A 56922-nucleotide genomic window follows, 5' to 3' on the forward strand; every position below is an offset into this window, starting at 1 on the left:
GAGGTTGCACAGCACTACGAAGTTCGAGAGCACCAGCACGCGGTAGATCAGCGGCTGGTCGAACAGCACCGCCAGCAGGATGATGCCCAGTACACCGGCACCCGCGGTGACCAGCAACAATATGCCCAACAGGTTGGGCAGGATGTGCTCGTAGTTGCGCTGGAACAGTTGGTCGGACACAAACCGGGTAAAGAACAGTTGCAGGCCGCCCGTCAGGATCAACGAGCTGGCCATCAGGTACGTGACCGTCACCAGAAACTGCCCGACCAGCGAGTTGGGCAACATTAAGCCCAGGCTGATGATGCCCACCAGCATGACGCTGATGATCGACAGCACCCACGGCCCGGAGCTGATCAACCCGGCATAGACGTAGGCATGCAGGGTGGCGGTGTAAGAGTCGCGCGAGAGGATCTTGCGCAGTTCAAAGCCAATACCGGCCATTAGCTGTTCTCCATGGCTGCCTGGTACAGGTCGCGGTAGCGCTGCAGCATCAGGGCTTCGGTGTAATAACGGTTGACCCGCGCCAGGCCGCTGGCCTGCGCGGCTTGCCAGCGTTCGGGGCTGCGCAGCAGTTCCAGGATGGCGGCGGAGGTGGCCTGTGGGTCGGCGATCGCGACAACCTTGCCCGCCATGCCGAGGTCTCGGTCTTCGGCGCTGCCGCCTTCGATCAGTTCGCGGCACGAACCCACGTCGCTGCTGACCACCGGCGTGCCGGCGGCCCAGGCTTCAAGGATGACCAAGGGTTGCGCCTCACTGATTGAGGTCAACACCATCAGGCCAAGCTGGGGCAGGATATCCTGGATGCGCTGGAAGCCGAGGAAGTGCACTTTGCCTTCCAGGCCCAGGCTGGCCATGAGGCTGCGGCATTCGCTGACGTACTCCGGGTCTTCTTCTTCAGGCCCGACGATCCAGCCTTCGACCTCAGGCATGGCGCTGATCACACCGCGCATGGCCCGAAGGAAGGTTTTCACGTCCTTGATCGGCACCACACGCCCGATCAGGCCCACCCGCGGAGCAATGCCTGGCGCGCGTGTTTCAAGCACGCGGTTCCACTGCGACAGGTCGATGCCGTTGGCAATCAGTTGCGTGCGCGCAGATTCGGCGCCGTCCTTGATCTGGCGCTGACGGTTGCCGTCATACAGGGCAATGATGTTGTCGGCGCTGTTGTAGGCCAGTTGGCCAATTCGCTCGAAGTAGCGCACCCACAGCGTACGGATGTAACCCGAGCCGCCGTCGAGGCTGCGGTTCAGCGCCTGGCCGGAGGCCTCGGCGATCCACGAGGCCTGGGCCAGGTCGATCTTGCGTTCTTTGGTATAGATGCCGTGCTCGCTGAGCACATAGGCGCAGTTCCAGCGTTGCTTGAGAATGCAGCCCAACAGCCCGGCGTAACCGGTGGAAATCGAATGCAGCACTCGTGCCTGCGGCATCTTGCGCGAGGCCTCGGCCAGCATCAGCAAAGGCGACTGCAGTGAGCGCAAGGTCCAGAAATAATTGACGAAGGACGGGTCGGCGCAATGCTGGCGATAACCTTCGCTGAGCGTCTCCCAACTGGCGCGACTGCGCACGACGTCGTCGAGGGTCATGTCGCCGCTGGCGATGTAATCGAGCAGCTTCTCACCCAACTCACGCTCAGGCGGGTCCGGGTGATGTAAGAAGCGATACAAGTCGGCCAACTGCTGTGGGTTAGCTTCTCGCGGCGCGCCACGCAGGTGGGTGGGATGAGTCGCGTCCTCCAGGAACACTTCTTCGATGTGCAGCACGTTGACCGGCACTTCGTAACGGCGTTTCTCATACGCCGAGCGCTGGCCGCCAATGAACATCACCGAAAAGGTCAGCTCCGGCAGGCCGAGGATCATTTGGTGAATCCAGCTCGAAACGCCGCCGCGCACGTAAGGCCAGGTGCCTTCGAGCAGCAGGCAGATATCTGCAACCGGTGCTTCTTGCTTGTTACTCATTCCAGCTCCTCACCAACTCAGCGAACGGTGGCCGCTGGCGGGTTTCCTCGGGAAGGCTGGCGAGCAACCCGGGGATTTCGTGATAACGACCGGCCTCGAACGCCAGCTCTGCGCGAAATGGCAAGACCTGGGCCGAGCCCATGCCGTTTTCTTCCGCCAGGCGCAGAAGTGATTCGGCGCGCTCGTTCTCGCCGCGCTCCAGTGCAATACGGCCAGCCAGTAGAAACAACTCGCCGCCCTCGCCCGCCGCCAGGCCCTGCTCGGCATGCTCGCTGGCCTGGTTGAGGACGTGCTCCAGCACGCTGCCTTGCGCTAGACCGAGGTAGGCCAGTTCCCAATACCAGCGCGCCAACATACTGTGGACCGGACCTGCAGTGCGCGAACTGACATCCACCAGTTGCTCAAGGGCCATCTGGATGTGCAGGTTGATGTCGCTTTCCTGCTTGTCGAGCATCGAGTAAGCGAGCAGGCGTACGTCATCGCTGGGGTCGCCAAGCGCCAACTTGAGAATGGGCACCGCGTCCTTGCCGGGCATCCGTCGCGTGGCCAACAAGGCCGACAAACGCTGGTCCGGATCGGGCGCGTGGCGCAACACATCCTGTAAGCCGCCATCCGCGAAAACCGGCTTGTGCAACTGCGTCTGCGCGCGGTACGGCAAGCTTGGAATGCCAACGGCCTGCCAGGCTTGTCTGTCGCGTTTGCGCGGCAAGTACAGAGCCGGGAAGATCGCGGCCATCACACCCAGGGTGCCGATGAGCGGAACAAAGAACGCCAGGCTGAAGATGAACAGCGGGCTCCAGGGCAAGGGCTTGCGGTAGCGGGCTGGCAGCAACAGCCACACGGCCGCGCACAGCATCAGGCAGGCGAAGCCATGGCTGAAGGTGAAGACCAGCAATTGGTCGATTTGAGGCGCGTCGAGCCACAAGCTCGCCAAGCTGCCCGACTCTAACACCAAGGCTCCGCTAAACAGCCACTTGCTGATCATTCAGGCCACACTCGTTGTAAAGGAAATTACGCAGCCCGTTTCGGTCACAGCCAGGCTCCAGATTGAAAGGCATAATCCGGACGCCCAGGCTCTGGAAGTCGCTGTCGATACCAAAATGCTCGTGCAGCAACAGGCTGATACGGGCCAGGTAGCCCTCTGTGCCTTGCGGACTGGTCAACGGCAACAGCACCAGCAGCAGCGCGTGATCGCGGTTGTTGCGCACCGGCAAGTGCAGGTCCAGGCCGCGCTGGCTGCGTTCCATCAGGCGCGTCAGCTCGTCATTGGGGCGCGTCATCTCAAACGCGAACAACCCGGCCGGCAATGTGTGCTGCTCGATGTCCACCAGCGAGCGCTTGAGTTGCAGTGTGAACTGCTGGGCGTCGGCGTTCGGCAGTTGCAGCACTTGCGGGTCGCGGCGCAGCAGGTCGGCGATGTGGCCGGCCAGCAGCGACAACAGGCTCAGGGTGCGGTCCTGGAACGCAAAGAACGGCATTTGCCGAACCGCCAGGATGGCCAACAGGCGCCCTTCGGCGTCGATCAACGGGATGCACGCTTGCAGCGAAGAAAACTGCGACGAGTTGCCGGAATCAATCAACTCCTGGCGCACGCTGACCAGCTCACCGCGCTCAAGGCACAGCTTGATCAGCTCATCTGAAGCGTCCAACGGCCCCATCACACCGATCATCGCCAGGGCTTGAGGCAGTATGTTTTTTTCACTGTCGTCGACGCGGTACAAACCGGCCACGCGCAAGGCGCCGTACTGACCGAGCATCGCCACGATGGGCTCGGCCAACTCGCCCAGTGCATCGCCTTCGACCGGCATGCCGCGCAGTTTGTCCCGCAGGCCCAGCAAGGAGCTGCGCAGGCTCTGGTCGCTGCCCGCCATACGCTGTTCGAGCAGGTCATGGGAGACCCGCAGAATCTGGTGCGCGCGGGTGAACTCGTCGAGACGGTACTGACGGTATTCATTGGCCATTTGCAGACGTTCCAGACGGCGCGTCCACAGGTCACGCACTTCACCGACCAGCATCCCGCACACCAGCACGCCGACGATAAACGACGGATCAATCTGCGTATAACCTTCGTGTCCGCTGCTGCGCAGCGCAAACAGCACCGCCACCACCAGTACCGCGCTGAACAACCCGCGCACAAAACCGTAACGTACCCCTGACAGCAGCGGCGCCAGGATCGGCCAAGGGAAACCGGCATGCATCTGCAACGGGTCTTCAGGCGTCAGCCAGAAGCCGAGACCGATCGCCAGACCGGTCACCAGTATCGTTTCCAGCCAAGACACCGGCCCGCTGGCTCGCGGTGCCAGGCTGTAATCCATGTGTGGAGAATTCATTGCGTTCACTCGAACCGAAGGGCGCCAACAAGTTTGTCGATGACTGTTTGAGCATTGCCCGCCAGGCTTTCACGGGACCAGCCGGCGCGGGCGCCACTTTTGCTCCACAGCACACGGCCGCTGCTGGCTTCCAGCACGCGCAGGCTGATGCCCACCGCCGGCTCGCCGTCCAGGCCGTTCTTGTACTGCCACTCTTCAACGCTGCCCGCGACCACGTAATCGAGTTTCTGCTCACGGGCCCAATCGAGGGCACCGGCCAGACGCTCATTGTCGTCCATCAAGGCTTGTTCGCCCTGGGTGGTGACAGGGTAAACCCGTGGTTGCAGACCATGGCTGCTGAGCACACTGAGCAGGATCTGCTCGCTGCGCTCACCGGCTTGCGGGGTCTGCGAATAGTTGACCATCGGCATGATGCCCCACTGCGCATTGCGCGGCAGGTTCGGGCTGGTCTCACTGGTGAAGCTTGAGCAGCCGGCAACGAACAGGACTGTCAGAGCCAGGCTCAGGTTACGAATTACTTGCATAGGTTTTCTCCCGTAGAGATTCTGTAATCAGCGCCCGAAACGCACGCCGTAGCTCATGCCCAGTGTTCCGCCGGATTTGCCATCCCCGCCTTGTGGCGCAGATTGGTACCCGACGGTCAGGGCCAGTTCGTCGTCACCCAGCACTTCAAAGCCGATGCCGGTGTTCATGCCGTAGTTAAAGGTTTGGTCTGTCCACTGCCAGCCTGCCGTCACGTCCACCAGCCAGGTGTATTGCGGCTTGGTGCGCACCAGCGCGCCAGGGATGCCGCGACGCCAGGTGGTACCGACGTAGAGTTGGCCGTAGCGGCTTTGCAGCAGGTTGTCGGCGGTGACCGGGTCTACATCAAGAGGATCTGGCAGCCCCGTATCGACCTCTATGGACTGAGGCGTGACCCTGACGGCACCGCCGTTGCGGCTGGACAGGTACTCCAGCTCCCGATCCTTCACGTTGTTTTTCTGATAATCCGCACCGCCGCGCACCGTCCAGTTAGGCCCGGCGAATTCCAGCGTGTGGTTAAGCTCCACCTTCAGCGCATGCCCGGTACCCAGCGAGTCGCCGGCACGGGTAGAGAACGAGCGCTGCGCCACTTCCCAGCTCAACTGGTCCCGCGCGGTCAGGCCATGACGCCCGCCGACCCAGGCACGGTCCTGCTGGCCGAAGGCGCGCATCAAGCCGCTGTCGTCACTCTTGCGATGCCAGTCCAGGCCGGTCTCGAGTTGATGGCGGGTACCCAGTTGCCACATGCGCGACAGCCCCAGGCCGTTGCGATCGTCGTCCTTACGCTGGCTGGTGTCGGCGAACACCTTCCAGCTGCCGTTTTCCACCGAACGAATCAAGGTCAGGGCTGCGTTGCTCTCGTCACCGATCCTCGATGAAATAATGTCGTCGCCCTTATAGTTGCCGTGCTCCATTTCGAGATCGGCGTACCAGTTGTCACCCAGGTTGTGCGCGATTTCCAAACGCGGCGCATCAAACGAGAGACCACCGAAGTCCTGCTTCTGGTAGGACAGCAGCGCGCCTTGCGGGGTGCTTTCGTGGATCTCCACGGCTTGACGGCGCAGTTGCTCGCGCACCGACTCCGGTTGCTCGTCACCCAGTGCGGTCAGGCTGGTATCCAGCGCTTCGTTGTCGCGACCCAACCGGCTGAGTGCCTGCGCACGTTGCGCAGGGTTCAAGTCGCTGCTGGCCAACAGGGTTTCAACCTGAGCCTTGTTGCGGCTGCGCAGGGCTTCCTGAATCTGCTCGTAACGGTCGACCTTGAGGCCTTGGCCACGCGCCCATTCCAGCCATTGGTCTTTCTGCGACTCCTGATTGGTCGCATCCAGCCGTGCCAGCAGGCGCTCGAACCACATCTGCTTCATCGACGGCGAACCGTCTTTCCACTTCAATAGTTCCTGCTGCGCCTTGCGTGGCGAGTAGCTGCTGGACATCAATCGCAACCAGATTGCGTAGCGCGGGGACGAAGGTTGCAGCCCTTCAGCCTCGGGATGGCGCAGCAGTTTCAAGCGCAGCCGTTGCGCTGCGTCCTGGTAGCCGGCGGTGTCCAGTGCATCGGCGTAGGCCGCCTGCACCAGCCAGTCGTTCGGGGTTAGCTTGAGGTACATGCGGTACCACGCCAACGCCTCGGTATCGCGACTCAGCAATTGACTGGCGCTGGCAAACGGCAGCCAGAGCAGGCGGTCTTCACGCGCATAGGCGCGCCATTTGGACAGCAGTGGCTTGAGTTTCTCGGTGTTGCCCTGGTCGACATACAGCCAGATCATGCGCTCGCGGAACAGGTTGTCATTGGGGTAGCGCGACAGGCCCAGCAGGTACAAACGCTCGGCTTCGGCGGTGTCGCCCTGCTCAATCGCCAATGCACCCCGCACGGCCAGGACCTGCGCTTGCTCGTAGGCCTCCGGGTACTGTTTAGCGTCTTCGAGCAATGCGACCACTTGGTCCCACTCCTGCAATTCCTGGGCGAGCTGCAAGGCCTCGACCAAGCGTTGCGGGTCTTGGGCGCGTTTCCAACTGGCGACCATCAGGGCCAGGGCGCGCTGTGGGTCACGGGTGCGGTAAAGGGTGATCAGCTGACTTTCGTCACCACTGACCAGCTTGCCGTTGATGGCGAGCAGGCGCTCCAGCGAAACGCGCAAGTCGTCATCACGCTCCAAATCCCAGGCCAAGCTGGCGCGTGCGTGCCAGTACTCCGGGTCCTTGATCGACGGATCGTCCAACTTCACGACGTCCCATGCAGCCTGCTCGTCGAACAGCTTCATCTCGGTGCCGACCCAGTCCACCCGCTCGGCCGAGGTCAGGGTGAAGCGTTGGGCGTAGTCGTTGTAAACCTTGCTTCTTGCGGCGAACTGCCCGGTGTTGTCCACATTTTGCAGCAAGCGCGTCCACGCCAGGCGGTGCCCTGGGTATTTGCGCAGGTAGGTGCGCAACCAGGCCTCGGCCTCGGCAGGCGTGCCGCGCGATTCGTGGCCGTAGATCAATGCGTCCAGCTCGATATCAGTGAGCGCGCGCTGTTGCATGATCTCGGCAAGCAGCGGGATTGAACGGTCGAAATCGAACTGCTGGCTGGCCAGGCGCCAGGCGTGCTCGCGGGTTTTCGGGTCTTCCTTCAGCTTGAGCACGCGAATCCAATAACCCAAGGCTGCTGCGTTATCGCCGCGCCACTCACCGAGCAGCGCCATTTGCTCGAGCAGTTCAATGTCGTCCGGATAATCGACCGTCAATTGCTGACCGGTTTCCCAGGCGCCTGCCAGGTCGTTGATGGCCAGGCGCACGTGGAATTCTTTCAGCGCAATTTTCGGGTTGTCCGGCTGCACCTCGCGCCACTGCTTGAGTACGCGTTGCGCCAAGTCAAAGTGTTTGGTTGCCACCGCCACGTCGACGCCCTGCTCCAGCCAGGCCACATCGGTCTGGGGGTTCGTCAGTTGGGGCAATTCGTCGGACAGCACCTGCGCGGCCTGTTCATCGCGACCCGCCGACAGCAGGCTGTCGAACGCCAATTGCGCATAGTCACGGCGCTCTGCCGGCTGCTGGGTGTCGCGCCTGAGTTGCAGGTAAATATCTGCAGCAAGCTCCGGTTTGCCACTGGCCATGTACCACTGCGCGGCCGATTTGAGTGCCTCGGCACGCTGTGCCGGATCGCGCGCGGCGATTTCTTCGTACACCCCGGCGGCGAACTCGGGCGCCTGTAAAGCCAGCGCCCGCGCCGCCAGGTTTTGCAACTGAGGCATGGGCAGCTTGTGATAATCGAAGCTCCCCAGACGCTCGACCAGCGCCTGCTGCGCAATCAGGTCGTCGCTGCTGGTGGCAACCAGCGCGTCCAGTTCAAGGCGATAGTAAGCCTGGGTTTCAGGCTGCGGCTTGGGCCACGCATCCAGGTGCTGGCGCGCTTTGGTGTAGTCACCGAGGCGGATCAACAGATCGACCAGTTGCAGGCGCAAGTGATCGTCGTCCGGGTGCGCCGTGAGCAGCAGCTCGGCATAGTTGGCCGATACTGCATCAGGCTGGCGACCGTCGGGTTGGAACACTTCTTCGCGCTGGAAGGTCGCCCACAACAGGCCACCCACTGCGACTGTCACTACCGCCAATGCCCAAGGATTGAGCAGGCGGCTGCTTTTAGTTGCAGAGGAGCTGACCATTACTCACCTGCTTCATAGGTAATTGAAACGTCCAAAGGCCGGCCGAAGCCTTGCCCGCAAATTGTTGCCCATCCACTTCAACGCGGCAGGCCGTGGCCGAGCGTACGGAGAAGGTCAGGTCGAACTGGCCGGCGAACGCAAAGCTCACGCGGCGCTCATCCAGGTAACGCCAGTCCAGCAAGGGCAAATTGGCTTCTTCCAACGCCGGTCTTGGGTCTCGATCCGGGCGCAGCACCAGCAAGGCCTTGTCACTGCTCAGGGCCACGTAGCGCCCTTGCGGTAAATCGCGCACACCAGCGATGCCCTGCGATTGCAACAGATCCGGCCAGCCCATTTGGGCGTCCAGGCGCACGGTGCGCAGTGCATCCATCCCGCGAATCTGCCAGGCGCCATCGGCCGTGCGCGCCAGGCTTGCTTGATACAGGCCGTGCAGGCGGTCGAGGTAGTCGCTCATCCACAACGACATTGGCTGCTGCTCGCGCATGTAGCCGTAGATCTCGTGCATGGCCTTGATCGAAGCCTGCTTGGTGCTGGAGTAGAAGTGGTAATACAGGTGCAGACCCCGCAGACGGCGCGGGCTGTCGGTGAGCTGGAACGTCTCGATCAACTCGCGGAATCCGTAATACGGCCCCTTCCACAAGTTGGTGTACAGGTTCTCGTTGATGATCGGTGCGTAGTACTGCAAGCCGCCCGCGGTCGGGCGCAGCAACGGGTTAAGTCCGGTCAGCGACGGATTGGCCTTGGTCATGATGGTTTCGGCACCGTTGACATTCTTCAGGCCCGCGTCATACGCCAATTTGATAGTGCTTGCCGATGGCAGCGCGTCACCTGGCCAGAACACCAATTTCACTGGCTTCTGCGGGGTGGTCAGGTTCTGGTTGATATAGTCGCGCGAGCCGAATATTTCGCGACGAAAATCAATTTTGTCGTAGCCGAGCACCTTCATGTTCATGCCGTATTCCGGGTTGAAGTTCTCGCGCTTCTTGGCTTTATCCGGCTGCATGAAAAATGGGTGGCTGTAGGTATGCGTAGCAACTTCGACTTTAGGGTTGGCAAAGATCTCGCGCGCAATCGGCTCCAGTTCCCGGGCCAGGAAGGGGAACGAGCCGCGCGGTGAAATCTCGGCTTCGATGATCGACACCGACGTCAGGAACGGGTTGGGCTTGATGTAGTCGTCCAGCGTGTGGCGCCCAGCATAGGGCGTACCACGCACTTCGGCCCGGGAAGGAAAGCCATCACCATCAATGTGCACGGTCGCAATGCGACGGCCATTTTCGGTGGTGCTGTCCGGCCGCGGCTGGCTTGGCAGGTGCAGGCTGGCCTGGAGAAACGCAAAGGGATCGAGGATCCAGCGGCTGCGCTCGTTGTTGGTTTCAAGCAGATAGGGAGCAAGTGCCAAGCCACCCCATTTGCCGACCACCACCGGCGTGAACACTTCACCGCCAGCCCCCTTCAACGACAGTGCGGCTGTTGGGCCATTGGGCATGACTGAAACGGCGGTGAGGTCGCGCGAGCGTGGCACCACCGGCGCTTCAAATGCCCCTACCAGGGTTTTGTCCTGGTGAGTAACCGTCACCACCTGCGTGGCGGGCGGCGCATCACGCTTGAGGCCAAGGCGCTTGAGCAGCAGCTTGTCTTCAACCGGCAACCCACTGAAAAACGCCACAGGCACCTGTTCGTTCAGGCGCGCATTGATGAAGCGATTATACGCAGCCGGGTCCTGCGGCGGACCGCTGGTCATCCAATTGACGACGCCGGCATACAAGCCACTAAAGCTGTACAGCGGAAGATTGCTGTCGGCTGGAAAATAATCGACGCGATAGCCCAGATATTCCAGCAAGCCGCCAAGATCGCTATGACCGGCAGCATCTTCCAGCGCGCCTTCGCGCGGGTCGAAGATCAGCGCGATACGGCGTGGCTGAACCTCGATGCTGCTGATGCCCAGGCTATTGAGGTCAGGCGTGCTGATATACGGAATGTAGCCTTCTTCGCGCAGACGCTTTGCCAGCTTGCGCGCTTCTTCACGGCGCTCCGGCGGCAAATAGTCGATCGCCACCAGCGGGATGCCTTTGGCGCGCAACGGTTTCAAATGCGTTTCAAGCCATTCTCGGTCGGACTCCGACACCGGACGATAACGTTTGGCGGAGGCATCCCAGCCCGCGTGGATCGACTCGACTGCCACAGCGACGGCAACTCCATCCAGCTCGGGCAATACCTCGAAACCGCGATTGAAGAACAACTTCAAAGTTGGCTGACGCTTGTGCAATTCACGCAGCAGGTTGACCAGGCCCACGTGCTGAGCTTCACGCTGGGCTGGGGGCAAGAGTTGGAAACTGTCGAGGGTATCGAGAAACACACCGCCATAACCTTGCGCTTGCAGGGCTTTGGCGCGAGCAAACAAATGCTCACGCCAAGCTGGCGAAGTGAGGTCCATGACCTGGCTGTCCCAGGCATCGTTACGCACTGGGGAACCCGCGTTGCTCAAGCCGGCTTTTTCGAGCTCCGCCTTATTGCCGTCGAATTCGCCCACGGACAAATAAGCAAAGGGTTCGCTGCCCAGCGTGCGCAGAGTTTTGACATCGGCGGGCGTCATGTGGCCGGGCTCGACCACCGCCCAATCGAACTGCGCCAGCTCCGCAAGGGGCGGCTGCTCGGCATACCAGAAAGCCACGCTGGCCGGCTGTGGCGACGTCGCGGCCTGCGCAGTCGACCCGCCAACGAACAACGCAAAAGCGGCCAGCAGCCGCTCGGCTATTGCGCGGACGCGCGTCCGGCGAAAAACGATTTCCATAATGCACTCTTGAAATGACTGAGACTGGGAGGGCGTTGAGGTCGAACAGGTGATACCGGCGCGTTACAAACTGCGAAGTAGCTGTGCCAACCCCTGGCCCACGGACGTCGGTTCCGAGAGCACATAGCGTTGCAGCAAGCGCGTGTTATTCGCACGGGAATGACGAATATCGCCCTGGCGCTGCGCCTGGTGCGTCACGGTCAGAGCAGTACCGGTCGCGCCGCCCAGTTCGGTGATCAGGTCGTTCAAACTCGTCGCGCGGCTGAACCCGACATTGACAGCGCCAGGCGCCGCTTCGCTGGTCTCTACGGCCTGCACGAGAATGTTCACCAGATCTTTCACGTAGACGAAATCGCGCGTCTGCCCACCGTCACCGAATACGGTAATCGGCTGCTTGGCGATTGCCCGCTGGCTGAAGATACTGATCACACCCGAGTACGGGGAGGACGGGTCCTGGCGTGGGCCAAAGATATTGAAGAAGCGAAAGATCACGGGCTCCAGGCCATGTTCGCGACGATAGAAGTCCAGGTAATACTCACTGGCCAGTTTGTCGCACGCGTAAGGCGTCAGGGGAGACTTGGCGATGTCTTCTTCAATGGCCGTGCCTTCGCCGTTATTGCCATAGACTGCGGCACTGGAAGCGAATACCACGCGCCTCACACCGGCCTTCAGCATCGCCTGGCAAACATTGAGCGTGCCGACAAAATTGCTTTGGTGAGTAGCGACAGGATCGTCTACCGACGCCTGCACGGAGGCCACTGCAGCCAAGTGAACCACAGCGTGGCAATCAAGCATGGCGTGCTCAACCACGGCGGTGTCTGCAACATCCCCCACAACGAGATCCAGAAGCGGATTCCCGATCGGCAAATTGCTCGTCTTGCCAGTCGACAGGTTATCCAGCACACGAATGCTGTAACCCCTGTCCAGCAAGGCATCGACCAAATGCGAGCCGATAAAGCCTGCACCACCGGTAATCAAAACTCGCTTAACTTCCATGAAGATTATTCCTGACGACTTAAGCGGAGGTTTCATGCATTCAGTCCGCTGATGGTGGCACGGGTATCGCCCTGCATAGCCTGAGAAATGCCTCAGCTCGCCGGGTCAAATGATGCCAATTTAGTAGCTTTAAGCCAGTAAAACGCGGCCGATAATGTTAGATCCGAAAGACACTGTCAACATTTCGTCTTTTTTGCCGAGGAACGGCACACATCGTTAAATTGCCGCCATTTAATTGACTTTAATTGGCGCATTTCGGCAGACAAATCTCCGCCGTCGATTGAGCGCAGTTGGCTGCCCCACGCTTATAAGGATCGCCACTGACCCAACACTGACTCAGTAGAGGTTGTTGTTCCTGTGGAGATCTGTGCGCGAAGAACTGTTGTTCTTGCGCTCGGTGTTGTCCCCACGCCGCCATCTGCACGAAAACGTACGGCAGGTTGCTATCGACTTTCAGCCGGGTCATATAAAGCGCCAACGCGCCAATCAGGTCTGACTCGATAGGGGCCTGACACTCGGAGAAATATCGCTCGGCCAGTCGGCTTCCCGTTTCGTCCGCCGTGCGAGGACTTCATAAGCCCGGATACCCGATTGGGTGGTGGACGGCCCTGTGAAATTCAGGGCAATGTCCAGAATTGCCGTGGCCAGCAACGCAGCACATTTTGCTGATCCGCGGCCATAGCTCGGCCGCTTACCGACGTTGAAAAATCAGAGTGGGCGCTGCGCCGATCGGTAGGATGTCTGCCGCAGATCCGAGCGTCTGCGCCTTGGTAATGCAACAAAACTCACAAAGCCCCCCCGGTGCTTGCTGACCGATCACGGCCACTTCGCCCGGCATCGTTTGCAGCGACGTTCAAACGATTTCCGGCTCTGTTGTACCGCGACTTAACCGGTGCCGTATTTGTGCTGTGTCTCCTGCAACGCGGTTTCAATCGAAAGAGTGCCCGGATCGTTCCGAGGGATTGAAACAACCCAGTTAAGGCCTGCTGCCTAAGAACGCATCCCCATCCAGATTACGGCCTCCGTCCATGCAGTCACCATCGGCGCCAACACTCTGAACCAGGGATCGCGCGCATCGATCTGCGAGGCTGAATGGTCATGGTGGTGTTGCTCCTCCGCCACAATCGAAGTAATGGCCGCTACCGCATGAGGATCGATGTTGGCCAGCACATCAAGTTGATGAGCCAGGTGCTTAAGCACCACGCTCTCAACCGCGACGGTGGTAGCGACAATGGCTTTGCGGCCACACATGCCAGTCATCAGACCCAACGCCAGACCGCCGATGCCACACAACCAATAACTACGGCAGCGGGGATAACTACGGCGTTGCAGTTCATCCTGGAAAACCGCCCGATGGCGACGCTCGTGGGCGAGGAACTCTTGGAGCTCATTGACCATGCCCGGGATGAAAAGCCGGGCCATAAACAGCTGTCCGCTATAGATGCAGATAGCTCCATGCTCGCCTGCATGGTCGACCTTCATCATGCGATTGCCCAGGTCGTCATTCTTAGCCGTGAGATGCGCTGAATTCACGTTGAGCTGCCTTGTTCGAGGAGCGTGGTCATCGGCCTGTCCTGACTGTCGAGCCGGCATCGTGCTTCAACAACAGACAAAGACGCAAGCGAGCTCAGAGCCAATCCTTATCGTCGATTTGGCAGATGCCAGGGAATCCGATTTTAAGCTTGCTGAAACGTTTCATCAGGTTTATAAAAATGGCACAACTCCAAGAAAGGCTGCTGCCATGACCCCGCTCAAACTCTTTGTTGCCCTCAGCGCACTGTCCGCTGCCTCCCACGCCATGGCCTGGGATTACGTTCTGCTCGACACCGACAAAGCCGCCCGAAACTGGCAGATCACCAGCCAGCAACTCGGACTGAAAACCGCCAAACCCTTCAGCGTAACCCTGCGTACCTTGCACGGCGGTCGACAGGAAGGCGTCAGCATCGTCGACATCGATAACGGCACGATGAAACTCTCGGTCGTACCGACTCGCGGGATGAACGTCTTGCAGGCCTCGGTCGGCAACGTGCGCATGGGCTGGGATTCCCCGGTCAAGGAAGTGGTCAATCCGGCCTTCATCGAACTCAACGGCCGCGGTGGTCTGGGCTGGTTGGAAGGGTTCAATGAACTGGTCACCCGCTGCGGATACGAATGGGTCGGCCACCCCGGCGTCGACAACGGCGAACTGCTGACCCTGCACGGTCGGGCCGCCAATATTCCTGCGAACAAAGTCACCCTGCATATCGATGAAAAACCACCGTACGCCATCACCCTGCGCGGCGAACTGAAAGAGCAGGCGTTCAAGAAGGTCGACTTCTCGGTCGCGACCGAACTGGTCACCGAACCCGGCAGCGTCGTGTTCGCCCTCAACGACACCCTGACCAACAACGGCGACTATCCGAAGGAATACCAGGCGCTGTATCACAGCAATTTCAGCACCCCGTTCCTGGAGCAAGGCGCTCGTTTCGCCGCGCCGGTGAAACAGGTGTCGCCGTTCAACGACAAGGCCAAGGGCGATCTGCCCGACTGGCAAACCTACCGCGCGCCGACCAAGGACTACGACGAAACGGTCTACAACGTGGTGCCGTATGCCGATGCCAAGGGCGATACGTTGACCGTGTTGCATAACAAGGCCGGCAGCCTGGGCGTTGCGGTCGGCTTCAATACCCAGACACTGCCTGTGTTTTCCCTGTGGAAAAACACCGATACCCAAGGCCAGGGCTATGTCACAGGTCTGGAGCCGGGCACAAGTTTTTCCTACAACCGCCGTTATCAGCGGCCACTGAACCTGGTACCGACCATTGGGCCCAAGGAACACAAACAGTTCCACATCAGCTACAGCTTGTTGGCGGATAAGGCGGCGGTGGATAAGGCCTTGAAGCAGGTGAGCGAGATTCAGGATGGGCGCGAGACTGAGGTGCGGCAGACGCCGTTGGTTGATCTGACCAAGGAGTGACACCGAGTCGCAGCGCGAACACTACGCCCACGCTAATGTCGCCCGTGCACTCGGCATCACTCAACTGGATAACGCGACCCTTCTTACCGAGGAGTCGCGGCACGCCACGCTGGCAGCCACACCTTTATCTATCGTGGCTGCAAAGCGACTATCGATGAGTGTCAGCCTCCTGCGCCGGATAAAACTCGCCCTCCTTGCCGATTACTTTCAACCGCTCACGCACGATCAGCTCAACGTTGGCCACTGCAGCCTGATCGCCTGGGTCCACCCACGGCAAGCAAAGACGTCGAACATTTTGATCATGGGTACCCTCGCTGAGCATCTCGTGGGTGAACACCTGTTCACCACGCCACAGGCATAGCTGGGTGTGCGTTGCGCCGAGCCATATCTCGTTGATTGATCCAAGGTCAGTGGTCGGCAGTTGATCCACGGTGATCGTTTTATCCATTGCGCTGTACCTTACGGGTGAGCAGATAACGGTAGACGCACAGGCACAGCGAGTTGTTCCTTGCGTCGGCGGTTCAACCGCGCTGATGGTGATGAATCACGCCCTGGATCAAACTCAGATAATCAAACGCGGAGTCCACCATGAAAAACTGGATAGCCCCTACGAAAATCAATGCCCTGTTGGAGCCTGGCGTTCAATCGTTTGACGGCATGAAAGCTAGGCAGGCCCTCATAGCGTACTGCGACAGGTATCAGAAGATTTACCCCTTTGAAATCCTGGAAGCCCCACTTGAGTTTCTAACGAACAACGTCAGTCCAGAGAGTAAACAGAGCGAAATGCGAGCATTGCTCAGGCTGGCTGCCGAAGAATACTGCATCAGCTTAAACGAGATTGCCGAAGCGCTTCTTGAGGTGATAGACACGCGAGCCGTTACTGCAAGCCAGGCCAAGAAAATCATCAACCATGTTTTCGAAGCTTTTTCCTGTAATGAAAGCCCCGAAGAATTCATCCCGAGAGAAGATGCCCATTTATGCCAACAACTTTTTGGCATTACTGCTAAATAGCCAGCACTGCACCGAGGACAGATCAGAGCCAAACCGGTAAGGTGCGCTCCATTGCATCACCCGCCAGGAGGGCGGTTGGGGGGAACGTTATCGGGCGATATGGAATGCGCGGCGGGTGGACAGGCCGCTTTGAAGTCGGGGCTGATGACAAAACCGTCATCCATGCCAAACAATTCTGCGTCGCGCCAAGATAGCCAGTTGCCACCACCCTGATTCCCTGTAACGATGCCGGCACCCCATTCAACGGAAGAATAGCTATGCGGTATGCAAAATCGAAGATGGACACCTACAACGCTCACGGGTCGTGGCTGGACCAACCGTGCGTCGTCTTCTGTGAAGGCGCTGAAATTACAGTTGAGTATGAAGATGAAGGCCACCAGCAGTACCGCGGCTTAGATAAAGGCGAGGGCCATTACGAACTGTCTTCACGCTCGTTCGCAGACGGCCGCGCGACGCTGCACCGGTTCGAAGGTGGCTTGATTCTCGAAGGCAGTTATCGCGAGCAAGGCAACAGTGGCATGTGGAGAATCCGCTTGCTGGAAGAATGACAGCTGGCCGATATCGAGGCGGACCAGGGTGATCAAATGGGTCGCGTGGTCCGTACGAAAGACTGTTAATACCGAATAGCAAGGAGCTACCCCATGCGATCCATCACTCAAGTCGACAGCACACTTTGGGCACTTATCAGTCGGCTCAAAGACGTTGATTTGCAGACACCGCACACGGCAAAAAATAAATGGTTTCGCATTGACTCCATCAATGAAAACGCCGCGATCATCACGCCTCGCGGTGGCGCACACCCCATCACCCTGCGACGAGCGGCGTTCCAACAGACGCTGGACTACTTACACCAGCACCGCCACGTCGGTGAAAGCCGTGCGATCACCATTCAGTCCAATAAGACACCAACTGATGCAGGCCCGCTTTGCCAGGCGGCACGTCGACAGCCCAACGGTAAGATGGGTGACCGCACGATTACTTACATTCTGCCTATTCTAGAGCGCTGCAACGCCGTGGGTATCAACCATTTGATAACACCGACGTCGACGTGGCTTATCGCTTAAAAAAATTCAAGCAGCGGACCCGTCGATACCGGCGGCCCCCTCTTCATATCAATCGCAGTTACCCGGTCGTAGCCATGCCACTCAACACGCGTGACTTGATACTAAGCGCCCTAAAAGCACTGGAAATCAGTGATCTGGCGGCCCGTCCCTTCGACTGCGCGTTTGAACTCCTGGCTGCACCGCCCAGCACCAAACGCTTGATAATGATCGGCTTCAACGGCTCCCTGGCCGACGCTCTGCACACCAACGCCGAAGCGGTACGCACAGGTTACGAACAGCCCGCATTTTCGAACGTGGCTCACGGTGTGGAGGGCGGATGGGGTTCGAGGACATTAGCGCGACGCTTGACTCGACTGCCCACTGAGCTGGGCTTTGACTGGCGCTCGACCATCTATACCAACGCGTTACTCCTGTGCTCCAGCGATGCGGCGTCGATAGGCAACGTTGCGCGACAATCCTCAGTGAACCACTTGGAAGCACTTACGCATAAATCGATGGATTTTTTCGAGCAGGTGACTATGCGCCTCTCTGAACCCGAACTCATCATTGCCTACAGCAACGGCTTAGGCGCGCCATCAGCGGCAAAGATTCTTTGGGAGAACTTCGGACACGGGGACCCACTCGACCACGTGGACAGGTCCTCCTATCGAGCGACCTACGGCTTTACCGCGACCATTGGCGATCGTAAGGTTCCAGTGGTCGGTATTCGACACCTGTCCAGATTTCAGCCGAGTATGGACGCCATCACGCAGGCATGGGAGCGTCAGAAAGCGCGCCAATAGAGCAGGAGGCGGGTCGACATCGATAGTGTTGCGCCGACCCGCGAGCAAACGGCTGTTGCACCGTACTGTTTTACCTTCCGCATTATCGATACGCTTAGCCCCTCAAACGCCCAGGCCCCCCACCATGACCCTCTCCCCCCACTTCACCCCCTGGACCGCCCTGCTCGGCGGTGCCCTGATCGGCTTGTCCGCCGGCCTGTTCATCTTGCTCAACGGCCGGATCGCCGGGATCAGCGGGCTGTTGGGCAGTTTGCTGGCCAGGCAAGGCGATGGGCGCGGCGAGAAGCTGTTATTTATCGTGGGGCTGCTGGTATCGCCCTGGATCTGGTCGCTGGTGGCGACGTTGCCTGAGTCAAGGTTTCAGGCCGGTGGCGTTGCGCTGGTGCTGGCGGGGTTGTTGGTGGGGCTGGGGACGCGCTACGGCGCCGGCTGTACCAGCGGGCATGGGATCTGTGGGCTGTCGCGGCTGTCGGTGCGTTCGCTGGTGGCGGTGTGTTGCTTCATGGGCAGCGGGTTCGCCGGTGTGTATGCCATTCGCCATCTGCTGGGAGCCTGAACATGCGCAAGTTCACCGCGTTGCTGGCCGGGTTGATCTTCGGCCTCGGGCTTTACCTCAGCGGCATGACAGACCCGACAAAAGTGCTCGGGTTTCTCGACCTGGCCGGCGACTGGGACCCTTCGCTGGCCCTGGTCATGCTGGGTGGACTGCTGGTGAGCAGCGTGTTTTTCTTCTTCGCCAGACGGCGCGACAGCTCATTACTCGGCGCGCCGATGCAGATGCCCACTCAGCGTCACATCGACCGTCGACTGGTGCTGGGCAGCCTGGTGTTCGGCATGGGCTGGGCGATTGCCGGACTCTGCCCTGGGCCGGCCCTGGCGTTGTTGCTCACGGGTCGCTGGCAGGCGGCGCTGTTCACGCTGGCGATGGTGGTGGGAATGCTGCTGTTTCAGGCGCTTGAATCGCGCAAACGGCGTTGAAGGCGTAGGCACTGAAACACGCCCGCGACCGCGACTCGAAATTTGTGTTTTCAGGATAAACACGGCCTGGTGATACCCGACGCCCGTCTAAAAACCGCTACCCTCCGGAGCCTCGCATGCCCTTGACCCCACGTGAAAGCACCCGCCTCGAACGGCGCCTGGTCGCCACCCTGACCGACGCCTGTGAAACCGCCAAAGCCGAAATCCCCGGCTTCGTGTGGTTGACCCACACCGTCGACTACGCGGCGTTCCCCGGTAGCCTGCGGGTGATTTGGGTGTTCGACACCCGCGCCAATAAAGACCAGGCCGTCGCAAGCGGTGCCGACCAGCGCATGCGCGAGCTGACCGCCGCCGCCTTGGACCAGGCCGACGTGGCGCACGTGCAGGTGGACCGCTGCGTGCGCCTGGACACTGAAGAAGACTGCCAGCGCCAACACGGCGGCGATTGGCGTGTGCGCCTGCAACGCTAGTGGCAGCCGCCCAATCTCTGGATAATGCCCACCTTCGCCTCCGATACGGAAATCCCGCTCAATGAAGCTGCCCGCGTCCGCCCTGCTCCTCTCTTGCGCCCTCTGCCTGCCGGCTATCGCCCATGCCGACGATGCCGCGCTGACCGACACGCTCAAGGCCTTCACGCGCTGCGACGCCAGCTTCTTCAGCAGCCTGAACACCCACCGCGCGGCGTGGCAGGCCTATGCACCGCTCAAGCAGGACAAGGACTTCAGCTGGATTGCTGTAGTAAACCGGGGCGATCACAAGGCCAACCAAGTGCCGGTCAGTGCACCGCCCATCGCCGGATTGAAGCTGTTGGCGTATGCCGATGAGGCTACCGACCTGGATCAGTTGGGCCGCTATTACTACTGGGGCTTTGTGGTGCAAGGCGGTGTCGACGAGGTTGCCCGGCGTCTTGCCCTGCTGTTGGACCAACCCGCGCGGCTGCAAAAAATCGATGGCAGCTATATCCGCAGTGAACTCAAGGTCGACGACCGCTGGCAGGCGATCAAACCCCAACCCGGCAAGGCACCGGGTACGCGCAATGTTGAGCGTGTGCTGATCGTAGAGCCGGACGGCGAGCAGACCCGCGTCAGCTGTTCGGTACAGGGTGGCGTCGATGCCGCGCTGCTGGCCTGGCTGCGCCCGGACATCGCGCCGGTGGACTACCCGCGCACCGTGGTAGAAACCAGCATCAACGATGTCGAGATACCAGCAGGTGTGCTGCAGCAACTGACCTCGCCGCTGTTGCAACCGAAGTTCAAGACATTGAGCTACACCTACCGCTCCAAAAAAGCCGACAACAGCAAAGACAGCCTGACCTCCGTCACCTTCACCGCAGACGGTGGCCTGTTGAAGAAAAACGAGGTCTACGCCAACACCTTCAACGTCGACCGCGTGGTGCAGGCCGACCTGATTCAGTTGAAGTCCAAGATGAATGGCATCGGCGACGGGCGAGTCCTGCAAACCCGCGCGGTGGAGTTGAACGTGCCGAGCAGCTGGACGCAGGGCCAAACCCTGAGCGCCACCCTGCAGATGATCAACGTCCCCGCCCAGCCTACCGACCAACCGAGCGCCACCGTATTGACCTGCAAGGTCGGCGAACGCTTCCCGGCGCGGCAGGTATTTGCCTCGCTGAGCGGAGATGCCATCAAGCTGGAATGCGACCAGGGCGACTACAAGACCTCACGCGCGTTTATCGAGGACTTGGGGATTGCCCTGACGCTGGAATCGACCTCGGGCGAGTTCCACTACGTGAATGAATACACGGCACTGGACGTGGTGCGTTGAACGGCGCGCAGGGAGACATGCGATGGACCTGAAATTCAGCCACGTCGATGTACTGGTCAACGACCTTGAAGAGGCCTGCGCCTACTACGCAATGGCCCTCAAGGCGCGCATTTCCAAGACGTTCATGTGGGACCGCGGCGGCCTGCACGTGCGCTATGCGGTGGCGCTGATGGGCCAGGAGCGGTTCATGCTGGTCCATCCCATCGCGGGCAACCTGCGCACGCTGTTGGACACCCACGGCGAAGGCATGATTTACCGTCACTGCTATTCCACGCCGGACATCGAGTTGGCGTATGACCAATTGATCGCATCAGGCGTGCAGCCCGAGGACGAAAACGGTCAACCGTTGGCCCGCGAGAACCTGCAAACGCCGTCCGGCGCGCGCATTATCTGGCTGCCCAAGCGCTTCGGGCATTTCTCCATCGAGATTCTGGAGGAGCATGGCCTGAACGCCTTTATGCAGGAGGCCTTTGCCGATTAACGGCACTCTGCACCCCACTGGCAGTCTGTTCCTACACATCTCGTCAACCGCGGAGCTCCCATGATCATTGTTCACCACCTCAACAACTCACGCTCGCAACGCATTCTGTGGCTGCTCGAAGAACTCGGCCTGCCGTATGAGATCAAGCGCTACCAGCGCGACCCAAAAACCAACCTCGCCCCGCCTGAACTCAAGGCCATCAATGCCCTGGGCAAATCGCCGGTGATCGAAGACGAGGGCCGCGTGGTGATCGAGTCCGGCGCCATCGTCGACTACCTGATTCGCCGTCATGGCGGCGACAGGCTGCAACCGAACCCCGCCAGCGCCGAGTACGACCAGTACGTGCAATGGCTGCACTTCGCCGAAGGCTCGGCCATGTTGCCGCTGATGCTCAACCTCTACGTCGGCCGTTTGGGTGAGGCCGGGGCGCCGCTGCATCCGCGTATCGAATCGGAAGTGGCCAACTACCTGGGCTACCTGAACGATGCGCTGGCGCACACGCCCTACCTGCTGGGCGAAGCGTTGAGCGGCGCGGACATCCAGATGAGCTTTATCGGCGAAATCGCCAAGGCCCAGGGCAAGTTGCAGGCCTACCCCCACCTGGCGGCGTGGGTGCAACGGTTCCAGGCGCGGCCGGCATACCACAAGGCGCTGGAACAGGGCGGCGAGTATGCGTTTGCCCGGTAACTGACACACCGGTGAGGGGCTGGGATGCCAGCCCCTCACCGGCTATGGCCAAACCATCTGCCACAACGACGCCCCTACCCCCGTAATACTCTCCCCGGCAATCAAGCCTGCCGCTGCGGTGATCGCAAAGCGCTCGGTCAGGCTCGGCCAACGGCAGCTCACCAGCCACGTCAACACCGCGCCAGACGCCATCATCAACGACACAGACGCCGGTAACACAAAGGCCAGCCCCAGCGCGGCGGCACTCGGCAGGTAGCGCCCACGATGCGCCGGCAGCAGGCTGTCGAGCACGCCGAGCAATACGCCTGCCGCGCCCGCAATTGCAATCGCCCAACGAATGCTCGTCGATAAAGAGTCCAGCCCGTGGGTGAGGGTTTGCGCCACGGCTTTCCAGGTGGCCACCGCCGGCGCCGGCCACTCTTCGGTGAGCAACATCGACTGCGGATCGGGGATCAGCGCCAGGTAGGCGAACACGCCGACGATGCTGCCGATGAAAATCCCCAGGATCTGCGCGATCACCTGCTTGTGCGGCGTGGCGCCAATCGCCTTGCCCACCTTGAAATCGTTCATCAGGTCCGTGCACTGACCGGCCGCGCCGCCGGCGGTGTTGGCGCTCATCAGGTTGATCGGCACCTGGCCGGGCGCGACGATGCCGAAGCTCAGTTGGGACAATTGCCCGATGGCGCCGATCGGCGGAATCCCGGTGGCGCCCACCACGCGCGCGGCAACGGCGGCCAGGCAGATCGCCAGGGGAATCGTCAGCAACGCCATCCACAGGTTGATGCCGAACAACAATCCTTGCAGGCTCACCACCAAACCGATCGCCAGCATAAAACCGGCGGCAGGCCCAGGCTTGGGCCACCCCCAGAGCGCACCGCCCGTGGCCTTGGTGGCGGTGCGCAAGGCCCACAATCGAATCGCCAACGAGGCCAGCGTGGAACACACCATCAGGCTCACACCCGGCCACAGCAGCCACTCCACCAACGCGGCAAATTGCGGGCCGCTGCTGCCCGCCGGCAACGTCACCAGGTGCTGTGCCAGCAGCCACGGCCCCAGTCCACCCCAGGCGAGCAACGCGCCGAGCAGCAGCGTGAGGCCCACCCGAATACCGATAATGCCGCCGAACCCCAGCAGCAACAGCGACGGATCGGCGGTAAAGGTCAGGCGCTCCAACGCGGCCGACGGCGACCAGCGCGGGAAGGCCCACATGAACGTGTCCACCCACTTCACCCCCCCGGACAGCAACGCGGCGCTGAGCAGCACCTTCAAGCGTGTCGCGGCTTCGCGGCCGTGGTTGTAGATGTGCAGCAGGGTTTCCAGCGTGGCCATGCCTTCGGGAAATTTCAGCGCCTTGTCATTGAGCAGTGAGGGGCGCAGGTACCAGGCGATCCAGATCCCCAGAAAGCTCACCGAGAACACCCAGGCGATCATCGGCAGCGCATCCAGCTGATTACCGGTCAACAGCGTGTAGGCCGGAATCGGCGCCACCAACCCGCCGGAGATAATCGACGCGGCGGCCGAAGCGACGGTCTGGTTGATATTGCTTTCATGCAACGTCCACGGCAGTTGCGCGGACGAACGCCTGGCCAGGCCTTGCCAGATGGCGTACCCCACCAGCAAGGCAATGATCGACATGTTGAACGACCAACCGATCTTCAGTCCGGCGTACACGTTGGAAGGCGTGAGCAGAATCCCGAGCAGCGTGCCGGTGATGACGGCACGCAGGCTCAGTTCGCGTTCTACGGGGGCGTACTGGGGAATGGCTGGCGAGGCTGAAAGCATGCGGATTCCTTTCGGCGTGAAACAGGGCGACCTAACAAGTGAGCCCTGTGGGGGCCGAAGGTTCCTGATTCAGGTTTGTTCCAGTCAGCATGCTTTGTTGTGAAAAGGCCTGTTGTGGTGAGCGGGCTTGCCCCGCGCCGGGCTGCGCAGCAGCCCTAAAACCAACACCGCGGTTCGCCTGGACGAATGCAGTACGCTTGATGGGGCCGCTTCGCAGCCCAGCGCGGGGCAAGCCCGCTCACCACAGCGGTTTCACTGAACATCGCCGCGAGCTGCGGGCAAGCAACCGGGTCGATCTGACACCATGAGGTCACTGCGATACCTATGCTGAGCGAGCATGTTGCAGTGAGCGGGCTCACTGCAATAAATCACTCACCCACGGAGCGTTCAGTCGCGATGAACAGCGGGCGAGCCCCGTTCAGAGCCACGCAGCATCCCACAATGCGTAATCCCCCACGCGCTGCACCAAACCCGCCCGCAGCGGGTTGGCAATGATGTAACGGGCCATATTGCGACTGTCCTCCTCCGCTCGCACCGCCCTATCGTGATAACCAGGTTGCCAGACACGCGTGGTGCTTCGACGGTGCCGATTGATGGTGAGCGTGCTGCGGGACTTTGTACGTCGTACGACGTCGGCCAAACTCTGCTGCTTGAGCTCGAACAACCAGTGAATATGATCGGGCATGATGACCCAAGCCAGGGAATCAATCAGCCCCAGCTCATGAACCTGACGGAACTCAGCGACCAGCAGACGGCCGAGGTACAGGTCAGTGAACAGCCGCTGCCGCTGGTGAACCACCAGGGTGATGAGATAACTGCGGCCGATTTCCGAATAGCGACCGCGACGCAGTCGATGGGATTGAGGCGGGGTGCGCATGTCGTTGCTCTGCGTAAATAGTCTGGAGAGCATTGACGCTAGCTGGCCGCCAGAGAGGCGCCCGTGTCATGTGGTGACCGAATATATCCAGACTCCAACGTCAGCCCCCTTTGGTGAACTGAACTGTTGTTGTGAGCGGGCTTGCCGCTCACCACAGAGATCGAGGCGGTCACCCAATGCCTTATCAACCCGACGGTGAGTTAAGCCGTTCCTCAGCCCAGACGAAACCGTGCGGTGTTGTCACTCAACGCCCGGCTGCCCTTGCTCAGGGTGTCCGCCGCTCGATTCACCGCCCGCGCGCCCTCCAGCAAACGCCCTGCCGCCTGGTCGACCTGCTGGATATTGCCGCTCACTTCATCGGCCGTCGCGGCTTGTTCTTCCACCGCCGTGGCGATTTGCGCCAGGGTGTCGGTGACGTTCTGCACCGCCCCGGCAATCTCGCCCAAACGCGTGCCCAACCCGGTGACGGACTCGGCGTCGGTCAAGGCCTGCTCGCACGCGACGCCCATCAGGGTGACTGCCTGGCTGACCGTTGCACGCAGGCTGTCGACGGTGCTGGCGATCTGCGCCGTGGAGGCCTGGGTGCGTTGTGACAGGCTGCGCACTTCATCGGCCACCACCGCAAAGCCACGCCCCTGCTCACCGGCGCGCGCCGCTTCGATGGCGGCGTTAAGCGCCAGCAAGTTGGTCTGTTCCGCGATGCCGCGAATGGTGTCGACCACCGATTGAATCTGCTGGCCCTGCTGACTCACTTGCTGCAACGCATCGGCGGTGTCGGTGAGGCGTTGGTTGAGTTGCTGGATGCTGGCCGTGGTGCGTTGGCTGTCGCGGCTGCTGTCTTCAGCGATGCGCCGTGTTTGCTGGGCACTGCCGGACGCCTGTTCGCAGCTTCGAGCAACGCCCATGGAAGTCGCGGCCAACTGGGTGGCGGCGGCGGCGATCTGGCTGATCTGGTGTTGCTGGTCTTCCACTTCGCTGAGGGTGCTGCCCGATTGAGAATTGAGGGTGAGCACGGCTGAACCCAACTGCTGGGTCTCATGGTTGACGCCCAGCAGGCTGGTGCGCAATTGCACCACCGCCACGTTCAGCGCCTTACTGATCACCGCGAGTTCGTCACGCCCTTGCACCTCCACCTCCACACACAGGTTGCCGTCGCGCAGGGACTCGGCCAGCGTCGTGATGCCACCGGCGCTGCGGCGGATGGAGGCTTCCAGGCACATAAACAGGTACAGCGCAGCCAGCGCCAGCAGGCTGAAGGTCGCCGCCACGGGGATGAACTGTTGGAGCAAGCGATCGTGGTAATAACTCAGACGATCGTTCAACGAGTTCAACGACTGGTTGCGCAGCGCGCTCAGGCCGCCGAGCATGGCGTCGACACTGCGGTCGAACGCGGCGGTGTCGAGCTTGATCGTGCCGCCGAACACACCGTCGTCGAGCACTTTGAGTTCGTTATCCAGCACCTGCAGACCACTGTCGTACTTTGCAGTCCAGGGCTCCATGCCTGCGTATGGCTTGGCTTTGAGCGAAGCGGCGGCTTTGATCAACTGGTCACGCGCATCGCCGATGCGGCCACGCAGGTCACGCAATTGCAAACGGCTTTGCAGGGTGAACTGCCCCGAGGCAATGGACGACTGCCCGACACTGGCCATGCGGCCGATGCGCTCGATCAGGTCGGACGTCTGTTGCGTGGAGATCTGCATCATCAGATAGGTTTCCAGCCACGGGTCGAGGATCAGCCCGGTGTCCAGGGCGATCTGCTCGCGCAACGCCTGCGCGGCACTGAGCGCCGAGGTGAAGCGGTCGTACCCGTCCGGCCACCAGCCCACGGTGCGCAGCGACTGGGTGTCCATCCCTTTGACCGCCGCTTGCAGGCTTTGGAAGCGCGACAGGATCTCCGCGCTGGCCTGTTGCGCCTTGAGCGTCTCGCTCAGGGCCTGCAGGCTTTGCTCGATCTGCGGGTAATTGGCGTCCACCGCACTCATCGCGGCCTTGGCCGCCGGGGTGGGCTCGCGCAGCAGGTCGACCGCTTTCCAGCGCGCCGCCAGGTTGCGCTGTGCGCTCAGTTGAACGTCCAGCGTATCGAGCGCCAGCAACTGGCGCACGCCGGATTGTTCGCTGGCGATCACGTTCAATTTCTCGCGATAGTCCTGGCCGATCATCCACAGGCTGCCGGCCAGCGGCAACATGAAGAGGAAGAACAGGATCTGAAATTTACGTGCGAATCCGAAACGTCCGAGCAGGCGGATACCGGGTGTTAACAAGCTGTGCATGTCCGACTACTCCCTCAAACAACCCACTCGATTAAACAGCGGGCCAAGCCTTGAAATGACTAACGGCAAAATGCCATGTCATTGATTAGGCTGGCTCTAGCAAGATACGGGCCGCTGGCCCTGGGCCCCGAAACAGGGCGGGCGGCACGGTAATGGAGCCAGTTGTGTGCGCGAAAATGGGGCAAAAGCACTCAAGGGCGGCCGATTAGCTGTAACCGCCGCAGACGCTTGCCCAACACGCATTTCAAAAGGCTCTCAATCACAGCCATCTATCGGCCGCGAACCGAACAAACTTGAAGGGCTGATCAAAAACACCCGCGCCTATTTGACCTGCATGTACTGAGCAAAATGATTGATGTGATCGTCCAGGTTGTCTTCCAGCATCATCCGGTACTGATCGCAGTAATACTTGAGCATCGCTTCGCGCTCTGCGGCCATGTGCTCGCCGGACTTGAAGTTGCGCGCCAGGGCCCAGGCGTTGAAGCGGGTGGTGCCGAACATCATTGAGGCGCTGACCTGGCCGAGGTTGTCGAAGGTTTTAAGTTGTTCGTTCGACAGTTCGATGTGCGCATCGGCGCGGTCGTAGAACGCTTGGTCGGTGGCGTCTGCCATGGCGGGGCTCCAGAGTGATGATGGTTGAATGAACGGGTATCAAGCCAGCAGCGCGGTGATCCAGCGAATCTGCCGACTGATCGCTTGCCGCTTGGCGTCGGGCACCGTCTGCGCCTGCGCGAAACCGGCCAGGGTCTTTTGTCGCAGGCGCAATGCCCGCTGCCACTTGGCCAAAAATGCCGGGCTGCGGGCCTGCATCAGGAGCGGGCCGAAGTAGAGTTGCTCGGCGCTGTACAACACCGGTTCAGCACGCTCGGCGACGATGATTTCATAGAAAAACCGGTTCTCGCGCAGCAGCTCTTCGCTGACGATGCGGTAACCGTTGTTCATCAACCAGACGCGCAGCGGTTGCTCGCCGCCGTTGGGTTGCAGGATCAGGCGTTCAACCCCGTTCAGGCAGGCCTTGCCGGCGTCAAGGATGTCGCGGATCGTCTCGCCGCCCATGCCGCACAGGCTGATCGCGGTAATCCGGTCTGCCGGTGCGATGGCCGCCAGGCCATTGGCCAGGCGCACCGTGATCTGCTGTTCCAGGCCGTTGTCACGCACGGTGCGCTCGGCCGCCTGGAACGGCGTGGTCGCCACCTCCCCCGCCACCGCCGCCTCGATCGCGCCGCGGCGCAGCAGCGCCACCGGCAGGTAGGCATGGTCCGAGCCGATATCGGCCAGCCGCGCGCCATGGGGCACGTGCGCTGCCACGCGCTCAAGGCGCGTGGACAAGGAGTGTTCGTTCAACCTGTGGTCCTTATCATTCCCCGGAAAACCGATCCCGGCTGTTGGTCAGATGCAACACCATGGCGGCCCGAGCCGCGTCCGGGTCCTGGCGCTTGATCGCGTTGAAGATCGCCTCATGTTCGCGGCTCGCCAACTGCCCGAGCTGGGCAAAATCGGCGCCACCGCGCTCGTCACTCTTGACCTGGGCACGTGGAATCATCGCATTGCCCAAGTGCTGCATGATTTCGCTGAAGAATGTATTGCCGGTGGCTTCGGCGATCAACTGATGAAAGCGCTTGTCCTCCTCCACACAACTGTCGTTGTTGACCAGGGACGCCTGGTAGTCGTCCAGCGCCTGGCGCATGTGGGCCAGTTGCACGTCGGTGCGGCGCAGCGCGGCCAGCGCCACCGCTTGCACCTCCAGGCCCAGGCGCAACTCAAGCATGTTGCGCACGCTGGCGACCGTGTCGACATGCAGGCGCAAGCCTTGCCGGGCCTGTTGCGCCAATACAAAGGTGCCGATGCCGTGACGCGTCTCCACCAGTCCCGATGCCTGCAACTTGGACAGCGCCTCACGCACCACCGTCCGGCTTACGCCGTGCTCCAGCACGATGGTGGATTCCGAGGGCAGTTTCTCACCGGGCTTGAGTTGACCCAGCAGGATGCGCTGGGTCAAGGCGTCGACCACGCCTTGGGCCAGGTTGTTGGAACGTCTACGCACAGGAGGCGAGCTTTCAATGGGCATTGCTACAGGTCCACGGGACTGGGCTGGCGGGGAGCTTAACACCCTGCGCAAGGGCAACGCAGGGTGGATTGCGCAAACCTTTAACTTGTATGACAACCAATCTTTATCGACCTTTTTTGGCGAGCCTCACAGGGCTCAGCTTGCGGCACCTACTGTGACTTCAATGGCCCAACAACATCCAAAAAACCCAGTAAATAAAGGCAAATAACCGAATCATCCAGCTACTCCCCAGCCTTATAAAAATAAAAACCGCCTGTCCTGGATTGCGAACCCAAGAAAAGCACTTGTATGATGTCTATCAACAAGACGCACAAACCCGCATAAAAATAATCAAGGGGAGTTTTTCAATGGTGAGCCCTTCACGCCATGCACCTGCCGCTTCAAGCAGTGATCCGGTCCTTGCGCGCGCCGTGCGCAAAGTGAAGAGCCATGTGCTCCCACTGTTCGTGATCATGTTCATCCTCAACTACATCGACCGGGTCAATATCGGCTTTGTGCGCACGCACATGGAACATGACCTGGGCATCGGCGCCGCGGCCTACGGCTTTGGCGCCGGGTTGTTCTTCATCGGGTATGCCCTGTTCGAAGTGCCCTCCAACATGCTGCTGCAAAAGGTCGGCGCGCGGATCTGGCTGACCCGCATCATGTTCACCTGGGGCATCGTCGCCACGCTGATGGCCTTCATCCAGAACGAAACCCACTTCTACATCCTGCGTTTTCTGCTGGGCGTAGCCGAAGCCGGCTTCTTTCCGGGAGTGATCTACTACTTCACGCGCTGGTTGCCTGGCGTGGAGCGCGGCAAAGCCATCGCGATCTTCCTCAGTGGTTCGGCAGTCGCCTCGTTGATCTCGGGCCCGCTGTCAGGGGCGCTGTTGCAGATCGAAGGCTTTGGTTTTCACGGCTGGCAATGGATGTTCGCCATCGAAGGCCTGGCCTCGGTGGTGATCGGCTTTTTTGTATGGTTCTGGCTCGACTCCAAACCCCACGATGCCAAATGGATGACCCGCGAAGAACAGGACGCCCTCGTCGGCGCTATCGACGAGGAACAACGCCAGCGTGAGGCACTGACCAGCGTCAAACCAACGATCGGCAAGCTGCTCAAGGACCGTCAGATCCTGCTGTTTTGCGCGCTGTACTTCTGCATCCAACTGACCATTTACGCGGCGACGTTCTGGCTGCCGAGCATCATCAAGAAAATGGGTGACTTGAGTGATGTGCAGGTGGGTTTCTTCAACTCGATACCCTGGTTGATCTCGATCATCGCCATGTACGCCTTCGCATCGCTGTCGGGCAAGTTCAAGTTCCAACAGGCCTGGGTGGCGGTGGCGCTGTTGATTGCGGCGGCAGGCATGTTCATGTCCACCACCGGCGGACCAGTCTTTGCCTTTGTGGCGATCTGCTTTGCGGCCATCGGGTTCAAGTCGGCGTCGTCACTGTTCTGGCCGATCCCCCAGGGCTACCTGGATGTACGCATCGCAGCGGCGGTGATCGCGCTGATCAACTCCATCGGCAACCTGGGCGGCTTCGTCGCGCCGACCACCTTTGGATTTTTGGAGCAGACCACCGGGTCGATCCAGGGCGGCCTCTACGGCCTGGCCGGCACCTCGGTGCTGGCGGCGATCCTGGTGTTCTTCGCCAAGACCGCACCCTCTGCCGCACTCGCATCGCCAGACGTGACGCCCAACGGCGCCGCCCTCAGCAAACCACTTTGAGCCTACCCAGGAATTTGCCATGAATACTCCAGTCATCACCCACTTGCAGGTCATCCCCGTCGCCGGCCACGACAGCATGCTGCTTAACCTCAGCGGCGCCCACGGGCCGTATTTCACGCGCAATATCGTCATCCTCAAGGACAGCTGCGGCAACACCGGCGTCGGTGAAGTGCCCGGCGGCGAACGCATCCGCGAAACCCTGGAAGACGCGCGCAGCCTGGTGATCGGCCAACCCATCGGCCAGTACCAGCGCATCCTCAACCAAATGCGCAGCACCTTTGCCGCGCGTGACTCGGCCGGCCGTGGTCTGCAAACCTTTGACCTGCGCATCACCATCCATGCCGTCACCGCCATGGAAGCCGCCCTGCTCGACCTGCTGGGGCAGTTTCTCGACGTCCCGGTGGCCGCCCTGCTCGGCGAAGGCCAGCAGCGTGATGCGGTGAAAATGCTCGGTTACCTGTTCTACGTGGGCGACCGCAACGCCACCGACCTGGCCTACCGCAACGAAGCGGACGCCGATGACGACTGGTTCCGCCTGCGCCATGAAACAGCCCTCACCCCGGAGGCCGTGGTGCGCCTGGCCGAAGCCGCCAAAGCTCGCTACGGCTTCAACGACTTCAAGCTCAAGGGTGGCGTCCTGAGCGGCGACGCGGAAATCGAAGCGGTCACCGCCCTGGCCGAACGCTTCCCCGACGCGCGTATCACCCTCGACCCGAACGGCGCATGGTCACTCAAGGAAGCCATCCGCCTGTGCCGCGACCAGCACCACGTGCTCGCTTATGCCGAAGACCCGTGCGGGGCCGAAAACGGCTACTCGGGCCGCGAAGTCATGGCCGAATTCCGCCGCGCCACGGGCCTAAAGACCGCCACCAACATGATCGCCACCGACTGGCGCGAGATGGGCCACGCGATCCAGTTGCAGTCGGTGGACATCCCACTGGCCGACCCGCATTTCTGGACCATGCAAGGCTCGGTGCGCGTGGCGCAGATGTGCCACGAGTGGGGCCTGACCTGGGGTTCGCATTCCAACAACCACTTCGATATTTCCCTGGCCATGTTCACCCAGGTGGCCGCCGCCGCACCGGGCGATATCACCGCCATCGACACCCATTGGATCTGGCAGGACGGCCAGCGCCTGACCCGCGAGCCCTTGACCATCGAAGGCGGCTACGTAAAAGTCCCGGCCAAACCGGGCCTGGGGGTGGACATCGACATGGAGGCCGTGGCCAAGGCCCATGAGCTGTACAAAGGCATGGGCCTCGGCGCGCGGGATGACAGCGTGGCGATGCAATTCCTGATACCGGGGTGGCGCTTCAACAACAAACAGCCTTGCCTGGTGCGCTGAGTCCTCAAGGCAACATGGGGCAATGTGGCAGGGGCTGGCCCCCTCCCACAGGGTTCTCGGTGATTTCAGCGTTTACGGTGCTGGGTTATTGGCTCACAAACGCGAGCACCCGCTGCAGCATTTGGTCGCATGCCTGCAACTGCTCAACATCGATGAATTCATCCGGCTTATGCCCCTGCGCCATGCTTCCCGGCCCACACACCACCGTGGGGATACCGGCCCGATCAAACAAGCCACCTTCGGTGCCGAACGCCACGGTGCCGTAATCCGTTGAGCCACAGAACTGCGCCACCCACTCGGCCGCCTGGCTTTGGGCGGATGTCGCCAACCCCGGATAACTGGACAACTCGCTGAGGCTGATCGCGGCGTGGGCACTCACCGCCTGCATCGCCGGCAGCAGGCAGTGTTCGGCGTAATGGCGCAGCGCGTCGGCGACCTGCCACGGATTTTGGGCCGGCAGCGCGCGCACTTCAAAATCGAAACTGCAGTGCTGCGGGACGATGTTCAGCGCCTTGCCGCCGTTGATCACACCGGTCTGTACCGTGGAAAACGGCGGATCGAACCGGGGATCAAGCTTCTCGGGGACCTTGAGCGTTTCACCGAGGCGCACCAGTTCGCTGATCAACTGCGCGGCGTATTCAATGGCATTCACACCGGACGGGGCATGCGCCGAATGGCAGGCCGCGCCGTGCACGTCGCAGCGCATGGCCAATTTGCCTTTGTGACCCAGCACCGGCTTGAGTTCGGTGGGCTCGCCGATCACGCACAGCAGCGGCTTGACCGGCTGCGCCTGAAACCGCTCGATCAACCCATGCACGCCAAGACAGCCCACTTCTTCGTCATAGGACAGTGCGATATGCACCGGCATGCGCAGCGGTGCCGCAATCAATGCCGGCACCAACGCCAATACGCAGGCGATGTACCCCTTCATATCGGCGGTGCCGCGCCCATACAGCTTGCCGGCCTTTTCCGTGAGCTCGAATGGCGGCACGCTCCAGCGCTGGCCGTCCACCGGTACTACGTCGGTATGCCCGGACAGCACAATGCCCGGCACGTCGGCCGGGCCGATGGTCGCCAGCAGGTTGGCCTTGTTCTTCTGTGCGTTGAACACCAACTCACAAGCCACACCGTGGTCCTGCAGGTAGGTGCGCACAAAGTCGATCAAGGCCAGGTTCGATTCGCGGCTGGTGGTGTCGAAGCGCACCAGTTGCGCCAGCAGTTCACGGCTGCTGCTCATCGATCGTCCCCCGGCACCGCATAGCCGGGCGCGATGGGCGGGTTGAGGGCGCGCTCGATGTAGTCCTGCAATTGCGGGCGATAGGCCTGCCACAGCCGGTCGAGGGCGCCGATCGGGTCTTCATCGGCCCAGTCCACGCGCAGGTTGACGATGGGCCAGGACACCTCATCGACCACCAACAGCGCCGCCGAATGCACCGGCCCCGCCTCGCCGCCTTCGGCCACGCCACTGTGCAGCGCCGCCAGCAGGCGTTCGGCCAAAGGCCCCGTGGCCTGCTCGAACGCGCGCACCATGGCCTCGATCACCCCGGCGTTGGCCAACATATTGCCCGCCGCCACGCACTGCTCGCCGCTGATTGCCGCATGCAGGCCCAAGGTGTGCGTGCCACTGAAATGCGCGGTGCGGCCCAGGTGATCGATCACGGTCACCTGGCGATAGTCACTGTGCGCCTGCCCTGCAAACACTACCGTCAGCGCTTCGTTCGGCGCCATGCCTTGCTCCAGCAAACCGAGGATGTCGGGCCCCAGGCTCGGCAGCGTGATGTTCTGCGAGGCCACCGCGCCCACACCGGGACGCACCCATGGGCACCGCGCGCCCACGGCAATACTCGACGAACTGATGGCGATGCCCAACTGGCCGGTTTCGGCGCAGCGGGCGACAACGGAAAAGGTCATTGAGCGCTCCTCAATCGACTACCGAGGGGTCGGCGTCGATCATCATTTGCTTCATTTCTTCAAAATGCCGGCGCGAGAAGTCGGCAATGCCTTCCCAGCCCCGCGCGGTTTTCTCCGCCACTTCATCGGACAAAACCCGCAGCGGCTGCCCGGTGGACCACGCGGTGACGAGGATCTGGCACGCGCGCTCCAGGGTCCAGATATCGTCGAAGGCTTCACCGATGGTCCCGGCGGTGACCATCACCCCGTGGTTGCCCATCAGCAGGCGGCTTTTACCGTTCAGCAAGCCGGCCAGGCGCGCGCCCTCAGCCTCGGTGTCGGCCATGCCGCCGTAGAGTTCGTCCACCGCCACACGGTTGAAATAACGGGCGCTGTTCTGGTCGATCGGTGGGATATGCGGCGTGGCCAGGCACGCCACCGCCGTGGTGTACACCGGGTGCAAATGCAGCACCGCACGGGTCTGCGGCAACAGGCGGTGGATCTGCCCGTGGATCGACCAGGCGGTGGCATCCACGTTGGGGTGATCGGCAGCGGCCGGATCGTCGGCGTTCAACAGCAGCAGGTCACTGGCGCGGATGCGCGAAAAATGCTTCCACTTAGGGTTGAGCAAAAACTGTTTGCCATCGGCCGACACGGCCGCGCTGAAATGGTTGGCCACCGCTTCGTGCATGCCCAGGTGGGCGATGATACGAAAGGTCGCCGCCAGGTCGATGCGCGTCTGTTCTTCGAGGGATAACGCCATGACGCTTACTCCGCTGGGCGCGGCCGCAGCGGGCTGCGGCGCACGCCATTAAGATTACTGGGGCATCAGCGCCGCGATGTCGGCATCGGTGGGTGCCTGGAAGTTGTACTTCTTGAGCAAGGCCGCGTATTCCGGGGTGGCGCGGTATTTCTCAAGGCCCTCGAGCAAGGCCTGCTTGACCGTGTCGTTGCCCTTCTTCACGCCGAAGCCGTTGAGCACCGGGTAAATCAAGGTCTCGGAGGAAATCACCACGCGATTGCCGAGTTTGTCGACCACGCCACGGGCCACGGCGGCGTCGGTGATCTGCGCTTCCACGGCATGGGCCAGCAGGGCCTGGGTGGTTTGCGGGTCGGTGCTGTATTCACTGATATGGATCGGCTTCAAGCCCTTGGCCACGCAGTATTCGGCCGACAGTTTGTTCATCTGCGCCAGCCACGAGGTGGCGCCCATGGAGCCAATCTTATGGCCGCAGAACGCTTCCGGCGTCTTGGGCTGAAAAGCACTGTCCTTGAGGGTCAGGATCGACTCGCCGCTCTTGAGGTAGGGGATCATGTCGATGACCTTGACCCGCTCGGCAGTGATGTACATCGACGAGTTGGTCACATCGAAACGCCCGGCCTGCAGGCCGGTGATCAGGTTGGGAAAGCGGGTGTCGAGGGTCTCGACCTTGCGCCCCATGACCTTGCCCAGGCCGTCCATGAACTCGATGTCGAAGCCGGCGGGTTTGTTGTTGTCCATGTACTCGTAGGGGAAGAAGGTCACGTCGGAACCGGCGATGATCTTGCCGTCCTGCTGAAACGCCGACGCCGCCAACGAGGTCACTGCAACCGCAGCGCCCAGCAGGCACACGGCAAAGGGGCGAACACTGTTACGAAAGGCTGTCATGGTCATTACCCGCAAGGTTGTAGGGAAGTTAGGCAGTGGCAGAGTCTTGTCCGGCCTGTTGCACGAAGAACGACGCGCCACGGGGCTTCTGTGGCAGACGCATATGGTTGGTGGTGCAGCGCACCAAGCCACTTTCTTCACCGGCCACCAGCAGGCCGGCGTGCGCACTGGGCAAGGGGTTTTCGCCGAATGGCAGCGCGTCTTCAGCGGCATACACGCTGATGAACAAGGTACGCGTCAGTTCGGTCTCGTTAGGGCTGGAGGCATGCAACAGACGGGTGTGCATGAAGCACACGGAACCGGCCGGGCCGTAGCAGGCCACCGGTTGCCGACAATGTTCGGCCACCACGGCGTCGTCCACCGAACCGGTGAAGCGCTGCTGCTGCCAATGCGACCACAGCGGGCCTTTGTGGCTGCCGGGGATCACGTTCAGCGGGCCGTTCTGCGGGGTCACTTCGCTGACCATCAACAAGGCGGTGACGATGTCGTCGTTGCTGTGGGGCGTGAACAGAAAGTCCTGGTGCCACTTCACCTGGGTGGCGGTGTGCGGCAGTTTCGAGTTGATCTTGCTGTGGTGAAAGCGCGTGCCGGCGGCGCCGATCAGCTGCGCGGAAATCGCCGCCATGCGCGAATGCAAGGCCACGCGCTCATACGCCGGGGAAATCTCGGTGGGCGAACTCACCCGGCGCAGCGACGGGTGATCGGCGCGGTGGTCGCCTTCGAGGTCAAAGCGCGCGCGACCGTCCACGGTGGCGCCCCAGCCCTGGTCGTGGTGGCGGCTCTCTTCGACCCACTGGTCGAAGTCGTGTTGCAGCGCGGCCACTTCGTCCATCGAGAGCACGCCTTCTACCACCAGGAAGCCGTCACGCTGGAACTGTTCGATGTGTGCTTGTTCAATCATGTGGAGTTGTCCTGAACGTTAGAGAGATCACGCCAGCGAGACGTCCTTGAGGAACGCCTCCACGCGTGGGTTGTGCCCGCTGCGCAAGGCGCCTGGCGTGTCATCGCAGACCACGCGCCCCTTCTCCATGAACACGATGCGATCGGAGACCTTGAACGCGAAGTTCATCTCGTGGGTGACGATCACCATGGTGATGCCCTCCTCGGCCAGGGCCTCGATCACTTGCAGCACTTCGTTGACTTTTTCGGGGTCGAGCGCCGAGGTCGGCTCGTCGAACAACATGATTTGCGGGCGCATCATCAAGGCCCGGGCGATGGCCACACGTTGCTGTTGACCGCCGGACAACTGGTGCGGGTACTTCCAGGCGTGATCGAGCATGCCGACCTTGTGCAGCAGCGCGTAGGCCTGTTGCTTGAGCTCATCGGTACGGCCCAGGCGGTGGTATTTCGGCGCCATCAGCAGGTTGTCGAGCACGCTCAAATGCGGGAACAGGTTGAAGCTCTGGAACACCATGCCGATGTTCAGGCGGTGCTCGGCGTGCTCGATGTACTGGGGCTTCTGCGCACCGACTTTGCTCAGGCGAATGAACGGCAGGCCGTTGATATGAATCTCGCCGTTATCCAACTGCTCCAGGCCGTTGAGCAGGCGGATCAGCGTAGTCTTGCCCGAGCCAGACGGGCCGATCACCGACACCACCTCACCCGGCTGCACCTGCAGGTTGACCGAGCCGAGCACCTCGATGTCGTTGTACGCCTTGTGCAACCGCGAGGCTTGCAGCGCCGCCGCGCCGTTACTTTCCGGGCGTTGCAGGACCGTGCGTTGTTGAGTCGCCAGGGCCAGCACCTGGGCGTCGGGCACGCGGGACACGTTACGCGTGTTCACATCGAGAAAGCGCTCCAGGCGTTTGAGCAAAAAATCGAACACGGTGACGATAAACACGTAGAAGAACGCCACCGCCGCCATGGTTTCGATCACTAAAAAGTTCTGCGAATACAGGCGCTGGCCAACCATCAGAATCTCGGTGAGGGAGATCACCGACACCAACGAGGTCAGCTTGACGATGGAGATGTATTCGTTGGCCAGCGCCGGCAATGCCACGCGCAGCGCCTGGGGGATCACCACGCGCCATTGGGTGCCGAAAAACCTCAGGCCCAACGCCCGCGCCGCCTCGCCCTGGCCCTTGGGAATCGAGAGCAGACCGCCGCGATGAATCTCGGCCACGTACGCCGTCTCGCAGATCACCAGCGCCAACAGGCCGGACCAGAACGGGTCGGCCAGCACCGCCGAGGTACCCGGCAACGCCTGGGGCAAGTTGTAGATAAAAATCAGCAGCACCAGCAGCGGCAAGCTGCGGAACAACCAGATGTACCCACGGGCCGGCACACTGAGCACGGCGTGTTTGGACTGTTTGGCCAGCGCCAGCAAAAAGCCCAGGCCGATGCTCAAGAGCCAGGTGAGGGTACTGAGCTTGATCACCGTCCACGTCGCACGCCAGAACTCGGCATCGTCCAGCAAACCAAACAGGTAATTCCAGTCGAATGTCATCGTCGCTGCGCCTTGCAGAAAAAGAAGTGGGTCTGCCTCGATGGAACGAGAGTCGTGGCGGCGGGGCCTTGGGGTCAATTCGTAAAAGCCGGGGCACTGGGTAGGCAGAACCTATGCAGGCCTGAGCGGGCCGAAACTCAGTGTGGGAAGGCGCTTACCCCTCCCACATTTGGTGCACGCTTGAAGTCGCCGCATTGCGCACGCCACTTATCAGTGCAGCCTCAGCTCACATCACTCAATACCCGCACCGCATGCGGGTCGAAAAAGCTCGGCGGCGCCATGCCGGGGATGTACTGGTCGGAGACAAACAGGCGGCAACGCTCGGCAAATGCTGACACCACCCGGGACAACTGGGTGTTGCTGGCCGTGGCGTACCCCAGTTTCATCGGCCGATGCGCACCCGCCAGGCGCAGGCGGATCACGCGTTTGCCATCCTGGGACATGTTCGATTTGGGCCGCGCATTGGCGAACGAGTAACCGATCCCGTTGCCCACCATGGCGCGCACGGTTTCCAGGTTGGTGGAGCGCATGATGATGTTCGGCGTGGTGCCTGCCTGGATAAACAGGCTGAGGAAATAGTCACGGCTCCAGGGCGTGTCAAGCAGCACCACCGGGTACGCCTCCAGGTCCTGCATGCTGACCGCCGGCAGACTCGCCAACGGGTGGTACTCGCCGACCATCACATAGGGCGGCAGGTGCGCCAGGGGCTGGAAGTCGATGTCCGGGCTGCTCACCAGGTCGTAGGTCAGGGCGATATCCAGCTCGCCGCTGCGCAGTTTTTCCAGCAGTTCTTCGTGGTTGCCCTCAGTCTGGGTCAGGCGCACGCCGGGAAATGCGCGGCCGAAACCGAACACCAGCTCCGGGGTGATCATCGGCGCCAATGACTCGAGACACCCTATCCGCAACGGCCCGCGCACCGTATTCAAGGATTCCGAGGCGATGGTGTAGAGGTTGCTCATCTGCTCCAGGATCTGTTTGGCTTCCTGCATCACCAGGCGTCCCACCGCCGTCAGCGAAATGCCCTGGGCGTGATGACGGACAAACAGCTGGATGCCCAACTCGGCCTCCATATGGGTGATCGCCGCCGAGATCGACGGCGACGACACATGGATGCGCTCGGCCGCCGCACTGATGCTGCCCGCCTCGCCCGACGCCACGAAATACTCCAGTTGACGCTGAGTAATACGACTGAGCATCACACCTGCCCCTCAACAATGACTGTGCAAGCAGCTTTGCAGGGTTCGTGCCGGGTACCCGGCGAACCGATGGGGACTACGGGCTTCGGTTTTTCCTAAGCACTACCCCGCACAAATGCTGGTTTCGCCGCAACGGAGGCGGTGTGAAGCTGGCCCCATTCCGCTCACCACGAGTTGCCCGCCATGCCGACCCACACCCGCATCCGCATGTTCAACACCAAACAAACCTACCCCAACCAGGCGCTGGACAACGACCTGTGCCAGGCCGTGCGCGCCGGCAACACCATCTACGTGCGCGGCCAGATCGGCACCGATTTCGCCGGTAATCTGGTCGGCCTCGGCGACCCGCGGGCCCAGGCCGAACAAGCGATGAAGAACGTCAAGCAACTGCTTGAGGAAGCCGGCTCCGACCTGTCGCACATCGTCAAGACCACCACCTATTTGATCGACCCGCGCTACCGCGAGCCGGTGTACCAGGAAGTCGGCAAGTGGCTCAAGGGCGTGTTTCCGATCTCCACCGGGCTGGTGATCTCCGGCCTGGGCCAGCCGGAATGGCTGATGGAAATCGACGTGATCGCCGTGGTGCCGGACGACTGGAACCTATGAAAGCAGCCACCTGGTGCTGACCGTCGCCGAATGACCTGGAGCCACCGATGACCCACCGCGTGTATTTCCTCAACGGGCCCAATGCCAATCTCTACGGATTGGACAAACACGGCACCTACGGCAGCGAAAGCTTTGCCGGCATCGAAGCGCGCTGCCAACGCCACGCCACGGAACTGGGCCTGAGCCTGGACTTTCGCCAGAGCAACCACGAGGGCGTACTGGTGGACTGGATTCAAGAGGCGCGGTTGCACGGCGACGCCCTCGTGATCAACGCCGCCGGCCTCAGCTACAGCTCGGTGCCGATCCTGGATGCGCTGCTGGCGTTCGACGGCCCGATTATCGAGGCGCACATGAGCAACCTCTGGCAGCGCGAGGGTTTCCGGCATCACTCCTATGTCTCCAAGGCCGCCACCGGTGTGATCGCCGGGCTGGGGGCGCTGGGGTATGAACTGGCACTGACGGCCGTGGCCCGTCTGCTCGGACCCTGAAGGTATGGCCTGCGAATTTTTTGCGGGCGAGCCTGGTTTTGGGGGTGAACGGGCTTGCCCGGCTCACTGCAACAAGCCCGCCAGCCCCGAGAACGTTGCTTTTACCTGTATTCAAAACCGTACAACTCACTTCCAGGAGCCGCCCATGTCAGTAGAAACCATCAACACCCTGGTCGTCGGCGCCGGCCAGGCCGGCGTCGCCATGAGCGAACACCTGTCCCAGATGGGCGTGCCGCACATCGTGCTCGAACGCCACCGCATCGCTGAACGCTGGCGCTCGGAGCGCTGGGACTCCCTCGTCGCCAACGGCCCGGCCTGGCACGACCGCTTCCCCGGCCTGACCTTCGAAGGTATTTCCCCCGAAGCCTTTGCGCCCAAAGAGCGCATGGCTGACTACTTCGAAGCTTACGTCGATAAATTGAACGCCCCGGTACGCACGGGCGTAGAAGTCCAGCAAGTGGAACGTCACGTGGGTCGCCCCGGTTTCAAAGTCACCACCTCCGCCGGTGTGATCGAAGCCGCCAACGTCGTCGCCGCCACCGGCCCCTTCCAACGCCCGTCGATCCCCGAGATTGTCCCCACCACCGCACCGATTCACCAACTGCACTCCTGCACCTACAAAAACCCCGGCCAACTGCCCGAAGGCGCGGTATTGGTGGTGGGCGCCGGCGCGTCCGGCTCCCAAATCGCCGAAGAACTGCAAAAAGCCGGCAAAACCGTGTACCTCTCGGTGGGCGAACACTACCGCCCGCCCCGCGCTTACCGCAGCCGCGACTACTGCTGGTGGCTGGGGGCTTTGGGTTTGTGGGACGAAGTGAAGATCCAGCCGAAGAAAAAGCACGTAGCGTTTGCGGTCAGTGGCTACGAGGGCGGCAAGACCGTTGATTTTCGTCGCCTGGCCCAGCAGGGCGTCACCCTGGTGGGCGTGACCAAGGCGTGGAACGAAGGCGTGATGACTTTTCAGCCGGGGCTGGCCGACAACATCGCCGAAGGCGATCGCGCCTATTTTGAGGTACTGCGTGATGCGGACGCGTATATCGAGGCCAACGGGTTGGCGTTTCCACCGGAACCGTCCGCGTGGGAATTATTGCCAGACCCCGAGTGTTTGGTTAAGCCGATCCTGAGCCTGGATCTGGCTGAGGCCGGGGTCACCACCATCCTCTGGGCCACCGGTTTCACGTTCGATTTCAGCTGGCTGAAAGTGGCTGCGTTTGATGAAAAAGGCGAGCCGTTCCACAAACGCGGAATTTCGGCAGAGAGTGGCATCTACTTTTTGGGGCTGCCGAACCTGGTGAACCGTGCGTCGTCGTTTATCTACGGGGTATGGCATGACGCGAAATATGTGGCCGACCACATTGCCCTGCAGAACGCCTACATGGCCTACAAGCAGTAAGCAAAACTGCGTCGCTGGAGTGGCCGCGTGAGCATGGCGGCCTCTCCAGAAGCGTCGGCAACGCGATCAGGCATGTTCGGCGCGCGTTGAATGCTGTGGGCGCGAAGGCACGGGCGCAGCATCAGGCAATGACGCCACATGCACGGTGCGCGAGGGGAAGGCAAACGAAGCGTCAAGATCTGCCACCGCTTCCATGATCTGCAAGTTGATCCGCTGCTGAACATCCATGTACACGTTGTAGCTCGCGTCCAGGACGATATAGACCGTTTCGAACTCCAGCGCACTTTCACCAAAACTCCTGAAGTGGCACCGGTCAAACCGGGCCAGTTCTTCATTACGGATGATGGCTTCCACCTGCTGCGTAACCTGCCGGATCTGGTCGGGCGAGCATTCATAGGTCAGGCGAAACTCGAACACAATCCGGCGCTCCTGCAGGCGCTTGTAGTTTTGAATGGTGCTGCCGATCATGTCGGCGTTCGCCATCACGATCTGTTCGCCACCCAGGCTGCGGATGCGCGTGGTCTTGAGCCCCACGTGTTCGACCGTGCCGGCGAGCGCACCTACCACAATGAAATCGCCCACTTCAAAGGGCTTGTCGACGGCAATCGACAGCGAGGCGAACACATCGCCCAGGATATTCTGTACCGCCAGCGCCACGGCGATACCGCCCACCCCAAGGCTGGCGACGAACGCGGTGATGTTGACGCCCAGGTTCGACAACATGGCGAGCAGGATCACCGTCCACAACAGCACCTTCACGCCCCACAGACTCAAGGTGGCCAGGGCACTGGTTTGAAACGCACCGTTGGTGCTGTGCCGAGAGAAATAACGGTGCAGCCCCAGCGCCAGGGCGCGGTTGGCCCAGAGCCCGATCTGCAACGCCGCCACTACAAACCACAGGCTGCTGACCCGACCGAGCCAGCGCTCCGGCAAGTCCAGCAAGCCGATACCCACCAGGATCGAGGCCAACAACAGCAAGGTGGTGCTGGTGGCCGACAACACTTCGCTGGCCATGAAACTCAAATGCCGATTGCCGGCGGACGCCCTGGCCTGGACCTTGCGGAACACAAAGCCGATCGCGGTCCGGGCCAACAGGTAGCTCAGTGCGGCGGCGCACAAGGCCAGGGCCCAGTTCGCCAGTGAAATGCCTAACAGTGTGTACGTGGTGAAAAATCCTGCGAAATCCTCAGTCATGCAAACCCCCTTTTGAAGCCTGTGACGGCCCACGCGTTGCCGCGCAGCACCAGCCGCAGCCAGGTAAACGCCAATTGAGCGGGCTTTGCCGTCAAGTGGCCTGTCTGGGTTAGGCGCCTTGAGGGGGCCACTGTTCAATCAAATGTCAGGTGCGTCGGACTGCGCGACAGTTCTGTAGAACAGGCGGGGTTGCCGTAGAATGCGCGCACCTCTAGGGCGGCACGTCAGCCGCTGGATGGACCCATTCCACTGATCAAGGACGTCTCGATGCGCACCCCCCCTTCCCTGCTGATGCTTGCCCTCGTCGCCAGCCTGCTCAACGGCTGCGTCTCTACTATGCCCTCCGGCAGTTATTTGAGCACGGCACAAAGCGTGGTGTCGGACCGCGCGGATATGGACTTCAAAGATGGCGGCGTCTATTTCAAAGTCTCGCACAACACCGCTTCCGCCCCTCAGTTCAGCGAAAGCTTGAACGCCTGCGTTCAATCTCAAATAATTTACTACCAACAGAATGGTCAGGGCGTGCAGGTCTTCCGCTCACTGGGCTACTCCGAAGCACAAATCATCAACGAGGGCAGCCGCCTGTGTATGGAAAGCAAGGGCTGGGGGCTCTACAGCGTAATTGCCAGCCAACTGCAACGGATCAGCCATCGGGGCGAGCGTTATGCCGCGATGTCCGAGGCAGAGCTTAAAAGCACGCGCAATCTGGTGGCCAGCCAGCGCGAGTGGTACCTGCGCTACGCCCCCGACGTGTTGGCGGTGGGTGATTTGGAAAGATAAGTCATGATCAAACAACGAATTTCCCTGGGGTTCAGCGTTCTCTGGCGCACCTACCTGTTGTATTTCACTTACACCTTTGTGCTGAGCCTGGTACTTGGGTTTGCATTCATTGATCTGATAGCCGCCCACAGAGGCCTGTTGCTGTATGTACCGGCCTTTGGACTCGTGTCTTTTGCGCTGCTGCTCACGCTTCTGGAGACAGGGTGTCACATCAATTTGCTGCGTTTTATGTTCGGCCGCCGGTTAAACCGCCCGCCCGCAGCATGGCGAAGCGACGTGCTTAAACTGTCATTGCTGCTCACGCTGCTGGGCACCTTGAACGCCTTAATTTCCTGGTTAGCACCGGTTGACGTATGGCTGCCCTACAAAGCCTACGGGGGCTCGCTGCTGTTTTTTGTGGGGGTGTTCGCGGTCGGCTGGACTCAGGCCACGCCGAGCGACACAGCAATAAGCATTTCGCCTGATTGAAACCAATGCGCCGTTAATGCGGGCCCGACATAAAGGAAACCAGGGCATCATGCGCTCGAGTTTTATTACACGCTGACCCACTACGACACCGATCCCGATAGGGTCGATCTGACCGCGATCCAATCAAGCATCACCAAGGCTGCCTGCGCCGCACAAATGCGAAGCGACCAGTCGATACTTTCCGTGGGTCGCACCATTATTTACGTTTTTGGCAGTCAACACGTAAAAGAAGTTGGACGGTTCGAAGTCACCAGGCAGAGCTGCGCGGCCTGAGGCGGCCGCTGGCGCCAAGCGGGTTCAAGCCCGCTTGGGCAGCTTCCAGTTTGGCCGTATGAAGTGGCAGGTGTAGCCGTTGGGTATGCGCTCCAGGTAATCCTGATGCTCCGGCTCGGCTTCCCAGAACGCGCCGGCAGGCTCGATCTGCGTGACCACAGGCCCCGGCCACAACTGGGAGGCATCGACGTCAGCCGCGGTGTCTTCGGCAATGTCGCGTTGCTGTTCGCTCAGGTAGTAAATCGCCGACCGGTAGCTCGGTCCAAGATCATTGCCCTGCCGGTCAGGCGTGCTCGGGTCATGGATCTGGAAAAAGAACTCAAGAATCTGCCGATAGCTGATCACCGCCGGGTCAAACACGATCTCGATTGCTTCAGCATGGTTGCCATGGTTGCGGTAGGTGGCGTTCGCTACGTCGCCACCGGTGTAGCCGACGCGCGTGTGCAGCACGCCGGGGTAGCGTCGCAACAGGTCTTGCATGCCCCAGAAGCAGCCGCCGGCGAGGATGGCGGTTTCGGTTGAGTTGGTCATGGTTTGTCCTTGCGGTTAAGGGAGACAGGGTAGTTATGGGGCAGTGTTGGGCAATACCAAGTTCAATTAAAGAAAAACGGGTGGGTGGTCGAGTCCGGTGACCTATGGCCGGCGCCGGTTCTTCTCTATGCTGTGGAGCGTTCATCCACGCCCCCCATGGCTGTGGGTCGTGCCCGGCAATTGAAACGCGTGTCGACAATGGACGCCGGCGCTGGCCTTTGCGTCGAGCAGCACCGTTATTGATACCCTCACGTATTCGGGAGAGATGCTCATGTTGACTGGCTTGAATCATCTGACGCTGGCGGTTGCGAACCTCCCCCGCAGCATTGAGTTTTATGCGGCCCTGCCCGGCTTCAGATTGGCTGCACGCTGGGACGCCGGGGCTTATCTTTGCCTCAGAGATCTGTGGCTGTGCCTGTCTCTGGACGAACGCCGATCGACGGAAAAACAGCCCGATTACACGCACTATGCGTTTTCGGTGAGCCAGGACGACTTTGAACACGTCACCGCCTTGTTGCGCCTGCGTAAGGTTATTGAGTGGAAATCCAATACGAGCGAAGGTCACTCCTTTTACTTTTTGGACCCCGATGGGCACCGCCTGGAAGTGCACGTAGGCAGCTTGGCTTCACGCCTTGAGCAATGCCGGCGCCAGCCGTATGCCGGTATGCAGTTCTTTGACTGAACGCAAAACGCATCCACACGCGCGACCTGATCTCGTGTGCCGTATAGGCTAAAAAAGCTGGCCACGCTGGGTTCCTGTGGTTTACAGGACCTCCACCAACTCAAATTCCTCCGCCACACCTTGCAAAAATCCTGTCCAGATCATCAGAAAAGCAAAGGCCTGCCGCCATTCGGCTTTCATGAAAATGTCATAAAAATAATGCAGGGTGCGGGAGCCCGTAATCACTAGGTGTCCCCAATGAAACGTTTTATGAAGTCTGCCGCGCTCGTCGCTACGCTTTCTCTTTGCGCCACCTCCGTGTCCTTCGCTGCGGAGAATGTCCGTCTGACGGGGTCTGGGGCGAGTTTTCCAGCACCGATCTACCTGACCTGGTTCAAGGACTTCAGCAAGAAATCCGACACTGTCACCGTGGATTACCAATCCAAGGGCAGCGGCGCGGGCGTACAGGACTTCCTGAACAAGACCGTAGACTTCGCGGCCAGTGACTCGGCCATGAAAGATGAAGACATCGCCAAGGTCGCCGAAGGCGTGCAGTTGTTGCCGATGACCGCCGGTGAAATCGTGCTGGCCTACAACCTGCCGGGCAATCCCAAGGGCCTCAAGCTGCCACGCGATGTGTACTCGAACATCTTCCTGGGCAAGATCACGCGCTGGAACGATCCGCAGATCGCTGCCGCCAACCCTGGCCTGAAACTGACCGATACGCCGATCACTGTGGTTGTACGTGCGGACTCCAGCGGTACGACCGCGGTATTCACCAAGCACCTGGCAGCTATTAACGCAGACTTCAAACAGGCGCTGGGCGAAGGCAACACCGTCAACTGGCCGGCCAGTGACAAGTTCATCAAGTCGCCGAAAAATGACGGTGTGACGGCTACCGTGCGCCAGACCCCAGGCGCAATTGGCTACATCGAATATGGCTTCGCCAAGCTCGCCAAGGTCGACTTTGCTCAGTTGCAGAACAAGGCCGGCCAGTACGTCGTGCCGAACGCTGAAAGCGGTGCCGAGGCCCTGGCGGCGGTGAAAATGCCGGAGAACCTGGTGGCCTGGCTGCCGGATCCGGAAGGCGCCAAGTCCTACCCGATCACGTCCTACACCTGGATGATCTTCCGCAAGGACAACGGCAACCCGGCCAAGGCCAAGGCGATGCGGGAAATGGTGGAATACAGCCTGACCGAAGGGCAGAAGATTGCCGATTCGATGGGTTACATCCCATTGCCGCAATCGGTCGTCGAGCAGGTTCGCAAGGCATCCGCCAACATTCAGTAAAACCGTGAGGCCTCTCTCGGCGTGTGTCTGCGCCACGCCGTGAGAGCCCCCCCTGTTCCGGACTTAGCCCATGAACAAACCTTTTGTCGTACCGGTCAATCCGGACTCAGCCTGTCAGCCACCCTCGACGAAGGATTTCCTGGTTGATCGCACTTTTCGTGCGCTTGCGCGCATCGGCGTGGTGCTGATTCTGGCGCTGGTGTTTGCGCTGGTGTTCGAGGTGGGACGCAAGGCAATTCCCGGCATGGAGAAACACGGTTTCGACGTGCTCCTGGGCAGCGTCTGGGACGTCAACCAGGGCAAATACGGGATTCTGCCGGCTATCTGGGGCACGCTCTACAGCGCCTTTATTGCGTTGCTGATCGCCGGTTTTTTCGGCGTCAGCATGGCGATTTTCCTGACCCAGGATTTCCTGCCGCCCAAGCTCGCCGCCGTTTTCCGTACCATCGTCGAACTGCTCGCGGCCATTCCCAGCGTGGTCTATGGCTTGTGGGGGATCTACGTGGTGATCCCGGCGATTCGGCCGCTGACTACCTGGTTGAACAGCGAACTCGGCTGGGTCCCCTTTTTCGGCACGTCCCTGAGCGGGCCCGGGCTGCTACCCGCCGCGCTGGTGCTTGCGATCATGATTCTCCCAACCATCGCCGCCGTGTCGCAGGATGCGCTCACCGGCGTACCGATGAAAACCAAGCAGGCTGCCTACGGCATGGGGACGACGCACTGGGAAGCGATTCTCAAAGTGATGGTGCCCTCTGCCGCCACCGGCATCTTCGGCTCTCTGGTGCTGGGCCTTGGGCGCGCACTGGGTGAAACGATGGCGCTGGCCATGCTGGTCGGCAATGCCAACAACATTTCCCTCTCGCTGTTTGCTCCGGCCAACACCCTCGCCGCCCTGCTGGCGTTGAACTTCCCCGAAGCCGGGCCGAACGAGATCGAGGTGTTGATGTATGCCGCCCTGGTGCTGATGTTGATTACGCTGATCGTGAACATTATTGGCTCGATGATCATGATGTATGCGCAACGGGGTAATAAGTGATGACCGACCTGACCGCCGCAACAGACCTGACCGCGCCAGCGGGCGCGCTGCCCAGCTTGCAGCGCAAGTTCGAAGGCCGCGCGCTGCGCAGCCTGATCCTGACCACCCTGGTGTGGGCGGGCGCACTGCTGGCCAGTGTGCCGCTGATTTCTGTGCTCTACATGCTCATCACCCGCGGTGGCGCGCGACTGAACCTGGAAGTGTTTACCGAGCTGCCGCCGACCGGCTTCGAGATGGGTGGCGGCTTCGGTAATGCCATGGCGGGTACCTTCGTGATGGTCGGCATCGCAGCCGCCATCGCGGTGCCGGTCGGCATCATGGCCGCAGTCTTCCTGGCTGAGCTTGGACCGGACAGCAAATTGGGGAATTCCGCACGGTTTGCCGCCAAGATGCTCACCGGTCTGCCGTCGATTCTGGCCGGCGTGTTCGCCTACGCCCTGGTGGTGATGACCACGGGCACCTACTCGGCGCCGGCGGGCGGTGTGGCGCTGGCTGTGCTGATGCTGCCGATCATCGTGCTGACGGCGGAAGAGTCGATGCGCATGGTGCCCAAGATCATGAAGGATGCCGCCTATGGCATGGGCTGCACCCGCTCGCAGGTGATCTGGAAAATCGTCTTGCCAACCGGCATGCCGGCCATCCTCACCGGCGTCATGCTGGCCGTGGCGCGTGCCGCTGGCGAGACCGCGCCGTTGCTGTTTACCGCACTGTTCAGCAACTACTGGATTTACCACCAGGGCAACCTCGAAGTCATGAACCCCACTGCCTCGCTGGCGGTGCTGATCTACAACTTCTCCGGGATGCCTTTTGATAACCAGCTTGAGCTCGCATGGGCGGCCTCACTGGTGCTGGTGATGATCGTGCTGTTCGTGAACATCATCAGCCGTATTTTCGGCAAGCCCAAGTACTAAGAACGGGAGCATCTAATCTTGAACGTATCCACTGCGCAAATAGCCGCTCCGTTTGTCACCCAGGCACCTGTAGTCATGGACTGCAAACTGGACAAGATTTTCTACGGCAACTTCATGGCGGTCCGGGACAGCCATGTGCCGATCGAAAAAAACAAGATCACCGGGTTCATCGGGCCTTCCGGCTGTGGCAAAAGCACCGTGTTGCGCAGCCTCAACCGCATGAACGACTTGGTGAAGGGGTTTCGTTTCGAGGGCCACGTGCATTTCCTTGGACAGGACGTCTACGGCAAAGGCGTTGATCCGGTGGTCGTGCGCCGTTACATCGGCATGGTATTCCAGCAACCGAACCCGTTTTCGATGAGCATTTTCGATAACGTCGCGTTTGGCCTGCGCCTCAACCGTTACAAGGGCGACATCGGTGACCGGGTCAAGCATGCCCTGCAAGGCGCCGCGCTGTGGGACGAAGTCAAGGACAAGCTCAAGGTCAGCGGCCTGTCGCTCTCCGGCGGCCAGCAACAGCGCCTGTGCATCGCCCGCGCCATTGCCACCGAGCCGGAAGTCCTGCTGCTGGATGAACCCTGTTCGGCGCTCGACCCGATCGCTACCCGGCGGGTCGAGGAGTTGATGGTTGAGTTGAAGAAGGACTACACCATCGCCCTGGTCACCCACAACATGCAGCAGGCTATTCGCGTCGCTGACACCACGGCGTTTTTCTCTGTGGATATTTCCCAGGGTACGCGCACCGGTTATCTGGTCGAGATGGGCCCGACGGCGCAGATTTTCGACAACCCGCGTGAACAGATGACCAGCGATTACATCAGCGGCAAGTTCAGCTAAGCCATACATCGGGTCAAGGCCGCATACCTGCAGAAGCCAAATGGATTTGGCGGGCATCCGGTAGACTTTTACCAAGTGTTTCCAGGGAGTACCAATGCCTGCTACGCATCGCCTTGATTTACCCGCGATTGAACGCGCACTACGCGAAGTGCAGAGCCGCTTTACCCAGCTCAGCCAGCACTTCACCGAGCCGCGCGACCCGTTGACCGATGAAGTGCTGCACAACGTGCTTGAAGGTTATGCGCTGGTTGACGAGTATGTTGCCCGCGGCGTCGACCTGTTTGATCTTCGGCAACTGAACCTGATGCTGGAGATCAACGCCACGGTGCTCTGTGGCCGGGACCCGGCGCGCCGGTTGGAGTACGCGCAGCATCTGGCAGCGACCGAGGCGCACTTCTTCAACAATGTTGAGGGGGGCATCAAGGATTTGTACAACTGGTATTGTGCCTATCACAGCGACTCGGTCTGGAAGCGCGCAGCGGGCGTCTATGTCCGCATTCTCAGCAAACCGCAGTTGTTCATCGAGGGTAACCACCGCAGTGGGTCGCTTATTGTCAGCTATCTGCTGATGCGCGCAGGCCTGCCCCCTTTTGTGTTGACACTGGAAAACGCCGAAGGCTATTTCAACCCGTCCTCGGTGATACGCAACTCTGCCAAGCATGGCGTCAAGGCGTTGTACGAATTGCCCAAGATCAAGAAAAAATACGCAGCGTTTTTAGAAGAACAGGTACACGACCCCATGAAATTTTTTCTCAAAGGCCCGTCGTTGTCCGTCTCTGAAGGAAGCCATTGATGAGCGTCAAACGCAGCACCGTCGGCAGTCAGGTCGCGCGGGCCATCCGCGGCGTTCTACCTATGCCGTTGTTCAAGCGCCAGCGCGTGCGGATTTCGTTTGATATCGATGACACACTCGCCTGCCAACTCCACCACTGCGATGTCGAGCAAAGCCGGCTGCCGGCGTGTGTTCATCGGTGGCTGGGTGAGCCGCTGCGCAAGGGCACTCGCTCGCTGATCCGGGAACTGCGTCGCCAGGATTGCAGCATCTGGGTCTACACCTCGTCCGGCCGCACGCCGGCCTATATTCGGCGCTGGCTGCTGCTGTACGGCATCCGCGTCGACGGCGTGGTCAACAGCGTCCTGCACAACCGTGCCCTGACACTGCATGGAATGACGCATGCGCCTTCAAAGTATCCGCCGGCGTTCGATATCGACTTGCACGTCGATGATTCGCAGGGCGTGCAGCTCGAGGGACATGACCACGGCTTTCGCGTGGTCGTGGTGCACCCGGAGGATGACCGCTGGGCGCAGAAAGTCCTGGATGCGGTCGCGGTTGTCCAGGCGCAGCTCGCCTGGCAGCAAATGTTCAGGCACAAACAACCGGCGCTACAACGGGCAGAGGCTTCTCTTGAGCCTCTCAGTTAAGTGAGGCTCCATCTGGTATACGGACAGTAACCGCAAGCGATCATCCAAGGCGCAACGGCTGACGCGTCTGAACCACCCCTCCTCGGGCGGATCCGCGACTTCACATCAACGTCCGGCCCGGCTTGGCGACATTCTTCTCCGACTCCCCGTTTTGGCCCCTCACAACGGGTGGGCAACCGGTTCTGCTACATCCCTCCTCCAGTCCCCGCCCAACCTGCCGATAACCCTACAAACTCCAAGCCTATTCCAGCATCCTCACTCAATCGAGTCGACCCCATGAACCCACTCTCATTCCTAAAAAAGGCCCGGGCCGATCGTCAAGGCACCGCCACGCTCACCAGCACCTCCAGCGAGCTGGACGCCGCCCTCGCCGCCCTGCGCATCACGCCGACCCTGATCACCGGCTTTATTTCGCCGCATCTGGACATCGACCAGATCGCCACGAAGCTCAAGCGTCGTTTCCCGCAAGCCACGATCAGCCTGTGCACCACGTCGGGGGAATTGTGCAATGCGCCCAATGCGTTGTATTGCGCCACGGGCGAGCGTTGGGATCGGGTGGTGTTGCAGTTGTTCGATGACAGTGTGATTGCCTCGGCCGAAGTGGTGATGGTGCCGCTGGAGTGTGAGGACATTCGTGGAGGCGGTAAGCGGTTGGGGATGCAGGAGCGGATTGCCAAGTTGGTGGGGCATATCAAGCGGGTGCAGGTGCGTACGCCGATCGATCACCGCGATACGTTGGCTTATGTGGTGTTCGATGGGCTGTCGGCGTCGGAATCGTTTTTTATGGAAGCGCTGTATGAGTCGGGGCGTTTTCCATGTTTGTTTGTAGGGGGATCGGCCGGGGGTAAGTCGGATTTCCAGAAGACGCTGATCCACGATGGTCAGCGCAGCTATCAGAACCATGCACAGATTGTGTTTCTGAAGACCGCCGCGCATGTGCGATTTGGCGTATTCAAAAGCCAGAATTTCAAACCGGCGGATTTGACCTTCAGCGTGCTGACGGCCTCGGTGGAGGACCGCACGATTGACCAGGTGATCGACAGCAGCGGCAATATCAAGAGCATGGTGCAGGCACTGTGTGATGCGTTCAGTTGCGCGCCCCAGGCGCTGGAATCGAAGCTGGCCGATTACTCGTTTGCAATCCGGGTGGGCAGTGAGTTGTTTGTGCGGTCCATCGCGCGTATCGACTTTGAGCAGCAGATCGTGCAGTTGTTTTGCGACGTGGCGCCCGGCGAGGAACTGGTGATGGTCCGGCGTACGCCGTTGCGCGAAGCCACGCGTGTGGACTACGAGCAGTTTTTGCGCGGCAAAGGCGGCCAGCCGGTAGCGGGGATTTTGAACGACTGCATCTTGCGCCGGCTGAACAACGGCGCCGAGTTGGCCAGCATGGCCGGTACATTTGGTGATGTGCCGTTGGCAGGGTTTTCGACCTTTGGAGAGATTCTGGGGCTGAACCTGAACCAGACGCTGACGGCGATTTTCTTCTTTCGGGTGCCCAAGGGGGCGAGTTTCTCGGACGAATACGTGGACAATTTCATCGCCCACTACGGCGAGTTCAAGGCATTTTTCCTACGTCGCCAGGTGAAGAAGCTGGCGGGGTTGAACCACGTGGTGGTCAAGCAGATTGCTGCGTTCAAGAACAATGACTTCTCCAACACCCTCAATACCCGCGGGCTGGACAGCAATATCCTGCCGGTGTTCGAAGGGCTGGCGGACTTGGGCCTGGTATTGGCTCAGGCTGAGCGTCAGCAGGAAGACATCGCGGCGCAGCTCAAGCATTACTCGGGTGAATTGCACGCCTCGATGGATGAGCTGGTGAGCACGATCGACCAGCAGAATGCAGTGTCTGAACAGGCCGGGGCCACGGTGGAGGGGTTGTCGAGCCAGGCGGATGTTGCGGTGGAAGGCGCGCGTACGCTGGCGGGGTCGAGTTTGCGGATCCAGTCGATTGTGCAGGTGATCCAGCAGATCGCCGGGCAGACCAACTTGCTGGCGCTCAACGCGGCCATCGAAGCGGCGCGCGCGGGCGACCTGGGCCGTGGCTTTGCGGTGGTGGCCGACGAGGTGCGCAAACTGGCGGAAATCACGCGCAAGAATGCGGCGGAAATTGGCGTGGATATTGATGTGTTGTCGGGCGAGATCCAGCGGGTGGCGCAGCAGATCGAAGACCAGTCCACCGGCGTCGGCGCGCTGCGCGAGATGCTCGATGCGCTGGAGGCGTCCAGCCGCGCGACGGAGGGCACGGCGCAGCGCACCAAAACCATTGCGGATACGTTAACGGGGCTGACCCATGCGTAGGGCGGTCTTAAGGCAACCACCTCCGTGCGTGGTGAGCGGGCTTGCCCCGCGCCGGGCTGCGAAGCAGCCCCCCTTGGTGGGGGGGCGTTCGTTTCGGCACTGAATAACGCGCAAAACGCGACGCCATGCGCTATCGAGGCGACTCGCTCAGGGGCATCGCATCGATAGCACTGATGATTACTATCGAACCGCTCGCCTATGGCGCCACTGCAACCGATTCCTATAATCGCCTCCCATTCTTCTCCTGCGCCTGTCTTCAGGCGCCATCCCCCTCTTGGAACTCAATACATGCCAAGCGCGAGCCAGGCCCCCAGCGGCCTTCCCGAACATAATCAACAAAGTGTCAAACAGCAGTGGCTGGCCATACTTTCGGTTGCCGTGGGGGCCTTTGCCCTGGTGACCAGTGAATTTCTGCCGGTGGGTGTGCTCAACGATGTCGCTGCCGACCTCGGTATCAGCGCCGGCCATGCGGGCCTGATGGTGACGCTGCCCGGCATCATGGCCGCCCTTGCTGCGCCGTTTCTGTCGGTGAGCATCGGCACCATGGACCGGCGTTATCTGCTGATCGGCCTGACGCTGATCATGATCATCGCCAACTCGGTGGTGGCCTTTGCCGGCGACTTCAACCTGCTGTTGTTGGGCCGTGTGTTGCTGGGTATCAGCATCGGCGGTTTCTGGGCCACGGCGATTGCCCTGAGCGGCCGCCTGGCGCCCAAGGGTGTGGGCGTGGCCAAGGCCACCTCGATCATCATGATGGGCGTGACCCTGGCCACCGTGCTCGGCGTGCCCGTCGGCACCTGGCTCAGTGGTTTGATGGGCTGGCGCATGACGTTTCTGGTGACGGCGCTGGTGGGCATCCCGGTGTTGCTGGCGCAGGTATTCCTGCTGCCGCGGCTCACCCCGGAGAAGGCCATTCGCGTCAGTGACCTGCCGGCGTTGTTTTTCAACCCGCAGGCGCGGGTCGGTTTGATCGCGGTGCTGCTGATTGGCCTGGCGCACTTTGCCGCCTACACGTACGTCGCACCGTTCTTCAAGCACAGTTCCGGGTTTGACGGCCCGACCATTGGTTCGCTGCTGTTGCTGTATGGCGTGGCGGGGGTGATGGGCAATGTGTTTGCCGGGTTCGCGGCCAACCGCAGCGTGCGGCACACCCTGCTGCTGGTGGCGCTGATGATCGGCACCAGCACCGCGCTGTTCCCGTACTTCGCCACCGGCATGACCGGCGCGGCGATGCTGATCGCGCTGTGGGGCTTCGCTTTTGGTGCGTTCCCGGCCTGCGCGAGCATTTGGATGTTTGTGGTGGCGCCCAAGGATGTCGAACGCGGCATGCCGCTGTTCGTCGCGCTGTTCCAGGTGATTATTGCGTTGGGCTCGTTCTTTGGCGGGCAGATCGTCGACCAGATGGGCAGCGCGGTGCTGTTGAGCCTGGCCACGGCCCTGGTGGGCTGCGGTTTTGTGACGGTGCTGGTGTTGGGGCGCAACATCAGTAACAGCCTGTCGGCGCAGCCCTGCTAGGCATTGGCTGCGGTTTTTAAGCTGGTATCATCCGGGCACGTATAACCAGGTAGCCCCCAATGAATCGCCAGAAAAAACTGCAGCAGTTGTTCAAGGCCAAGGCCAAAAAGGCCAGCGCCAAACTGGCGCCCAAATCCAAAGACAAATACATCAGCAAAGCGGAACGGGAAAAGCTGGCGGCGCAGGCCGATCAGGCGCCCAGCCTTTCCCCGCAGGACTGACTCAGCAACCGTTCAACGCCACCTGCGGCCGCTCGCCCGCAAAGAAGAACGGCCGCAACCGCACGCCCACGCCGTTACCGATAAACGCCGCCACCAGCCACACCCAGCCATGCAGGCTGCCCGAGGCGATGCCGCTGAAGTACGCGCCGATGTTGCAGCCGTACGCCAGGCGCGAGCCATAACCGAGCAGCAGGCCGCCGATCACCGCGGCGATCAGCGAACGGGCCGGGATCTTCAGGCTGGGCGCGAAACGCCCGGCCAGGCCGGCGGCCAACAGCGCGCCGAGGACGATGCCAATGTCCATGACGCTGGTGATGTCTTCCCATACCGGCGCCGCCAGGGCCTTGGCATTGCCCGGCATTTGCCAGAACGCCCAGGCGCTCACATCCACACCCAGGCCGCTCGCCACTTTGGCGCCCCACAGCGCGAACGCCGAGGTAATGCCCCACGGCCGCCCGGCCAGTGCGAGGGTGGCGTAGTTGAGCAGCGCCAGGCCAATCGCGCCCCACACCAATGGCCACGGACCGCGCAGAAAACGGCGCAGGCCCTGGTGCTCACTTTTCACACCTTCTTCAAGCTGGCCATAACGGCGCTTTTCCAGGCGTACGGTGAGCGCCGCGATGAGCGCGAACATCGCCAGGCTGGCAAGCAACGCCGGCACCACGCCAAAGCTTTTGACGATGGACACCGCGGGGAACGCCGGCAACGCAAACCACCAATCCACATGGTGCGTGGCGATCAGCGAACCGCAGATAAAGAACAACAACGTCACCAGCATGCGCGCATTACCGCCGCCCACGGTGAACAGCGTGCCGGAGGCGCAACCGCCGCCCAACTGCATGCCAATGCCGAAAATAAACGCACCGAACACCACCGACACCCCGGCCGGCGCCACCAGCCCGGTCACCGGCTGGCCGAATAGCGTGCCCGCGCCCAGCGCCGGGAAGAACAGCAACACCGCCAGCGCGAGCATGACCATCTGCGCGCGCAAGCCAGCGCCGCGGCGCTCGTTGATAAACACGCGCCAGGCCGAGGTGAAGCCGAAGGCCGCGTGGTAGAGGGTCAGGCCCAGCGCGGCGCCGACCACCAGCAACAGCACCTGGCGCGAACTAACGGCGTTTTGCAGGAACACGGCGCCCAGCACCAGGAGGATAAAGGCCAGCAGCGGCGCGACAGGTTTGCGCACGGGAGTGATGGGGAGGGAGGTACTCATGGGTCTCTCGATTCAATTCAAAGAATGGCGGTGAGTATAAAGCAGCCTCCAGTGGGTAGGGGCATCGACCACCTTGCATCGGGCCGTGGCGGGATGCCAGTATCCGCCGCATGACAGGTCGGGGCGCATACCGTGGGCGCTCTCGCGAGCGCCTCAACGCCGTCCATGAAGTGAGCCGCCTCACAGGTGAATGGAGCCTGCTCGCGTTGGGTCGCGAAGCAGCCTCACGATGGGACTGCTGCGCAGTCTCGCGCGGGACAAGCCCGCTCGCCACAGGGTATGTTTTGCACTTTCTACGGTTTGACTGACTGGCACAGAGGCGTCCCCCCCCCTTACTCCCTACCCCAGGTGCAACCTTGGCCAAAGACATCGAAAACCCATGCGTTTCAACCTGCCAGCTCAGCGGCGACCTGTGCGTCAGTTGCGGGCGCACCAAGGACGACATCCGTAAATGGAAGCGCATGAAGCGCCCCGAAAAAATGGCCGCCGTGCAACGCGCAACTCAGCGTTTGAAAGCGTTGAAAAAGGCCAGGTAAGGCGGGTCACACGACCGGCCTTGAGCGAGGTGCGCCGCCATT

The 56922-nt window shown here is 61.1% G+C and carries 55 protein-coding genes (1 of these 55 running past the window's edge); 29 read left to right on the plus strand and 26 right to left on the minus strand.

Annotated elements, in window-relative coordinates:
• From pelG to KZX66_RS19620, 9 genes are all read right to left on the minus strand, one after another.
• Nucleotides 1–441, minus strand: partial view of an exopolysaccharide Pel transporter PelG gene (gene pelG, locus KZX66_RS19580; protein WP_248082349.1) — the 5' portion only. 930 nt of this gene lie to the left of the window's left edge; only the first 441 of its 1371 coding nucleotides appear in the window; the start codon lies at nt 439–441; its stop codon lies beyond the left edge, outside the window.
• The gene (gene pelF, locus KZX66_RS19585) at nt 441–1955 is read right to left on the minus strand and encodes a GT4 family glycosyltransferase PelF (protein WP_248082351.1); all 1515 of its coding nucleotides are present in this window, start codon (nt 1953–1955) and stop codon (nt 441–443) included. The genes pelG and pelF overlap by 1 nt, the downstream gene beginning before the upstream one ends.
• Nucleotides 1948–2940: a HEAT repeat domain-containing protein gene (locus KZX66_RS19590; protein ID WP_248082353.1), complete on the minus strand. Its 993-nt coding sequence runs from the start codon at nt 2938–2940 to the stop codon at nt 1948–1950. Before KZX66_RS19590 ends, pelF begins: the two co-directional genes overlap by 8 nt.
• On the minus strand, nt 2918–4285 hold the full coding sequence (locus KZX66_RS19595) for a PelD GGDEF domain-containing protein (protein WP_248082355.1): 1368 nt from the start codon (nt 4283–4285) through the stop codon (nt 2918–2920). Before KZX66_RS19595 ends, KZX66_RS19590 begins: the two co-directional genes overlap by 23 nt.
• Before the next feature lie 5 nt (nt 4286–4290).
• A complete protein-coding gene (locus tag KZX66_RS19600; protein ID WP_248082357.1) occupies nt 4291–4809 on the minus strand; it encodes a penicillin-binding protein activator LpoB in 519 nt (172 codons plus the stop codon).
• Between the two features lie 27 nt (nt 4810–4836).
• Nucleotides 4837–8445, minus strand: a complete 3609-nt coding sequence (locus tag KZX66_RS19605) for a tetratricopeptide repeat protein (protein ID WP_248082359.1) — start codon at nt 8443–8445, stop codon at nt 4837–4839.
• A complete protein-coding gene (locus KZX66_RS19610) occupies nt 8423–11236 on the minus strand; it encodes a bifunctional glycoside hydrolase 114/ polysaccharide deacetylase family protein (protein WP_248082361.1) in 2814 nt (937 codons plus the stop codon). The genes KZX66_RS19605 and KZX66_RS19610 overlap by 23 nt, the downstream gene beginning before the upstream one ends.
• Nucleotides 11237–11299: 63 nt before the next feature.
• A complete protein-coding gene (locus tag KZX66_RS19615; RefSeq protein ID WP_248082369.1) occupies nt 11300–12232 on the minus strand; it encodes an NAD-dependent epimerase/dehydratase family protein in 933 nt (310 codons plus the stop codon).
• A gap of 990 nt (nt 12233–13222) precedes the next feature.
• Complete coding sequence (locus tag KZX66_RS19620; RefSeq protein WP_248082371.1) at nt 13223–13717, minus strand: demethoxyubiquinone hydroxylase family protein; 495 nt, start codon at nt 13715–13717, stop codon at nt 13223–13225.
• A gap of 256 nt (nt 13718–13973) precedes the next feature.
• Between KZX66_RS19620 and KZX66_RS19625 the strand changes: the two genes are divergently transcribed.
• Nucleotides 13974–15188 carry an aldose 1-epimerase family protein gene (locus tag KZX66_RS19625; protein ID WP_248082373.1) on the plus strand — a complete coding sequence of 405 codons (1215 nt, stop codon included), beginning with the start codon at nt 13974–13976 and terminating at the stop codon, nt 15186–15188.
• Between the two features lie 148 nt (nt 15189–15336).
• Here the strand turns inward: KZX66_RS19625 and KZX66_RS19630 are convergent, their stop codons facing one another.
• Entirely contained in the window at nt 15337–15636 is a 300-nt protein-coding gene (locus tag KZX66_RS19630; RefSeq protein ID WP_248082374.1) for a hypothetical protein, read from the minus strand.
• A 140-nt stretch (nt 15637–15776) separates the two neighbouring features.
• On the opposite strand from KZX66_RS19630, the gene KZX66_RS19635 reads away from it, so the two are divergent.
• The 10 genes from KZX66_RS19635 (at nt 15777) to KZX66_RS19680 (ending at nt 21973) form a co-directional block, all read left to right on the plus strand.
• Complete coding sequence (locus KZX66_RS19635; RefSeq protein ID WP_248082376.1) at nt 15777–16199, plus strand: hypothetical protein; 423 nt, start codon at nt 15777–15779, stop codon at nt 16197–16199.
• A gap of 257 nt (nt 16200–16456) precedes the next feature.
• Nucleotides 16457–16747 (plus strand): hypothetical protein, encoded by a 291-nt coding sequence (locus KZX66_RS19640; RefSeq protein ID WP_248082378.1) that lies wholly within the window; start codon nt 16457–16459, stop codon nt 16745–16747.
• Between the two features lie 93 nt (nt 16748–16840).
• Complete coding sequence (locus KZX66_RS19645) at nt 16841–17263, plus strand: hypothetical protein (protein WP_248082380.1); 423 nt, start codon at nt 16841–16843, stop codon at nt 17261–17263.
• A gap of 74 nt (nt 17264–17337) precedes the next feature.
• On the plus strand, nt 17338–18045 hold the full coding sequence (locus tag KZX66_RS19650; protein ID WP_248082382.1) for a hypothetical protein: 708 nt from the start codon (nt 17338–17340) through the stop codon (nt 18043–18045).
• A gap of 124 nt (nt 18046–18169) precedes the next feature.
• Nucleotides 18170–18601 (plus strand): YeeE/YedE family protein, encoded by a 432-nt coding sequence (locus KZX66_RS19655; protein ID WP_248082384.1) that lies wholly within the window; start codon nt 18170–18172, stop codon nt 18599–18601.
• A 2-nt stretch (nt 18602–18603) separates the two neighbouring features.
• Nucleotides 18604–19023, plus strand: a complete 420-nt coding sequence (locus tag KZX66_RS19660; RefSeq protein WP_248082386.1) for a YeeE/YedE family protein — start codon at nt 18604–18606, stop codon at nt 19021–19023.
• 116 nt (nt 19024–19139) lie between these two features.
• Nucleotides 19140–19493, plus strand: coding sequence for a hypothetical protein (locus tag KZX66_RS19665; protein ID WP_248082393.1), 354 nt, complete (start codon nt 19140–19142; stop codon nt 19491–19493).
• A 61-nt stretch (nt 19494–19554) separates the two neighbouring features.
• On the plus strand, nt 19555–20805 hold the full coding sequence (locus KZX66_RS19670) for a hypothetical protein (protein ID WP_248082395.1): 1251 nt from the start codon (nt 19555–19557) through the stop codon (nt 20803–20805).
• Between the two features lie 22 nt (nt 20806–20827).
• Nucleotides 20828–21286, plus strand: a complete 459-nt coding sequence (locus KZX66_RS19675) for a VOC family protein (protein WP_248082397.1) — start codon at nt 20828–20830, stop codon at nt 21284–21286.
• A gap of 60 nt (nt 21287–21346) precedes the next feature.
• Complete coding sequence (locus tag KZX66_RS19680) at nt 21347–21973, plus strand: glutathione S-transferase (RefSeq protein WP_248082399.1); 627 nt, start codon at nt 21347–21349, stop codon at nt 21971–21973.
• Between the two features lie 42 nt (nt 21974–22015).
• Here KZX66_RS19680 and KZX66_RS19685 read toward each other — a convergent pair whose 3' ends face one another.
• The 6 genes from KZX66_RS19685 to KZX66_RS19710 form a co-directional block, all read right to left on the minus strand.
• Nucleotides 22016–23755 carry an OPT family oligopeptide transporter gene (locus KZX66_RS19685; RefSeq protein WP_248082401.1) on the minus strand — a complete coding sequence of 580 codons (1740 nt, stop codon included), beginning with the start codon at nt 23753–23755 and terminating at the stop codon, nt 22016–22018.
• A gap of 418 nt (nt 23756–24173) precedes the next feature.
• A complete protein-coding gene (locus KZX66_RS19690) occupies nt 24174–24632 on the minus strand; it encodes a transposase (RefSeq protein WP_248082403.1) in 459 nt (152 codons plus the stop codon).
• Nucleotides 24633–24844: 212 nt separating this feature from the next.
• On the minus strand, nt 24845–26902 hold the full coding sequence (locus KZX66_RS19695; RefSeq protein ID WP_248082405.1) for a methyl-accepting chemotaxis protein: 2058 nt from the start codon (nt 26900–26902) through the stop codon (nt 24845–24847).
• 321 nt (nt 26903–27223) lie between these two features.
• On the minus strand, nt 27224–27514 hold the full coding sequence (locus KZX66_RS19700) for a DUF3144 domain-containing protein (RefSeq protein WP_248082407.1): 291 nt from the start codon (nt 27512–27514) through the stop codon (nt 27224–27226).
• A gap of 39 nt (nt 27515–27553) precedes the next feature.
• A complete protein-coding gene (locus KZX66_RS19705; protein WP_248082409.1) occupies nt 27554–28246 on the minus strand; it encodes a tRNA (adenine(22)-N(1))-methyltransferase TrmK in 693 nt (230 codons plus the stop codon).
• Between the two features lie 13 nt (nt 28247–28259).
• Nucleotides 28260–28970: a FadR/GntR family transcriptional regulator gene (locus KZX66_RS19710; protein WP_248082411.1), complete on the minus strand. Its 711-nt coding sequence runs from the start codon at nt 28968–28970 to the stop codon at nt 28260–28262.
• 347 nt (nt 28971–29317) lie between these two features.
• On the opposite strand from KZX66_RS19710, the gene KZX66_RS19715 reads away from it, so the two are divergent.
• Together KZX66_RS19715 and gudD are read left to right on the plus strand one after the other, a co-directional pair.
• Nucleotides 29318–30682, plus strand: coding sequence for an MFS transporter (locus KZX66_RS19715; RefSeq protein ID WP_248082413.1), 1365 nt, complete (start codon nt 29318–29320; stop codon nt 30680–30682).
• 19 nt (nt 30683–30701) lie between these two features.
• Nucleotides 30702–32027: a glucarate dehydratase gene (gene gudD, locus KZX66_RS19720; protein WP_248082415.1), complete on the plus strand. Its 1326-nt coding sequence runs from the start codon at nt 30702–30704 to the stop codon at nt 32025–32027.
• Nucleotides 32028–32112: 85 nt separating this feature from the next.
• On the opposite strand, the gene argE is transcribed toward gudD, so the two are convergent.
• The 7 genes from argE to KZX66_RS19755 all read right to left on the minus strand — a co-directional run bounded on the left by argE (nt 32113) and on the right by KZX66_RS19755 (nt 39207).
• Entirely contained in the window at nt 32113–33264 is a 1152-nt protein-coding gene (gene argE / locus KZX66_RS19725; protein ID WP_248082416.1) for an acetylornithine deacetylase, read from the minus strand.
• Nucleotides 33261–33938 (minus strand): DUF1028 domain-containing protein, encoded by a 678-nt coding sequence (locus KZX66_RS19730; protein WP_248082418.1) that lies wholly within the window; start codon nt 33936–33938, stop codon nt 33261–33263. The genes argE and KZX66_RS19730 overlap by 4 nt, the downstream gene beginning before the upstream one ends.
• 10 nt (nt 33939–33948) lie before the next feature.
• Nucleotides 33949–34680 (minus strand): class II aldolase and adducin N-terminal domain-containing protein, encoded by a 732-nt coding sequence (locus KZX66_RS19735; RefSeq protein ID WP_248082419.1) that lies wholly within the window; start codon nt 34678–34680, stop codon nt 33949–33951.
• 54 nt (nt 34681–34734) lie between these two features.
• Complete coding sequence (locus KZX66_RS19740) at nt 34735–35571, minus strand: ABC transporter substrate-binding protein (RefSeq protein WP_248082421.1); 837 nt, start codon at nt 35569–35571, stop codon at nt 34735–34737.
• Nucleotides 35572–35593: 22 nt separating this feature from the next.
• Nucleotides 35594–36466: a phytanoyl-CoA dioxygenase family protein gene (locus tag KZX66_RS19745; protein ID WP_248082422.1), complete on the minus strand. Its 873-nt coding sequence runs from the start codon at nt 36464–36466 to the stop codon at nt 35594–35596.
• A gap of 27 nt (nt 36467–36493) precedes the next feature.
• Nucleotides 36494–38011 (minus strand): amino acid ABC transporter permease/ATP-binding protein, encoded by a 1518-nt coding sequence (locus KZX66_RS19750; protein ID WP_248082424.1) that lies wholly within the window; start codon nt 38009–38011, stop codon nt 36494–36496.
• 221 nt (nt 38012–38232) lie between these two features.
• The gene (locus KZX66_RS19755) at nt 38233–39207 is read right to left on the minus strand and encodes a LysR family transcriptional regulator (protein ID WP_248082426.1); all 975 of its coding nucleotides are present in this window, start codon (nt 39205–39207) and stop codon (nt 38233–38235) included.
• Nucleotides 39208–39390: 183 nt separating this feature from the next.
• On the opposite strand from KZX66_RS19755, the gene KZX66_RS19760 reads away from it, so the two are divergent.
• From KZX66_RS19760 to KZX66_RS19770, 3 genes are all read left to right on the plus strand, one after another.
• Nucleotides 39391–39813 carry a RidA family protein gene (locus KZX66_RS19760; protein WP_248082428.1) on the plus strand — a complete coding sequence of 141 codons (423 nt, stop codon included), beginning with the start codon at nt 39391–39393 and terminating at the stop codon, nt 39811–39813.
• A 47-nt stretch (nt 39814–39860) separates the two neighbouring features.
• On the plus strand, nt 39861–40301 hold the full coding sequence (locus KZX66_RS19765; protein WP_248082430.1) for a type II 3-dehydroquinate dehydratase: 441 nt from the start codon (nt 39861–39863) through the stop codon (nt 40299–40301).
• A 145-nt stretch (nt 40302–40446) separates the two neighbouring features.
• The gene (locus tag KZX66_RS19770; protein ID WP_248082432.1) at nt 40447–41694 is read left to right on the plus strand and encodes an NAD(P)/FAD-dependent oxidoreductase; all 1248 of its coding nucleotides are present in this window, start codon (nt 40447–40449) and stop codon (nt 41692–41694) included.
• 66 nt (nt 41695–41760) lie between these two features.
• On the opposite strand, the gene KZX66_RS19775 is transcribed toward KZX66_RS19770, so the two are convergent.
• On the minus strand, nt 41761–42888 hold the full coding sequence (locus KZX66_RS19775) for a mechanosensitive ion channel family protein (protein ID WP_248082434.1): 1128 nt from the start codon (nt 42886–42888) through the stop codon (nt 41761–41763).
• 267 nt (nt 42889–43155) lie between these two features.
• Here KZX66_RS19775 and KZX66_RS19780 point away from each other — a divergent pair, with 267 nt between their 5' ends.
• Nucleotides 43156–43668: a hypothetical protein gene (locus KZX66_RS19780; protein ID WP_248082436.1), complete on the plus strand. Its 513-nt coding sequence runs from the start codon at nt 43156–43158 to the stop codon at nt 43666–43668.
• Nucleotides 43669–43671: 3 nt separating this feature from the next.
• Entirely contained in the window at nt 43672–44136 is a 465-nt protein-coding gene (locus tag KZX66_RS19785; RefSeq protein ID WP_248082437.1) for a septation protein IspZ, read from the plus strand.
• 297 nt (nt 44137–44433) lie between these two features.
• Here KZX66_RS19785 and msrA read toward each other — a convergent pair whose 3' ends face one another.
• Entirely contained in the window at nt 44434–44940 is a 507-nt protein-coding gene (gene msrA / locus KZX66_RS19790) for a peptide-methionine (S)-S-oxide reductase MsrA (RefSeq protein ID WP_248082439.1), read from the minus strand.
• A 271-nt stretch (nt 44941–45211) separates the two neighbouring features.
• Here msrA and fos point away from each other — a divergent pair, with 271 nt between their 5' ends.
• From fos to KZX66_RS19840, 10 genes are all read left to right on the plus strand, one after another.
• A complete protein-coding gene (fos, locus tag KZX66_RS19795) occupies nt 45212–45622 on the plus strand; it encodes a fosfomycin resistance glutathione transferase (protein WP_248082441.1) in 411 nt (136 codons plus the stop codon).
• 237 nt (nt 45623–45859) lie between these two features.
• A complete protein-coding gene (gene pstS, locus KZX66_RS19800; protein ID WP_248082443.1) occupies nt 45860–46891 on the plus strand; it encodes a phosphate ABC transporter substrate-binding protein PstS in 1032 nt (343 codons plus the stop codon).
• A 70-nt stretch (nt 46892–46961) separates the two neighbouring features.
• Nucleotides 46962–47927, plus strand: coding sequence for a phosphate ABC transporter permease subunit PstC (pstC, locus tag KZX66_RS19805; protein ID WP_248082445.1), 966 nt, complete (start codon nt 46962–46964; stop codon nt 47925–47927).
• Nucleotides 47927–48838, plus strand: coding sequence for a phosphate ABC transporter permease PstA (gene pstA / locus KZX66_RS19810; protein WP_248082447.1), 912 nt, complete (start codon nt 47927–47929; stop codon nt 48836–48838). The genes pstC and pstA overlap by 1 nt, the downstream gene beginning before the upstream one ends.
• Nucleotides 48839–48913: 75 nt before the next feature.
• Complete coding sequence (gene pstB / locus KZX66_RS19815; RefSeq protein ID WP_053187889.1) at nt 48914–49675, plus strand: phosphate ABC transporter ATP-binding protein PstB; 762 nt, start codon at nt 48914–48916, stop codon at nt 49673–49675.
• 94 nt (nt 49676–49769) lie between these two features.
• Entirely contained in the window at nt 49770–50468 is a 699-nt protein-coding gene (locus tag KZX66_RS19820; protein ID WP_248082449.1) for a hypothetical protein, read from the plus strand.
• 62 nt (nt 50469–50530) lie between these two features.
• A complete protein-coding gene (locus KZX66_RS19825) occupies nt 50531–51097 on the plus strand; it encodes a hypothetical protein (protein ID WP_248082521.1) in 567 nt (188 codons plus the stop codon).
• 276 nt (nt 51098–51373) lie between these two features.
• Nucleotides 51374–53395 carry an FIST N-terminal domain-containing protein gene (locus KZX66_RS19830; RefSeq protein WP_248082456.1) on the plus strand — a complete coding sequence of 674 codons (2022 nt, stop codon included), beginning with the start codon at nt 51374–51376 and terminating at the stop codon, nt 53393–53395.
• 288 nt (nt 53396–53683) lie between these two features.
• The gene (locus KZX66_RS19835) at nt 53684–54910 is read left to right on the plus strand and encodes an MFS transporter (RefSeq protein ID WP_248082458.1); all 1227 of its coding nucleotides are present in this window, start codon (nt 53684–53686) and stop codon (nt 54908–54910) included.
• Nucleotides 54911–54969: 59 nt separating this feature from the next.
• On the plus strand, nt 54970–55131 hold the full coding sequence (locus KZX66_RS19840) for a DUF2986 domain-containing protein (RefSeq protein WP_248082460.1): 162 nt from the start codon (nt 54970–54972) through the stop codon (nt 55129–55131).
• A gap of 1 nt (nt 55132) precedes the next feature.
• Here KZX66_RS19840 and KZX66_RS19845 read toward each other — a convergent pair whose 3' ends face one another.
• Nucleotides 55133–56344: a YeeE/YedE family protein gene (locus KZX66_RS19845; RefSeq protein WP_248082462.1), complete on the minus strand. Its 1212-nt coding sequence runs from the start codon at nt 56342–56344 to the stop codon at nt 55133–55135.
• A gap of 356 nt (nt 56345–56700) precedes the next feature.
• Between KZX66_RS19845 and KZX66_RS19850 the strand changes: the two genes are divergently transcribed.
• Nucleotides 56701–56880: a DUF1289 domain-containing protein gene (locus KZX66_RS19850; protein WP_248082464.1), complete on the plus strand. Its 180-nt coding sequence runs from the start codon at nt 56701–56703 to the stop codon at nt 56878–56880.
• Nucleotides 56881–56922 lie beyond the last annotated feature (42 nt).

The sequence above is a fragment of the Pseudomonas sp. EYE_354 genome (assembly GCF_023148575.1).
GTDB lineage: Bacteria > Pseudomonadota > Gammaproteobacteria > Pseudomonadales > Pseudomonadaceae > Aquipseudomonas.

Bases quoted from the DNA above. Each gene is read 5' to 3' on its own strand.
- pelF (WP_248082351.1), bottom strand. From the start codon at position 1,955: ATGAGTAACAAGCAAGAAGCACCGGTTGCAGATATCTGCCTGCTGCTC.
- KZX66_RS19590 (WP_248082353.1), bottom strand. From the start codon at position 2,940: ATGATCAGCAAGTGGCTGTTTAGCGGAGCCTTGGTGTTAGAGTCGGGC.
- KZX66_RS19595 (WP_248082355.1), bottom strand. From the start codon at position 4,285: ATGAATTCTCCACACATGGATTACAGCCTGGCACCGCGAGCCAGCGGG.
- KZX66_RS19600 (WP_248082357.1), bottom strand. From the start codon at position 4,809: ATGCAAGTAATTCGTAACCTGAGCCTGGCTCTGACAGTCCTGTTCGTT.
- KZX66_RS19605 (WP_248082359.1), bottom strand. From the start codon at position 8,445: ATGGTCAGCTCCTCTGCAACTAAAAGCAGCCGCCTGCTCAATCCTTGG.
- KZX66_RS19610 (WP_248082361.1), bottom strand. From the start codon at position 11,236: ATGGAAATCGTTTTTCGCCGGACGCGCGTCCGCGCAATAGCCGAGCGG.
- KZX66_RS19615 (WP_248082369.1), bottom strand. From the start codon at position 12,232: ATGGAAGTTAAGCGAGTTTTGATTACCGGTGGTGCAGGCTTTATCGGC.
- KZX66_RS19620 (WP_248082371.1), bottom strand. From the start codon at position 13,717: ATGATGAAGGTCGACCATGCAGGCGAGCATGGAGCTATCTGCATCTAT.
- KZX66_RS19625 (WP_248082373.1), top strand. From the start codon at position 13,974: ATGACCCCGCTCAAACTCTTTGTTGCCCTCAGCGCACTGTCCGCTGCC.
- KZX66_RS19630 (WP_248082374.1), bottom strand. From the start codon at position 15,636: ATGGATAAAACGATCACCGTGGATCAACTGCCGACCACTGACCTTGGA.
- KZX66_RS19635 (WP_248082376.1), top strand. From the start codon at position 15,777: ATGAAAAACTGGATAGCCCCTACGAAAATCAATGCCCTGTTGGAGCCT.
- KZX66_RS19640 (WP_248082378.1), top strand. From the start codon at position 16,457: ATGCGGTATGCAAAATCGAAGATGGACACCTACAACGCTCACGGGTCG.
- KZX66_RS19645 (WP_248082380.1), top strand. From the start codon at position 16,841: ATGCGATCCATCACTCAAGTCGACAGCACACTTTGGGCACTTATCAGT.
- KZX66_RS19650 (WP_248082382.1), top strand. From the start codon at position 17,338: ATGCCACTCAACACGCGTGACTTGATACTAAGCGCCCTAAAAGCACTG.
- KZX66_RS19655 (WP_248082384.1), top strand. From the start codon at position 18,170: ATGACCCTCTCCCCCCACTTCACCCCCTGGACCGCCCTGCTCGGCGGT.
- KZX66_RS19660 (WP_248082386.1), top strand. From the start codon at position 18,604: ATGCGCAAGTTCACCGCGTTGCTGGCCGGGTTGATCTTCGGCCTCGGG.
- KZX66_RS19665 (WP_248082393.1), top strand. From the start codon at position 19,140: ATGCCCTTGACCCCACGTGAAAGCACCCGCCTCGAACGGCGCCTGGTC.
- KZX66_RS19670 (WP_248082395.1), top strand. From the start codon at position 19,555: ATGAAGCTGCCCGCGTCCGCCCTGCTCCTCTCTTGCGCCCTCTGCCTG.
- KZX66_RS19675 (WP_248082397.1), top strand. From the start codon at position 20,828: ATGGACCTGAAATTCAGCCACGTCGATGTACTGGTCAACGACCTTGAA.
- KZX66_RS19680 (WP_248082399.1), top strand. From the start codon at position 21,347: ATGATCATTGTTCACCACCTCAACAACTCACGCTCGCAACGCATTCTG.
- KZX66_RS19685 (WP_248082401.1), bottom strand. From the start codon at position 23,755: ATGCTTTCAGCCTCGCCAGCCATTCCCCAGTACGCCCCCGTAGAACGC.
- KZX66_RS19690 (WP_248082403.1), bottom strand. From the start codon at position 24,632: ATGCGCACCCCGCCTCAATCCCATCGACTGCGTCGCGGTCGCTATTCG.
- KZX66_RS19695 (WP_248082405.1), bottom strand. From the start codon at position 26,902: ATGCACAGCTTGTTAACACCCGGTATCCGCCTGCTCGGACGTTTCGGA.
- KZX66_RS19700 (WP_248082407.1), bottom strand. From the start codon at position 27,514: ATGGCAGACGCCACCGACCAAGCGTTCTACGACCGCGCCGATGCGCAC.
- KZX66_RS19710 (WP_248082411.1), bottom strand. From the start codon at position 28,970: ATGCCCATTGAAAGCTCGCCTCCTGTGCGTAGACGTTCCAACAACCTG.
- KZX66_RS19715 (WP_248082413.1), top strand. From the start codon at position 29,318: ATGGTGAGCCCTTCACGCCATGCACCTGCCGCTTCAAGCAGTGATCCG.
- gudD (WP_248082415.1), top strand. From the start codon at position 30,702: ATGAATACTCCAGTCATCACCCACTTGCAGGTCATCCCCGTCGCCGGC.
- argE (WP_248082416.1), bottom strand. From the start codon at position 33,264: ATGAGCAGCAGCCGTGAACTGCTGGCGCAACTGGTGCGCTTCGACACC.
- KZX66_RS19730 (WP_248082418.1), bottom strand. From the start codon at position 33,938: ATGACCTTTTCCGTTGTCGCCCGCTGCGCCGAAACCGGCCAGTTGGGC.
- KZX66_RS19735 (WP_248082419.1), bottom strand. From the start codon at position 34,680: ATGGCGTTATCCCTCGAAGAACAGACGCGCATCGACCTGGCGGCGACC.
- KZX66_RS19740 (WP_248082421.1), bottom strand. From the start codon at position 35,571: ATGACCATGACAGCCTTTCGTAACAGTGTTCGCCCCTTTGCCGTGTGC.
- KZX66_RS19745 (WP_248082422.1), bottom strand. From the start codon at position 36,466: ATGATTGAACAAGCACACATCGAACAGTTCCAGCGTGACGGCTTCCTG.
- KZX66_RS19750 (WP_248082424.1), bottom strand. From the start codon at position 38,011: ATGACATTCGACTGGAATTACCTGTTTGGTTTGCTGGACGATGCCGAG.
- KZX66_RS19755 (WP_248082426.1), bottom strand. From the start codon at position 39,207: ATGCTCAGTCGTATTACTCAGCGTCAACTGGAGTATTTCGTGGCGTCG.
- KZX66_RS19760 (WP_248082428.1), top strand. From the start codon at position 39,391: ATGCCGACCCACACCCGCATCCGCATGTTCAACACCAAACAAACCTAC.
- KZX66_RS19765 (WP_248082430.1), top strand. From the start codon at position 39,861: ATGACCCACCGCGTGTATTTCCTCAACGGGCCCAATGCCAATCTCTAC.
- KZX66_RS19770 (WP_248082432.1), top strand. From the start codon at position 40,447: ATGTCAGTAGAAACCATCAACACCCTGGTCGTCGGCGCCGGCCAGGCC.
- KZX66_RS19775 (WP_248082434.1), bottom strand. From the start codon at position 42,888: ATGACTGAGGATTTCGCAGGATTTTTCACCACGTACACACTGTTAGGC.
- KZX66_RS19780 (WP_248082436.1), top strand. From the start codon at position 43,156: ATGCGCACCCCCCCTTCCCTGCTGATGCTTGCCCTCGTCGCCAGCCTG.
- KZX66_RS19785 (WP_248082437.1), top strand. From the start codon at position 43,672: ATGATCAAACAACGAATTTCCCTGGGGTTCAGCGTTCTCTGGCGCACC.
- msrA (WP_248082439.1), bottom strand. From the start codon at position 44,940: ATGACCAACTCAACCGAAACCGCCATCCTCGCCGGCGGCTGCTTCTGG.
- fos (WP_248082441.1), top strand. From the start codon at position 45,212: ATGTTGACTGGCTTGAATCATCTGACGCTGGCGGTTGCGAACCTCCCC.
- pstS (WP_248082443.1), top strand. From the start codon at position 45,860: ATGAAACGTTTTATGAAGTCTGCCGCGCTCGTCGCTACGCTTTCTCTT.
- pstC (WP_248082445.1), top strand. From the start codon at position 46,962: ATGAACAAACCTTTTGTCGTACCGGTCAATCCGGACTCAGCCTGTCAG.
- pstA (WP_248082447.1), top strand. From the start codon at position 47,927: ATGACCGACCTGACCGCCGCAACAGACCTGACCGCGCCAGCGGGCGCG.
- pstB (WP_053187889.1), top strand. From the start codon at position 48,914: ATGGACTGCAAACTGGACAAGATTTTCTACGGCAACTTCATGGCGGTC.
- KZX66_RS19820 (WP_248082449.1), top strand. From the start codon at position 49,770: ATGCCTGCTACGCATCGCCTTGATTTACCCGCGATTGAACGCGCACTA.
- KZX66_RS19825 (WP_248082521.1), top strand. From the start codon at position 50,531: ATGCCGTTGTTCAAGCGCCAGCGCGTGCGGATTTCGTTTGATATCGAT.
- KZX66_RS19830 (WP_248082456.1), top strand. From the start codon at position 51,374: ATGAACCCACTCTCATTCCTAAAAAAGGCCCGGGCCGATCGTCAAGGC.
- KZX66_RS19835 (WP_248082458.1), top strand. From the start codon at position 53,684: ATGCCAAGCGCGAGCCAGGCCCCCAGCGGCCTTCCCGAACATAATCAA.
- KZX66_RS19840 (WP_248082460.1), top strand. From the start codon at position 54,970: ATGAATCGCCAGAAAAAACTGCAGCAGTTGTTCAAGGCCAAGGCCAAA.
- KZX66_RS19845 (WP_248082462.1), bottom strand. From the start codon at position 56,344: ATGAGTACCTCCCTCCCCATCACTCCCGTGCGCAAACCTGTCGCGCCG.